At 45.8% G+C, this 57,671-nt stretch carries 37 protein-coding genes and 2 pseudogenes; 19 read left to right on the top strand and 20 right to left on the bottom strand.

Annotated features, from left to right (window positions below; translation table 11 throughout):
• Positions 1-111: 111 nt before the first annotated feature.
• Positions 112-1,920, bottom strand: a complete 1,809-nt coding sequence (locus QUA99_RS07030) for an aspartate kinase (protein ID WP_333236140.1) — start codon at positions 1,918-1,920, stop codon at positions 112-114.
• Between the two features lie 286 nt (positions 1,921-2,206).
• Positions 2,207-2,971: a Uma2 family endonuclease gene (locus tag QUA99_RS07025; RefSeq protein WP_333236141.1), complete on the bottom strand. Its 765-nt coding sequence runs from the start codon at positions 2,969-2,971 to the stop codon at positions 2,207-2,209.
• 57 nt (positions 2,972-3,028) lie between these two features.
• On the opposite strand from QUA99_RS07025, the gene QUA99_RS07020 reads away from it, so the two are divergent.
• Positions 3,029-3,742, top strand: coding sequence for an HAD family hydrolase (locus tag QUA99_RS07020; RefSeq protein WP_333411485.1), 714 nt, complete (start codon positions 3,029-3,031; stop codon positions 3,740-3,742).
• 395 nt (positions 3,743-4,137) lie between these two features.
• Positions 4,138-7,479, top strand: coding sequence for a PAS domain S-box protein (locus tag QUA99_RS07015; protein ID WP_333236144.1), 3,342 nt, complete (start codon positions 4,138-4,140; stop codon positions 7,477-7,479).
• 268 nt (positions 7,480-7,747) lie between these two features.
• On the opposite strand, the gene QUA99_RS07010 is transcribed toward QUA99_RS07015, so the two are convergent.
• Entirely contained in the window at positions 7,748-10,024 is a 2,277-nt protein-coding gene (locus QUA99_RS07010; protein ID WP_333236145.1) for an iron uptake porin, read from the bottom strand.
• Between the two features lie 160 nt (positions 10,025-10,184).
• Here QUA99_RS07010 and QUA99_RS07005 point away from each other — a divergent pair, with 160 nt between their 5' ends.
• Together QUA99_RS07005 and QUA99_RS07000 are read left to right on the top strand one after the other, a co-directional pair.
• Positions 10,185-10,916: a sucrose-phosphate phosphatase gene (locus tag QUA99_RS07005; RefSeq protein ID WP_333236146.1), complete on the top strand. Its 732-nt coding sequence runs from the start codon at positions 10,185-10,187 to the stop codon at positions 10,914-10,916.
• 155 nt (positions 10,917-11,071) lie between these two features.
• Positions 11,072-11,425 (top strand): DUF6464 family protein, encoded by a 354-nt coding sequence (locus tag QUA99_RS07000; protein ID WP_333236147.1) that lies wholly within the window; start codon positions 11,072-11,074, stop codon positions 11,423-11,425.
• A 147-nt stretch (positions 11,426-11,572) separates the two neighbouring features.
• On the opposite strand, the gene QUA99_RS06995 is transcribed toward QUA99_RS07000, so the two are convergent.
• The 6 genes from QUA99_RS06995 to QUA99_RS06970 all read right to left on the bottom strand — a co-directional run bounded on the left by QUA99_RS06995 (position 11,573) and on the right by QUA99_RS06970 (position 21,418).
• A complete protein-coding gene (locus QUA99_RS06995; RefSeq protein ID WP_333236148.1) occupies positions 11,573-11,917 on the bottom strand; it encodes a late competence development ComFB family protein in 345 nt (114 codons plus the stop codon).
• Between the two features lie 70 nt (positions 11,918-11,987).
• Positions 11,988-12,296 carry a DUF1830 domain-containing protein gene (locus QUA99_RS06990; protein ID WP_333236149.1) on the bottom strand — a complete coding sequence of 103 codons (309 nt, stop codon included), beginning with the start codon at positions 12,294-12,296 and terminating at the stop codon, positions 11,988-11,990.
• Positions 12,297-13,360: 1,064 nt separating this feature from the next.
• Positions 13,361-13,747, bottom strand: a complete 387-nt coding sequence (locus tag QUA99_RS06985; protein WP_333236150.1) for a response regulator — start codon at positions 13,745-13,747, stop codon at positions 13,361-13,363.
• A 546-nt stretch (positions 13,748-14,293) separates the two neighbouring features.
• Positions 14,294-17,731, bottom strand: coding sequence for a PAS domain S-box protein (locus QUA99_RS06980; RefSeq protein ID WP_333236151.1), 3,438 nt, complete (start codon positions 17,729-17,731; stop codon positions 14,294-14,296).
• Between the two features lie 277 nt (positions 17,732-18,008).
• A complete protein-coding gene (locus tag QUA99_RS06975) occupies positions 18,009-19,931 on the bottom strand; it encodes a response regulator (RefSeq protein WP_333236152.1) in 1,923 nt (640 codons plus the stop codon).
• Between the two features lie 203 nt (positions 19,932-20,134).
• Positions 20,135-21,418 (bottom strand): chemotaxis protein, encoded by a 1,284-nt coding sequence (locus QUA99_RS06970; RefSeq protein WP_333236153.1) that lies wholly within the window; start codon positions 21,416-21,418, stop codon positions 20,135-20,137.
• Positions 21,419-21,678: 260 nt separating this feature from the next.
• On the opposite strand from QUA99_RS06970, the gene QUA99_RS06965 reads away from it, so the two are divergent.
• From QUA99_RS06965 to QUA99_RS06955, 3 genes and pseudogenes are all read left to right on the top strand, one after another.
• The gene (locus QUA99_RS06965; protein ID WP_333236154.1) at positions 21,679-24,231 is read left to right on the top strand and encodes an ATP-binding protein; all 2,553 of its coding nucleotides are present in this window, start codon (positions 21,679-21,681) and stop codon (positions 24,229-24,231) included.
• 461 nt (positions 24,232-24,692) lie between these two features.
• Positions 24,693-25,067: pseudogene (locus tag QUA99_RS06960) on the top strand (four helix bundle protein).
• A gap of 184 nt (positions 25,068-25,251) precedes the next feature.
• Positions 25,252-25,929, top strand: a complete 678-nt coding sequence (locus tag QUA99_RS06955) for an N-acetylmannosamine-6-phosphate 2-epimerase (protein WP_333240625.1) — start codon at positions 25,252-25,254, stop codon at positions 25,927-25,929.
• A gap of 160 nt (positions 25,930-26,089) precedes the next feature.
• On the opposite strand, the gene QUA99_RS06950 is transcribed toward QUA99_RS06955, so the two are convergent.
• Positions 26,090-26,449, bottom strand: coding sequence for a phage holin family protein (locus QUA99_RS06950; protein WP_006635567.1), 360 nt, complete (start codon positions 26,447-26,449; stop codon positions 26,090-26,092).
• A 214-nt stretch (positions 26,450-26,663) separates the two neighbouring features.
• On the opposite strand from QUA99_RS06950, the gene mrdA reads away from it, so the two are divergent.
• Entirely contained in the window at positions 26,664-28,478 is a 1,815-nt protein-coding gene (gene mrdA / locus QUA99_RS06945; protein WP_333240622.1) for a penicillin-binding protein 2, read from the top strand.
• A 96-nt stretch (positions 28,479-28,574) separates the two neighbouring features.
• Here the strand turns inward: mrdA and QUA99_RS06940 are convergent, their stop codons facing one another.
• A complete protein-coding gene (locus QUA99_RS06940) occupies positions 28,575-29,315 on the bottom strand; it encodes a Uma2 family endonuclease (RefSeq protein WP_333240620.1) in 741 nt (246 codons plus the stop codon).
• Positions 29,316-29,500: 185 nt separating this feature from the next.
• Entirely contained in the window at positions 29,501-30,532 is a 1,032-nt protein-coding gene (locus tag QUA99_RS06935; RefSeq protein ID WP_333240617.1) for a hypothetical protein, read from the bottom strand.
• A 103-nt stretch (positions 30,533-30,635) separates the two neighbouring features.
• On the opposite strand from QUA99_RS06935, the gene QUA99_RS06930 reads away from it, so the two are divergent.
• Positions 30,636-31,571 (top strand): metallophosphoesterase, encoded by a 936-nt coding sequence (locus QUA99_RS06930; protein WP_333240616.1) that lies wholly within the window; start codon positions 30,636-30,638, stop codon positions 31,569-31,571.
• 27 nt (positions 31,572-31,598) lie between these two features.
• On the top strand, positions 31,599-32,081 hold the full coding sequence (locus QUA99_RS06925) for a PD-(D/E)XK nuclease superfamily protein (protein WP_333240613.1): 483 nt from the start codon (positions 31,599-31,601) through the stop codon (positions 32,079-32,081).
• Positions 32,082-32,631: 550 nt separating this feature from the next.
• Here the strand turns inward: QUA99_RS06925 and QUA99_RS06920 are convergent.
• Positions 32,632-33,507, bottom strand: a complete 876-nt coding sequence (locus QUA99_RS06920; protein WP_333240610.1) for a DNA adenine methylase — start codon at positions 33,505-33,507, stop codon at positions 32,632-32,634.
• Between the two features lie 276 nt (positions 33,508-33,783).
• On the opposite strand from QUA99_RS06920, the gene QUA99_RS06915 reads away from it, so the two are divergent.
• The 3 genes from QUA99_RS06915 (at position 33,784) to QUA99_RS06905 (ending at position 35,579) form a co-directional block, all read left to right on the top strand.
• Positions 33,784-33,987 carry a DUF751 family protein gene (locus QUA99_RS06915; RefSeq protein WP_015176773.1) on the top strand — a complete coding sequence of 68 codons (204 nt, stop codon included), beginning with the start codon at positions 33,784-33,786 and terminating at the stop codon, positions 33,985-33,987.
• Positions 33,988-34,334: 347 nt separating this feature from the next.
• Positions 34,335-34,727, top strand: coding sequence for a PadR family transcriptional regulator (locus QUA99_RS06910; protein WP_293144339.1), 393 nt, complete (start codon positions 34,335-34,337; stop codon positions 34,725-34,727).
• A gap of 318 nt (positions 34,728-35,045) precedes the next feature.
• On the top strand, positions 35,046-35,579 hold the full coding sequence (locus QUA99_RS06905) for a cofactor assembly of complex C subunit B (RefSeq protein WP_333240608.1): 534 nt from the start codon (positions 35,046-35,048) through the stop codon (positions 35,577-35,579).
• Between the two features lie 430 nt (positions 35,580-36,009).
• On the opposite strand, the gene QUA99_RS06900 is transcribed toward QUA99_RS06905, so the two are convergent.
• Together QUA99_RS06900 and QUA99_RS06895 are read right to left on the bottom strand one after the other, a co-directional pair.
• The gene (locus QUA99_RS06900) at positions 36,010-36,831 is read right to left on the bottom strand and encodes an FkbM family methyltransferase (RefSeq protein ID WP_333240606.1); all 822 of its coding nucleotides are present in this window, start codon (positions 36,829-36,831) and stop codon (positions 36,010-36,012) included.
• Positions 36,832-37,121: 290 nt separating this feature from the next.
• On the bottom strand, positions 37,122-37,445 hold the full coding sequence (locus QUA99_RS06895; protein WP_333240604.1) for a DUF3155 domain-containing protein: 324 nt from the start codon (positions 37,443-37,445) through the stop codon (positions 37,122-37,124).
• Positions 37,446-37,840: 395 nt separating this feature from the next.
• Between QUA99_RS06895 and QUA99_RS06890 the strand changes: the two genes are divergently transcribed.
• Positions 37,841-39,223 (top strand): ATP-binding protein, encoded by a 1,383-nt coding sequence (locus tag QUA99_RS06890; protein ID WP_333240601.1) that lies wholly within the window; start codon positions 37,841-37,843, stop codon positions 39,221-39,223.
• Between the two features lie 28 nt (positions 39,224-39,251).
• Positions 39,252-39,944 (top strand): hypothetical protein, encoded by a 693-nt coding sequence (locus QUA99_RS06885; RefSeq protein ID WP_333240599.1) that lies wholly within the window; start codon positions 39,252-39,254, stop codon positions 39,942-39,944.
• A gap of 40 nt (positions 39,945-39,984) precedes the next feature.
• Here the strand turns inward: QUA99_RS06885 and QUA99_RS06880 are convergent.
• The 4 genes and pseudogenes from QUA99_RS06880 to QUA99_RS06865 form a co-directional block, all read right to left on the bottom strand.
• Positions 39,985-40,740: pseudogene (locus QUA99_RS06880) on the bottom strand (IS1 family transposase).
• Positions 40,741-41,435: 695 nt separating this feature from the next.
• Positions 41,436-42,968: an ATP-binding protein gene (locus tag QUA99_RS06875; RefSeq protein WP_333240597.1), complete on the bottom strand. Its 1,533-nt coding sequence runs from the start codon at positions 42,966-42,968 to the stop codon at positions 41,436-41,438.
• A 43-nt stretch (positions 42,969-43,011) separates the two neighbouring features.
• Complete coding sequence (locus QUA99_RS06870) at positions 43,012-48,357, bottom strand: ATP-binding sensor histidine kinase (RefSeq protein ID WP_333240595.1); 5,346 nt, start codon at positions 48,355-48,357, stop codon at positions 43,012-43,014.
• Between the two features lie 551 nt (positions 48,358-48,908).
• Positions 48,909-53,774 (bottom strand): CHAT domain-containing protein, encoded by a 4,866-nt coding sequence (locus tag QUA99_RS06865; protein WP_333381188.1) that lies wholly within the window; start codon positions 53,772-53,774, stop codon positions 48,909-48,911.
• Here QUA99_RS06865 and QUA99_RS06860 point away from each other — a divergent pair.
• Entirely contained in the window at positions 53,741-54,034 is a 294-nt protein-coding gene (locus QUA99_RS06860) for a hypothetical protein (RefSeq protein WP_333240591.1), read from the top strand. The two genes, QUA99_RS06865 and QUA99_RS06860, sit on opposite strands and share 34 nt — an antisense overlap.
• Before the next feature lie 204 nt (positions 54,035-54,238).
• Positions 54,239-54,433: a hypothetical protein gene (locus QUA99_RS06855; RefSeq protein WP_333240589.1), complete on the top strand. Its 195-nt coding sequence runs from the start codon at positions 54,239-54,241 to the stop codon at positions 54,431-54,433.
• Between the two features lie 97 nt (positions 54,434-54,530).
• Here the strand turns inward: QUA99_RS06855 and QUA99_RS06850 are convergent, their stop codons facing one another.
• Positions 54,531-54,809: a hypothetical protein gene (locus QUA99_RS06850; RefSeq protein WP_333240586.1), complete on the bottom strand. Its 279-nt coding sequence runs from the start codon at positions 54,807-54,809 to the stop codon at positions 54,531-54,533.
• A gap of 220 nt (positions 54,810-55,029) precedes the next feature.
• On the opposite strand from QUA99_RS06850, the gene QUA99_RS06845 reads away from it, so the two are divergent.
• Both QUA99_RS06845 and QUA99_RS06840 read left to right on the top strand, forming a co-directional pair.
• The gene (locus tag QUA99_RS06845; protein ID WP_333240584.1) at positions 55,030-56,604 is read left to right on the top strand and encodes a nucleoside transporter C-terminal domain-containing protein; all 1,575 of its coding nucleotides are present in this window, start codon (positions 55,030-55,032) and stop codon (positions 56,602-56,604) included.
• A gap of 379 nt (positions 56,605-56,983) precedes the next feature.
• Positions 56,984-57,589: a DUF3318 domain-containing protein gene (locus QUA99_RS06840; protein WP_333240581.1), complete on the top strand. Its 606-nt coding sequence runs from the start codon at positions 56,984-56,986 to the stop codon at positions 57,587-57,589.
• The last annotated feature ends 82 nt before the right edge of the window (positions 57,590-57,671 follow it).

Here is a 57,671-nt window from a genome sequence, read left to right as displayed (position 1 = left end):
CACTGCTGTGTCCGCGATATTTGCAAGGACACGGCACTGCCGTGTCCCTACCGAAAACCGCCATACAAGCACCGATCGGACGCAATCTTAATTCCCGACTACAAACCTCGATTAGGCGGGAACTTGGATTTTTTCGGTGCCGGCAAGTTCAAAGGCTGCGTGAATTGCCTTCAAAGCAGTTACTCCTTGTCCTTCATCCACAACGCAGCTAATTTTAATCTCGGAAGTTGCAATCATTTGAATGTTGATTTGCTGGCGGGAAAGCGCTTCAAACATCTTTGCCGCTACTCCCGGATGCGCTACCATCCCCGAACCTACAACGCTAACTTTGGCAATTTGTGTATCGACTGCTACTTCGCCCCATCCGAATTCGGGAGCGGCTTTTTCGAGGACATTTTTAGCAGCTTCGGCGTCAATTTGTGCGACGGTAAATGCAATGTCGCGAGTTAATATGCCGTCAATATTGTGACAGCGCTGCGACTGAATAATTGTATCTACGCTGATATTTTCCTCGGCTAAAAGTCCGAACAGTTTTGCTGCTACTCCGGGTCGATCGGGCAATTGGCGAATTGCGAGACGCGCTTGATTGAGATCCAACGCAACGGCGCGGACTGCGGGCGGTTTTTGGGATGATGAACGCAGCCCAATAGGGGAGTTGGCGACATCAAATGCTTTGCAGAGTTCGGCAACGGCCCGATCGCAATCTTCGGCATCGATCGCACAACTAACTTTTACCTCGGAAGTGGAAATCATTTGAATGTTAATTCCCGCATCCGCTAAAGTCTTAAACATCTGCGCGGCTACCCTCGGACGCCCGATCATTCCCGCACCCGCAATGCTAACTTTAGCGATCGGCTTTTCTTCTGCTTTCACTTCCGGTTCTCCCAATTCTGGGCGAGAGTTCTTGCCGAGGGCGGGTACGATCGCATCTGCAACCGCGACAGCTTGATTCAGCGAATTTCTCGTCACTGTGAAGGCAATATCGTTAGTATTTCCTTCATGAATTGACTGGATAATTAAATCAACATCGAGGTTTTGCTGCGCGATCGCACCAAACAACCGCGCTGCTACGCCGGGGCGATCGGGCAAACGCAGCAGCGACACCCCCGCCTGATCTAAGTCAAATTCCACCGCATCCACCGCTTTTGCGAGCTCCAAGCCCTCTAAAGGCCGGGGTTGTGGGGGCGGGGAAACTACCCGCGTACCGGGGGCGTCACTCCAGCTAGAAAGCACTACCAGGGGCACGCCGTAATTCTTGGCAATTTCTACCGCGCGCGGGTGGAGGACTTTTGCACCCAAACTCGCCAATTCCAGCATTTCGTCGCAAGTGATTTCGTCCATCAATTGGGCGTCGGCAACCAAGCGCGGATCTGTAGTCAGAATTCCGGGCACGTCGGTATAAATTTCGCATCTGTCGGCCCGCAGCGCTGCAGCCAGGGCCACTGCGGTTGTGTCGGAACCGCCGCGCCCCAAGGTGGTAATTTCCAATTCTCCGGCATCGGCGATGCCTTGGAAACCGGCAACCACAACGACTTTACCGCTTTTTAACTGACTCTCAAGCCGATGGGGATCGATCCGCAAAATTCGGGCGCGGGTGTGGGCGGTTTCGGTGACAATGCCAACTTGGGCGCCGGTGAGGGAAATTGCGGGCTGTCCCATTTCCTGCAATGCCATGCTCAAAAGTGCGATCGAGACTTGTTCCCCAGTGGAAAGCAACATATCCATTTCCCGCTTGTTGGGATTTGCGGAAATTTCCTTGGCGAGTTTAACTAAACCGTCGGTGGTTTTGCCCATCGCTGAAAGTACGACAACCAGAGAGTTGCCAAGCTGTGCTGTTTTTACAACTCGTCTGGCTACCTCCAAAATGCGATCGACTGTACCAACCGAGGTTCCGCCATATTTCTGAACAATTAGTGCCATAGGACTTACACAAAAAGTGATGTAATACTTAAGCTAATATACGCAAATTTTTGATAATAACCGATGAATGTTTATATCGTTTCTGAGGAGGCTGCTAGGCGATCGGGTTTTTACAGCACATGATATTCCTAGGGACAGGGCAATGCCGTGTCCCTACCGGAATCTGCGACTTATGCGAATTTAGATTGTTGATTGAAGAATTGAAGAAGTGCGAATGACTTATGAAGAACCCAACCCCGATAATCATCCGTCATCCCCAATCTAAAATCTCAAATCTAAAATCGAATTACCCTCCTTCTAACTCTCGCAAACGCGCTTCCAAAGCTTGAATTCGCAATTCAGCTTCTATGCGCCTTTGTCGTTCTCTTTCAGCAGCCAATTCGGCTTGTTCTGCCCGTTCCTCGGCGGCCGGCAGCAAATTCCCGGAAGCATCCCACCAGCGCAGCCAAGGCAGTTCTACGCCCTGATAAACCCCTTGCCAAATGCCTAATTCCACTCCTATTTGTGCGATCGGATAATGTCCGCGCTGATTTTGTGGGACTAACTCGAAGCGATCCTCTACCAAATGATACACTTCAACTTGTGCTTTTGTGACTTCATAAATGCCGTAAAAAGCAGGTCGAATTATCCGTTCGTAAATCCAGAATTTGCCCTGGCGAGGAGTCCTATCTCTTTCTTCACTGCCATCACCAGAAACAAATTCAAGTACAATCAGAGGCGGCATTAATTCCTGCCACATTACATAGGATCGGCGAAGATTTCCGTCAAGAGTTGGCGGCACGTCGGGCACGTAAAACCAATCAGGTGCTTCGGCTCCTTTTTCTGGCGGTTCCGGGGGTTGGGCCACTCGCCAGTAAATACCGGAATCTTGACCGATACAATATTGCCCGTCGGGATGAACTTGCTCTAAAATTTGTCTAATTGATGTTGTTAACAGGATGCTTTGAGGGTGTTCTTGAAAGTTTTTCACAAAAGTACCGTCGGAGTCTGGTAATTGAGTGTGGTCTGGGAAATCTGTTGCTAGAATTTCGGGTTTTTCGGTGACACTCATGTTGACCTCTTGAATGTTTAAAGATTATACTTATAATTGGTGACTTAGAGATTAATCATGCTATTAGGTCATTGGAAACCTCCGATTGCTATACAGAATATTTTAAATAATATGAGTCAGTACAAGTTAATTATTTTTGATTTCGACGGCACTTTGGCAATTACTCACAAAGCTATTGTATTTTGCTTTACCAAAACTTTTGAAACTTTCAATATTGCCCCGCCTGCTGCTGATACTATTATAGGTACGATCGGCATCAATTTACCAAATAGTTTTAAAATCCTCCATCCGGCGATCGAGGAAAGCGCAATTCCTGAATGGGTGGAAACTTACCGCTCTTATTATCGGACGGAAGGTGAAAAGCAGGTAGAGTTATTTCCCGGAACCAAGCAAGTCTTGCAGTTGGCGCGCCAGTCTGGATTGAGCATGGGAGTTTTTAGCAACAAACACGTTAGTTTTGTGAATTTGTTACTGCAAAAATTGAAAGTTTACAGTTTTTTTGATTTAATTGTAGGTGACAACGGAAAAATTATTATGAAACCAAACCCGGCTGTTTTTCACTCGATTATTAAACCGCTGTTTCCGGAGCTGGATAACAGTCAAATTTTAATGGTTGGCGATACAGCGATTGATTTGCTGTTTGCTAAAAACGCTGGGATAGATGTTTGTTGGGCGGCTTACGGATATGGCGATCGCGCTCAGTGTCTCGCCCTTGAACCGACTTTCGCGATCGACCATATTTCAGAACTTGCTGTGTTCGTTCACAATTAATTTTTTCTAGACTTTTTTCATAAGAAGTTAAATTATTTAAGTAAAAACTAAATAAAAAAATATTTAACTATAGCCAGATGCGAGTTTTTTTTATTCGATCGCAAAAATAGATGCGCCAACCTGCAAGCCGCACAAACTCTGCCAAGTAAACCATACCAAAGATAGAGTTATCGCTGGACAAGCTATTATAAATTAACAAGCATGATTCCTTGGAAGGCAGAAGGAAGCAGGAAAAAAAACGAGGGAAGTCAATTTTTTTGAGGTATAATTTACCGCCAAAATCCTGCATAATAGCCTTCTAACTTGAGCCTTCGGAAAATAGGCAATTCTGTTAAACTCTAGGGTGTGCTGCCAGTCGGGATAGACAATAAACTAAACTCAATTTATAGAAACTCATGCAGATCGATATAAGCATTCCTTCTGAAACGCTATCGCCGACTCGTACTAACGGCACACCGAATTTAATAGAAGAAGTCTGGAGGCTGTACGATCGCGCCCTGGCAGCTACCAGCAACGGCATCGCGATCGCGGACGCTACCCGGCCGGACAAGCCCATAGTCTACTGCAACCGGGCTTTCGAGCGGATTACAGGCTACGATCGCACCGAAATAATCGGGAAGAACTGCCGCTTCCTGCAAGGCCCGGATACCGATCGCGCTGCGGTCGATCGAATCCGCGCGGCCCTGAAAGAACAGCATGACTGCAAAGTAGTTCTGAAAAACTACCGCAAAGACGGCACGCCTTTCTGGAACGAACTCAGCATCTCGCCCGTGCGCGACAGCAGCGGGATCGTTACCCACTTCATCGGCGTGCAATCTGATATCACCGATCGCTTCCAAGCAGAAGAAGCCCTCAAACAAGCCGAGGCAAAATACCGCAGCATCTTTGAAAACGCCACCGAAGGCATATTTCAAACCGCCGCAGACGGGCGCTACCTCAGCGCCAACCAGGCACTCGCCCGAATGTACGGCTACGATTCCCCGTCAGAACTGATCGCCAAATGTTCGGCAAACAACCTTTACGCCGATCGCACCCGCCGCGCTTCCTTCATGGCAGAAATCAGCAAAAACGGTTCCCTGAAAGAGTTTGAGTCCTGCGTCCGCCGCCGGGACGGCAGCACTACCTGGATCTCGGAAAACGTGCGCGAAGTCCGCAGCGCAGGCGGCGAACTCCTTTACTACGAAGGAACAGTCGCTGAAATCGCCGATCGCAAACAAGCCGAAGCCGCCCTGCGCGATCGAGAATACTGGCTGAAAACCGCGATCGACGCCGTGCCCGACGCCATCAACCTCAGAGACAGCGAGGGGCGCTGGCTGATTGCCAACGACTGCGCCCTGCAACTTTTGGGCTGGGAAACCGCAGACTATCAGGGCAAAACTACTGCCGAACTCGCTGCCGCCGCCGATCCGAGAGTCAGAGAAATCCTCCTAACTTGGCAGGAAACCGACGAAACCACCTGGCAAGCAGGCACTCTTACCGACCGCCGCCAAATTGTCCCCTTGCCCACAGGCGGCAGCAATTTGTTTGAAGTGCGGAAAGTGCCGCTGTTCAACCCCGACGGTTCGCGCAAAGGTTTGGCAGTGGCGGGGCGGGACATCACCCAGGAAGTGGCAGCGGATGCAGCTTTGCGAGACAGCGAACAGCGGTTTCGGGCAATTTTTGAACGCGCTGCGATCGGCATGGTAGTCGCTACCCTCGAAGGTGTTGCGATCGCCACTAATCCCGCATTTCAAGCTATGCTGGGGATCTCGGAAGCCGAACTGCGGGGTGTGCGCCTCGACGACTGCGCGCACCCGGAAGACGCACCAGCCGATCGCGAGTTGCGCCAACAGTTGGGGATGGGATCGCGCGAAGCTTACCAAATAGAAAAGCGCTATCTCCACAAAGACGGCAGCATCAGGTGGGGACGCCTCAGCGCTTCTGCGATCGACAGCAGTCAGGGAACGCCGCAGTTTATTTTGGAAATGGTAGAGGATATTACCGATCGCAAACAAGCCGAGTCAGCTTTATTGCAAAATGAGGCTAAATGGCGATCGCTGATTCTCAACAGTTCCGACATCATTACTATTCTCGACGCCAGCGGTCGCATTGTTTACGAAAGCCCTTCTGTAGAAACAGTTTTGGGCTACGAACCAGAGGAACTCGCCGGTCAAATTGCCCTAGATTTCATCCACCCTGACGACATTCCCTCGTTGATGTCCGACGGCGAAAAACTGATTGCAAATCCAGCCGATCCGATCGCCCTAGAAGGTCGGTTCCGGCGCGCTGACGGTTCTTGGTGTTTTCTCGAAGGCGTCGGCATCAACTTGCTAGCAGACCCCGCTGTCAGCGGAATTGTGATCAACTCCCGCGACATGACGGCGCGCAGGCAAGCAGAGTACCGCCTCAGCAAAATCAACGAGTGCTTTTTGGGATTCACCACCGACGCCGCTGAGAACATCCAGCGGCTGACATCCTTAGCAGGCGAACTTTTGGGCGGCAGCAGCGCTATCTGCAGCCGCGTCGGTGGCGGTCTGCTGCGCGCGATCGCGACTTGGCAAGTGCCGCCGGACTACCCGCTGGTAGATCGCGCCGAGGGCCACATCTGCACCGACGTATGCAGCAAAGGAAGCGATCGGGCTGTGGTCATTTCTGACTTGCAGAACACTATCTACGCCCAAATCGATCCCGCTGTCATCCGCTACCAACTGCGAAGCTATCTGGGACAAGCAGTGCGGCTGGGCGACAATTACGTGGGTGCGCTGTGCGTTGTCTACACCGAGTCGATCGCGCCCACAGAAGCCGACTGCAAGCTGATCGGAATTATTGCCGCAGCGATCGGAGTTGAGGAAGAACGGGCCGCCGCCGCCTCGCGCGATCGGCAAAAATCCCAAGAACTGCAAACAGCTTTGTACGAATTGCAGCAAACTCAAATGCAGTTAGTACAAACCGAAAAAATGTCTTCCCTCGGACAGGTGCTAGCAGGAATTGCCCACGAAATTAACAACCCAGTTGGCTTTGTCGCCGGCAACCTCTGCCACGTCCGAGGCTATGTTCTCGACTTGTTAGAAATCGTGCAAGTGTATCGAGAAGAGTACCCAAATCCCCCAGCAAAAATTCAGCAACAAGCAGATGATATAGACTTAGAATTTTTAGGAAAAGACCTGCCAAAATTGCTCAATTCGATGCAGACAGGATGCGAGCGAATTGTAGAAATAATTCAAACTCTGCGCAATTTCTCGCGGGCGGACGAAGCGAAAATCAAGACTGCCGACATTCACGAAGGTTTAGAAAGTACCTTGTTAATGTTGAACAGCAGGCTGAAAGCCAAGGCCAACTGGCAGGGCATTGAAGTGATCAAAAAATACGGAGAACTGCCGCAAATACAATGCCATCCCGGACTGTTAAATCAGGTATTTATGAATGTATTGGCAAATGCGATCGACGCCTTGGAAGAAAGCAGCAGCCAAGCAAAAAATACAGCCGATACTATCTTTCCTACAATTACGATTCAAACTGAAATGATTGATAACACTAGCATTTGTATTCGGATTAAAGACAACGGCCCTGGCATTCCCGAAGATCAGATCGTGCGTTTGTTTGACCCGTTTTTTACCACAAAACCAGTAGGCAAAGGCACAGGTTTGGGTTTATCAATTTCGCACCAAATTGTTGTTGAAAAACACAACGGCAAATTGCAGTGCCTCTCGGAACTAGGTAAAGGCACCGAATTTATCATCGAAATTCCAATTAAGTAGAAGGAATCAGGAAGGCACTAAACGGATGAACATGAATACACGGATTAATTATTTAGTGTGTGTCAATTCATGTCATGTCCGTTCGATTCGGACTTGTATGATGTTAAATTGTGTAAGGCCGGGTTTGCCTATATATTTGATAATTATCAACAAATTATATAAACCCGCCCCCCCATACTTAGAAACCGGGTTTTTCACCTTGGCTGCGGGCTACAACGCAGGATTTTTATCGTCAAAAAACCCGGTTTCTGGGTTCCCATGCGTGGAATTAAAAACTAAACTGCGTCCGCAAATTACCCACAAAAATTGTCGGGTTGTTGTCAAAATTATTCGCATTGCCGATCGCATAAAATGCCGGCACGATCGAAATATGGTCGGTGAGAGGCAAATAATAAGTTGCCTCAATTTCGTACTGCGTGCCGCCATTCCCCCCGCCAGAAATCAGAAATCTCCGACCGCCAGTAAAGTCAAAAGGTACTAAATATGACACCGTAAGCAAAGCTCCTTCTTTGAACAAATCGGGAAATGCAAGTCCTAACTGATAAGATTGATTTTCGATCGTGCCGTCAGGTCGGTTAGTCTTGGGAAATATATTGGTTTCGGCGTAGCCGTAGCGGCCGAAAAGACCAAAGCCGCGAGTGACTGACCAATCGAAATTGAAACTGTAAGTATTCGCAGTCGCATTGCCCAGGCGGCCGCCGAAACCGTCATCTGCCACACCGTTTAACGGCTTGCTGTTAGGAGATCCAATTAAGCCGCCGATTTGCTGGATGTTGGAACGGCTGTACAAAAAGCGCAAATTAACCCGATCGCTCGGACTGAATGTTAATTCTGCTGTAGTCGTATTCGTGCCGTCAAACAAGCCTTGAGACGGATTGGAAGCGGAATTAAACACGGAAGTGGGCAAAAATTCCGTACTCTCGCCCAAATAGCCAAAGCGCAGTTTCAATGCGCGGCCGATATCCCACAAAACCAAAGCGCCGGCACCGCGTCTGGTAGCGCTTAACAAAGGGCTGTTGTTAGAATTAAAGCTGCTCGCACCGTCTACGAAAAAGTTAAACCTATTGTTGTCAAAGTAGCGGTAGAAATTAATCCTCGGCCCGACTACTACTTGCAAGCTGTTACTAACCGGGAACCGATAAGAAAGTTCCCTCAGGACAACTTCATTGGGATTTCCTCCCGCAGTTTGATCGAGAAAAGGAGTGCCGAATGTATTGAAAAAACCCGTTGAAGTATACTGGTTGGCTGGGGAATTGCCGTTACCTACAGCTAGCTGTGTAATCAATTCGTCTTTGCCTGTAAACGAAGTAGTGAGGGTCAACCAAACTAACTGGCTGAAAGTGATTTCTGGATCATCGTCCACTCTCTGCACAATTGGTCTGTTGGTGACAGGATCGCGTCCGGCTACTCGATCGAGCGGAGCAGCTTTTCCATTTGTCGCTTCAACTCGGACTCGCTCGCCCGCAAAAGCTCCTGTCAGGTTAAACCAAGCAAATCCGTTGAGTTTAGTAGTAGTTGAAAATTGGTTGGCTTCCAATTCGGCAGTGCGGGCTTCCAAAGCATCTACTCGACCGCGCAATGTAGCTAATTCAGCCGCAAATTCTTCTTGCAATCTTTGCAGAGATGCTAAATCTTCTCGGCTGACTAAATTACCAGTAGAACCGCCAAGTTGTTTGGTAATTTGATCCAAGCAAGCGTTTAATCCGGCGGCAAATTCGTAGCGAGTCATTGCCCGATTGCCTCGGAATGTGCCGTCTGGATATCCCGCAATGCAGCCGTATCTTTCTACTAGGGATTGTAGTGCTTGAAAAGCCCAATCTGTAGGCCGCACGTCGGACAGTTGAGAAACAGAGGTGACTTGTGCTGCGTCTTCTTGTATGCTGAGGTCATCAGCGGTGCCAGTCTCGCTGCTGATGTCGGCAACTTTGCTGGCTTCAGCAACGTTTTGAGACTCAGGAGAGTTTGCAATTTCTAACTTCTGTGGGGGCAATTCGCGAATTGCCTCCGTTATTTCTGGGGCTGTTGTTGCACGATCGCCTGTTGCTTTATCTTGTTTGGGTAAAGCACGATCGCCTGTTGCTTTATCTTGTTTGGGTAAAGCACGATCGCCTGTTGCTTTATCTTGTTTGGGTAAAGCACGATCGACTGTTGCTTTATCTTGTTTGGGTAAAGCACGATCGACTGCTGCATCTGTTTCGGGTAAAGCGCGATTCATCCATGCTATATCTGTTTGAGGTAAAGCACGATCGCCTGTTGCTGTATCTGTTTCGGGTAAAGCACGATTCACCCATGCTATATCTGTTTCGGGTAAAGGGCGATCGACTGCTGAGTTAGTCTCTGCGGTTATCGCCGCTAACTGCGGTATCTCAATCTTACCTGCAGCAGGCGCCGCGTCTGGGGTAGCAGCAGGGACGGCACTACCCTCTAGCGCAACTTCTGGAGTTAAGGTATCCTGAATTTGAGCTGTTGCTGCGATCGGCTCCAAAGCCACACCAGAAATCAAGAAAGACAGCCAAAAAGCTTTAACGGAGGTTGAATTATTCACAAAAACACTCACACCACTTGTTGAAAATTAAATTTGGCCCATCTTAAACGATCAGTTTGGTTATAAATGTGCTTGGTTTAACAAATTCTGATAAATACTTAAAATAATTTTAGGAAGCGATCGATTCCCAATCACTAATGACTGATGACTAATTTCCCAAATGAAGTTTTTATTAGTTACAGATTTAGACAATACGCTAGTCGGAGATGACGAAGCAACTCAAGTTTTAAACCAGCGCTTGCAATCAAAGCGATCGCAAATTTGTTTGGTTTACGCTACCGGGCGTTCTCATGCTTCAACTTGCGAATTAATTGCCGAAAAGCAACTGCTAGCACCTGACTATTTGATCGCAGGTGTAGGCAGCGAAATTTACCAAGACGGAACCCTCGATTTAGATTGGGCGGAATATCTTTCTCAAGATTGGGATAAAATGGCGATCGTCTCTTTAGGTCAGCAGTTTTCTCAGCTTAAATCCCAATCCCCAAAAGAACAAAATCCTTGGAAAATCAGTTATTGTCTGGAACCAGCAGCAGAAAACAGCTCGACTCTCCAGGCATTGCAGCAAAAATTAACTCAATCGGGACTGGCAGCTCAAATCATTTTTAGCAGCAATCGCAATGTAGATATTTTACCGCAGACTAGCAATAAAGGCAATGCCCTTACTTATTTACAAAAGCGCCTGCAAATTCCATCTGAAGCAACATTAGTTTGCGGCGATTCTGGCAATGATATCAATATGTTTGAACAGGATGTCCTGGGAGTAATCGTTGCTAATGCTCTGTCAGAACTCTTAGAATGGCATCGCGAATGCGGCACTAAAAATCATTATTTAGCTAGTTCTGCTTGTGCTTGGGGAATCATGGAAGGAATGGCATATTTTTGGAAATTTTGATTGCGGAAAATCAAAGGAATCAAATCTTCACTACAAACGCATTCCCAGCACCTCAAGTCCCGCAAACCCTGAAAATCTGTGCGGAATCTCCACCGCGTCTCGATCGAAACGGAGAGTGCGATACCATCAGCGTGTAGTCGCGAACGCACCGCCAGATGGAACAAAATACTTTACCTGTAGAGGTGATTCTCTCTCACCCCCGCCAATCTTTAGGTAGCATTCGGCTGGATTGGACGCCGCAACCGGGGAACTATCTAGATTTAGAGGGAGAAACCTACGCTGTCTTGGAACGCCACCACCGCTATCAACTCAAATCCGGCCGCTACCGATTGCAAAAAATTGCCCTGTACGTGCAGTCTGTCGCACCGCCGAGGGAAAGAACTTTTGTCAGCGGCATCTGGGTTATCGGAGATGCTAGCTGCCGCTTTAATGCTCGATCGGAAATTCTGCGCTGTGCTGTCAATCCCAATGGCCCGTGCGATCGCTGCTGCGATTACCAAAAGTCTTGAACGATATTTCACAGGAGTGTTCGCTGCGATCTCGCGAAGCCAGACATATAGGCTGTGCTGTGCTGTGACAGCGAACACTCCTAAACAACGCTTTTTACAAAAGTCAGATCGTCCCATCGGCATCTCCCTTGCGACAAACTATCAAAATCAAGTAGCTACTCTCGAACCGGATTTAACTTGTTCGGGAAGGCGGTAATCTATCTTCTGATAGCTGTGCAGCAGGTCGCGAATGCCAGCATGAATCAAATTTTCTATGCGCAGCAACTGTTCTGAAGAACAGCGAACCTGGACTGTTTGGTGTGACACCGACTCGCCGGAGTCGATCGCAGTATATCTATTAGGAACTCGGCTCAGCACGTAAGCAATTAAATCCTGCCGCAAGCCCGAGGGCGAAAAAGCTTGTTGGTAGGGATGCGTCGGATAAGACTCCAAGATAATTTCTACTTCCTCTGTGACTACAGCTAAGGTAATATTGACAAGATTTTTCTGCATTTTCCCAGTCCCCACTCGTTAACTAATATTTTTGTTGCCGATCTCGATCTCGTGTGATTTCTGCTGAATCTTAGCGGGCTAATAGCGCCAATCGTTCTTCGGGAATCACCAGCTCGCTCTCGGAACTTACCTCTTCTATAACCCGCAGCACGTAGCAGGGAATCTTGTCCGATAAAATAGCACTTGCCACCGCACCAGTGTGAATTTCTAATACTGCTTCAGCAGCAGCTTCAAACATCAGTCGCTGTCCCGGAAACATCACTCTTTCAAAGTACCAATTAGGAATGTTTTCAATCCGAACTACCTGAGTTAGGTTGGTAACATTTGCGTAATAGCACAGAATTTTGTTGTTACCTTTAGAAGATAGCTGATCTGACATTTGAAAAATCTCCACACTCTTTCAAAAACTTACTCAGACTTGGTTTGGCTTGTTAGCGATAATTGCGAGTTTGGCTCTTGACAAAATGAGCGACTTATTTTTGTGGTGTTATTCGAGAGCGCGAATCACATCCTCAGTTATTGATTTTTTTTTCATTGATTTCTCCTGCCAACATTTAAAGTAATTGCGCAGAAACCAGGTTTTTCCAGGTTAAAAAACCCGGTTTGTTTGGTATACAGTGCGTAACTCCTGACTTATTCAGGTTGGTTGTGCTGTCGCACCACTTAATAGAAAGTACAGTTACTGACCGGAACCTCTCTGACAACAGGTTTGTTGTTTGCCAGCGGGATGCTGCTGAGAGTGCGATCGACTTTCAACTCAAGAGCTAGAAGTAAAGATTATCTCAAAAATATGAGGAAATTATGAAGAGAATCATTCTTTTTGGTGAATATACTTTGGCCGAAGCACAAACTGCAACTCTTACGCAGAAACCGGGGTTTTTACTAAAAAACTTGGCTGCATTCGCGAGTGCGGGTTAAAAAACCCGGTTTCTGAGGCAAGCGCGGGTAATTGCTGGATTAGCACAAACCGGGTTGTTGACCAAAAAATTCGCTGCATCTGAGATCTCGGGTTAAAAAACCCGATTTCTTGAGGCAAGTCCGCGTAACTTATACAGTATTTATTCTGCGTGTAAATATGTTAAGCTGTCGCGCATTTAAATTGTATATTCAGGGCGGGCGGGACGCCCACCCCACAAGACTTTTATTTTTTTTGACATACAATTTAAATGCCGAACAGCTTAGTAGCCGATCGACTTTGCGAGAAACAAAAAACCCCGAGTCCATGAGGCGAGCTCTGGAACTTCTAAGAAATCAGCGTTTAAAACAATACCGCTTCAGTAAAAGAGAGCTACATATATATTGTAACCCAGCATCTACAGGCAAACGGTAATGTCTTGTCATTAGAGAGATATGGGACTTTTAATCATTGGTATAAGAGAGATAATTGTAGCAAAACTTTTTTGAGGTGCTATAACAAATCATCCGATCGCATTTTACCCCAGTTTAAAACAACGGTTCCCAACCCAGCATTTCCGCCACTTGCTGTGCCAAACTCAAAGGATCGAAAGGCTTGGCAATCACCCCTGCTACCCCCAAATCAGCAAAGTCGCTCAAATCCATCGCCTGCACCTTAGCCGTCAGGAAAATCACCGGAATCTTCCGAGTAGCCGCATTGTTTTGCAGCAAACCAAACAGAGTAAGTCCGTCCATATCCGGCATCATCACATCTAGCAGAATAGCGTCAGGGAGTTGAGTTTCAGCTAACAGCAATCCTTGGCTGCCGTCGGGCGCGCTTAGTACAAACCAGCCGCCTAAATATTCCAGGCAGGCCTGAATCACGCTGCAGAGGTTTTTTTCATCATCGATTACCAAAATGCGCTTTGCTGACATAATTAAAACTCAAATGTTAAATTAATAATGGTAAACTGAAAAAGGAATTATGCACCCTGGCTCATCAACCCGCTTTATTCACAGATATAGCAGCAGGAAGAAGCAATAAAATAAAGAGTTTCAGCAATTAAAAACGTCCTAAGCTGTTCTACATTGTAAATTGTCTGTTAAAAAACAATTCCCCGTCTTGTGGGGTGGGCGTCCCGCCCGCCCGCGGAGAATATACAATTTAAATGCGCGACAGCTTAATCATCGGGCGCGCTTGCTATATTGTGCCGCTCACCTACTTTCACCCCGAACAGAAAAATCGACCTATCAGCCTCCCAAAATCATCCTACCCGCGTGGGTTGCCAGGAACTTGAGCTTTCGCGAAATCTTATCAAAGCAATCTCAAAACTCCAAACTTTTGCCCCCTTAGGATCGTCAATTAAATAATTTCCCTTTTTTCTTGTGGGATGGGCTCTCGTAGCCCGTCTATCGGGGACGGGCTACGAGAGCCCATCCCACAACAGTCATGAAAAGTGGATTTTATTTAATTCTCATCCCTTAGCTTTCCAACGGTCCAGGCACTGTGAAATAGAAACTGCTGCCTTCTGAGACAACACTTTCGGCCCAAATTCTGCCGCCGTGCTGCTGCACGATGGTGCGACAGATAGCCAAACCCAAACCCGTACCTCCTTTTTGGCGGGAGTCAGAAGCATCGACCTGTTGAAACCGTCCAAAGATAGTTTCTAGTTTATCAGCAGGAATCCCCCGGCCTCGATCTTTGACTTCAAATAAAATCCGTGAAGCGTAGCTATCCCGTAGGGAATCGCCCAAATCTTCAACCCTGACAGTTACTGTACTTCCCGGAGCCGAGAATTTAATCGCATTGCTCAACAAATTTACCAGCAGTTGAACGATCCTGTCAGGGTCAGCCCAAATTTTTGCCGTTTCGGGCAAAATCGACAAATCAATGTTATTTTCCGCAGCCAAAGCAAGTACAGCTTCAGCAGACTTCCGCATCAAAACCTGGGCATCGCACCACTGCTTGACGAGGGTAACTTGGCTCGAATCGAGCCGCTCTAAGTCGAGAATATCGTTGACCAAACGCACTAACCGTTCGGTATTGCTCGAAGCGATTTCTAACATCTGTTTGGCAGTTTCCGGTCGATTTTTCAGTACCCCAGTCGCCAGCAAACCTAAAGAACCGCGAATGGAGGCAAGCGGAGTTCTCAGTTCGTGGCTGACAATCGAAATAAACTCATTTTTCATTTTTTCAATTGCCCGACTTTCTGTGATATCTGTGACTGTGCCGACGTGACCGATTAGTTGAGATCTGTCGGAAAAAATCGGAGCTGTTTTAAGCCGACAAAACCGAATTGTTCCGTTTTGCTGGATGTGGCGGAATTCGCAGGAAAATTCCCCATCTAGCGATTGCGATTGGGACCACTTAGACAGAATTAGTTGGATGTCTTCGGGGTGAACAAACTGCATCCAGCCGTCTCCTAAAGCTGCAGCAGGTGCGAAGCCGCCAATTGCTTGACAGCGGGGATTTGTATAGGTACATTTCCCCTCAGCATCGATTTTGAAAATGCCGACGGGGGAACTCTCGCTCAGAGAGCGAAATAAAGCTTCGCTTTCCCGCAGTTCTGCTTGAGAGCTTTCTAGTTCTCTGGTTCGCTGCAAAACTCGCATTTCTAACCGTTCGTTGAGCTGTTGGAGGGCGGCTTCAGCAAGTTTGCGATCGCTAATATCGCGGTGCACTGATACCCAGTGGGTAAACTCACCATTTTTGTCCGCTATGGGGACAATGCTCATTTCTACCCAAAATTCCGTCCGGTCTTTGCGGTAATTGATCGTGTCAACTCGCAGCGGCTGCCAGGTTTTCAAAGCTGTCCGAATTCGATCGAGACTGGCGCGGTCTGTTTTTTGTCCTTGCAAAATGCGCGGCGTTTTGCCCACAACTTCTTCTAGCGTATAGCCGGTCATCCGCGTGAAAGCTGGGTTGACATAAATAATTCGCGGGCCCGGTTCCTCAATCGGTTCAGCTTCGGTAATTAATACGGCGTCGTTAGTGGTGGTGACTGCTGATTCCAACAGGCGCAACTGTAATTCTCTAGCTTTGCGATCGGTAATTTCTGTAACTGTCCCCACCATCCGCACTGCATCGCCTGCTTCGTTGTAAAAAAACTTACCTTTCCCCTCAATCCAGTGAATGCTGCCGTCCGACCAAACCACGCGGTATTCGTGACAGTAATCTCCTCGCTGGGCCAGGGCCTGATTTATAGCATTCTGAATACTGTTTAAATCTTCTGGGTGAACGCAAGCTATAAAACTTTGATAAGTTCCGGTAAAAGTTCCCGGGGCCAACCCAAACAACTCTTCGTGTTCCCTCGACCAAACAATGCGATTTTTCTGCATATCCCAGTCCCAAAATCCGATTTTGGTAGCCGACAAAGCTAAGCTGAGCTGCTGATTCATTTTCCGCAACTCAATGCTAGTAATAGCAACTCGAAGTTCTCGGGCTATTTCAATTTCGCACCGCTGCCAAGGCAAAGATTTTAACCTGACAGTTTCTTGCCACAACTCAAAGGAATTTCGAGGAGACCTCAGCTTGCTGCCATCCCGTTTTAATTTAATTGACCACTCTAGTTCACCGGCCCAGTTGATAGTTTGAATTACTTCGGGACGGAACCACAAAATATAATAATTTTTTATTTCGGATATGGTAAGCACCAGCAAACCGCTAGCAACTTCTTTAAAATTCCCGGATGGCGGATACAGTTTTGAGAGAAAATCTGTATAAAAAATATCATTATTTATTTGAGTTTTTATCCAAGCAATTAAGTTTTTGATTTCTACCAAGTCCGGGGTTTTGCCGATGGTTGTTAAATTTTCATTAGCACACACAACTCCACCGCTAGCACCCACTAAGGCGAGCAATTCATCTCGGGATTTAAGTAAACCTTCTACAAAGGAGTGTTTTTGAGAAATATTCGTGACAAATTTATGACAAAGTTCTTTTAAATTAATTGCATATTCCCGGTCTTCGCCATCTTGTTTGTAGCTGAGTTCTAGATTCACAAACTTTGCTAGCAGTTCGCAAGCCGTTCTTGTTTCGTAGTTAACGTACTTTCGTGTTGGGTGGTGACAGGCGATCAATCCCCAGAGTTTTTTATCTTTAATTAAAGTCAGGGTCATGCTTGCGGTAACGTTCATGTTTTTGAGATATTGAACGTGGCAAGGGGAAACTGTTCTCAACAAAGAGAAGCCCAAATCTAGGGGGCGACCGGTCAGCGGATTGCACTCAGGAATTAGTTCTACAGGCTGACAGTTAATATCGGGAATAAACCGAATTAGATTCATGCTGAACAAGTTTCTTGCCTGGGGGGGGATATCGGCAGCCGGATAGTGCAGTCCCAGTAAAGGAGGCAAACTTTCTACTTTGTCTTCGGCGACAACTTCCCCCGCACCTGTGGCATCAAATTGATAGACGATCGCCCGATCGAAACCGATCATCCTCCGCACTTCTGCCACTGCTGTCTGACACAGCACTTGCAGGTTTGGTGTTTTGTGGATTTTGTCGATCGGCTCTTGGACTAAATGATAGCAATTAAAACTATCGCTAGCTTTTGGGGAAACAACCGACTCTAATTCAACAATTAATGCTGAACTAGATTGATGCAGCGTTCCCTGAAAAAAAGACTGGCAGTTTTGACTTTTGAAGGATAATCTGATACCGTTAGAGTGATGACTGTTTTCAAATAAAGCTTTTTCTATAGCCTCAATTTCCTCAACATCGACAAATTCATGTAAAAATTTGCCCAAAAGTTCGTCGGGGTAAATGCCGAGAGCCTCAAAAGTATTGTTGCTAACTTGCAAAATTTTCAACACAGGACATTCCAGCACCAAAAGGATGCCGTGAGGTTGAATCGAAGCTGGCGCGTAAATTAGTTCGCAGTCGCTGTCATTGAGACTGCCTGTGTCTGAGGGCAATACCATTGCTTTCCTATGATTAATACTTCTCTAAATTAGTGTATGTTCTTGATGACGGGCAAACATCAATCAACGCCACCGAGTCCGAATCACACAATCAAACAATCCCAAGTCTTAGCTAAGGCTTCCCGAGCTATTTCGGACACGCACTGCATATTTCCTCCTAGTTATACGAGTTTAAAAAAAGAATACAACTGTAAGTCAGCGATCGAAACCCAGATCTCATCAGTCATTCCCAATGCTTCAATTTTTTAATTATTTAATTTGTTAAATCTAAAATGGATTAACGCTGTGCCTGAGCCAGTCTGTTCCTCAGTTGAGTTCGCTCCAAACGATTCAGGAGGCGAGCAATTAATTCCGGTTGCACGATCGGCTTGTTCACGTAGTCGTCAGCACCTGCGACAAACATTTGGCGCACTGTTTCCGACTCGGAATGAGCCGTCAAAAATAGCACGGGGAGCTTGCTCCAGCGCAAATCGTTGCGAACTGCCAAACACAGCTCGATACCGCTGTAACCGGGCATCTCCACATCTAAAATTAGCAAATCCGGACAAGTCATTTCGAGTACCTCCCAGAACTTTTCGGGATCGTCCAATGTTGTTACTTGAAATCCCCAAGGTTGTAGGATCGCTTGCAGTGCAGCCAATAGATGCACGTCATCGTCTACCACCATAACTTTTGCTTCAGCAGGGCCAGTCTGGTCGAGAACTTGGGCGACTGCTTTGAGTATATCTGCTGGGGGGATAGATTTGTGTAAAAAGCCGGAAGCTCCCAAACGAGCAACTTCTATTCGATCGCTCAATTGATTGTGCCCGCTAAAAACCATCACCGGAATTTCGGGCTTTTCACTGCGGAGTTCGGCTAAGAGAGAAAGTCCGTTTTCCTGAGATCTGGAAAATGTCAAATCCAGCAAAATCGCGTCGGGAGGCTGTTGAGAAATCGCATTTCTTGCCGCTTGCGGAGAGTTAACGACTTCTATCTGAAAGTCGGAACCGGATGCTACTTTTTTAAGTCGATCGCTTCCAAAAGTATCATCATCAACAATCAGCATTCGGCGCTTTTGGGAAACCGCAGGAACCAAATCGCCTTCTGGTTCGGGCGACGGGCGATCGAATATCTGTTTGAGTTTATGTAAAAATCCCTCAATCTGCCGATCCGTCCCCGGTTTCCAGATGTTTTCCGCCTTGAACAAATGTTCTATCTCGCGCGCAACTTCCGAACCTTTCGGCAGCCCTAACGTTCCCAAAGAACCGACTAATTTGTGAGCTTGAGCCTGGGCTTCCTCGCGCAGTTCGCCCTCCAAGCTTCCGTTTTTCAGTTGAGCGATCGCGCGCTCGAATACCGCTACTTTTTCTATAAAATTAGCTTTTAAATTCCTCCGCATTTGGGCAACCACACTCATGACTTTGAGGCGGCGTTCGTCATTGTTTAATTCCCGGCTATACCCGCTAGATTCAGCAGATAAACTCTCTGGACTTTTAGCAGTTTTTGCCGTTTCCTGCGCAACTTTTGGGTTTTCAATATCCTCCGGCAGACTTTTGAGCCGATAGCCCAATCCATACACGGTTTCCACTAAATCTACAGTCATCCCGGCTGCTTTCAGCTTCTGCCGCAGCCCCTTGATGTGAGCGGTAACTGCTTCTTCCTGAGGAAACTCGCCGGCCGACCAAATGCGATCGAGGATGGCGCTGCGACTGAAAATGCGCCGGGGATTTCTCAGGAAAAGTTCTAGCAAATTGTACTCTTTGGGAGTCAAGTGCAGCACTTTTTCCCCATAAGTTACTTCCGTAGTGTCCGGGTTGACTTGCAGTTTTTCCCAGCTCAAATTTGTACTCGAGAAAGTTGCCTTACCCCGGCGCAGCAAAGCCCGAATTCTAGCGATTAATTCTTCGAGATTAAAGGGTTTGACCACATAATCGTCTGCACCCGCTTCTAAACCTTGGACTCGATCGTTGCTGCTATCTAGCGCTGTTAGCAGTAAAATCGGCATTTGGCAGCCGGACGATCGCAATTTCCGACACAAACTAATGCCGTCGAGTTTAGGAATCAGCACATCCAAAACAATCAGGTCGTAATCGTATGCCTGCACCAAATGCAAGGCTGTTTCACCGTCTGCTGCCGCATTAACATTGTAATTGTGAGAGTTCAGCGCTTGGGTAAGCAAACTGACTGTAATTGTGTCGTCTTCTACCAGCAGAATTTTCATAAGCGTAACCTGTTGTTTAATCTATTTTATTGACTGAATTTTTATCGAATTGTTGGGATACTTAAGTAACCTTTTTCCTAGTTTATTTTAAATTTTCCCACCCTCAGTCTAACAAATAGTATTCTTGAATATAGTGTAATGGTAAATTATTATTTGAGTTTTTTTTACCTGTCCCAATGTTTCATCGAATTCTCCAGGGTACTTTATGGCTTTTTTGACTTCAGCGCCTGCTGAATTTTTTGAATCAGATATTGCGATGAATCTTGATGCTTAACTAAGTTTTCCAACTCGGAAACCGCCACTTCGGCGTTTTTTATATCTTTAACTAAAGAATCAGCGGTAACACTTTTTATGACTCCCAAAGGTTGTTTGATAGCGGTCTGTGAATTGAAATCTTTTTCCGCTATTAATTCCTCCAACTCTAACAGGGCCATTTCCGCGCGATCGATCTTGATGGTCACGGATTTAGCCACATTCGCACCCGCTCTTGCTGCCTCCGTGAGTTCGTGAACGCGAAGTTTAAACCGGCTGGCAATTTGCTCCATTTGAGTTCCCAATTCAAAAGTTTTACTTGCCAGTCTGCCAATTTCCAGACTCACTTGGCTCAGACCGCTGGGCTGACTTCCCATTTGATTGGTAACTACAGCTACCTGTACTGCTAAATGCCTGACTTGTTCGATCGCCTCCCGGATGGTTCGGGAAGTGCGGTTAACCGTTTCTAAATCATTAGCTATTGCTTTGCCAACGCCCAAAATTTTATCTGTATTGTTGCAAATAGAATTAGCACCTTGAAAAGTAGCTTGAAATGCTTGGCGACCTTCCGAAGAAATCAGTTTTGCAATCCTCACAAATCGCTGATTCATGTGAGCAATTTCTTCAGCTTGTTTGACCAGGGCCACTTGGTTACTGGGATTACTCTGCGATTTTTCTGTTTGACGTTGTTGGGCTTTTAAAAGTTCATTGCATTCCTGAAGCTTGGCCTGTTCTTGTTGAATTATCGCCTGATATTTATGTCTTTCTACTCGGTATCTTTGAATAATTTTGTTAGCTTGCGCTAAAATTTTTGACTGAGCGATCACCAGAGTATGAATGTCCAAAATGCGGTAAGTCCGGTTTTCCATTACCACAATAATCGGTTCATATATCAAGTCTTTGTGCCTGTTGAGAGACGCTTGCACGGCATCGTCAACTTTCCAGTTTTCCGAAAGCAGCAAAGGCGGAATTCTAATAAAATCTAACAATGCTCGAATAGGCTGCGTCCCGTAAAGTTCTACGCGATCGGGAAGACTCATGTGCTCTCGAAATTTGACGCGAGAAATCATGCCCAATACCTGTGATTCATGAGTAATAATGACTCCCGGCAGGTCGGGTTCTTGCTCGAATCTTTCAGCCACTACCTGTCCTGGAGTTGCAGCACTCACTTGGAAGTGGTGACACGGCAGATGTCCGATCGTGAAATCGGGGGTGAGTTGAGTTGGATTGCTCATTTACCCGGATAGTGTTAAGTAGAAGTTAACAAATTATATATTAATATTATACTGGAATAAGATTGTTTAAAGTAATGACAACTATAGGGAGAAATAAGCTTTCTGGCTCCTGGGCCTGACGAGACCCTGGCTTCTGACTACTTTGATCTCCAGTCTGCTCAACTCTGTTGGAGCGGCCGCCCCTCCTGCGCCCCGGGTTCCGTCCCCAAAACAGGGGCATTCATATTTTGTTCTTTAAAACAACCGGGAAAATATCTAGATTGAAACTAAAAACCTTAAGTCGGACTTTGCCGCTAGCAACGTTTGAGGCTGCTTACCAGTTGTTGCAGCAAATGGCTGAAATGCCAGGGGCGATTTGGCTGGCAGACGATGCGCTCGCTGATTCTCAAAATCTGGAAAACTCGTCGGAAAGATTTGCAGCAGTGGTATCCGATCGGTTTAGCGCGCTGCTGCGGGGCAATCTATTAGATGAGTTCGCAATAAACGGACACAAGCACAGCGAAAAAAATCTCAATTCGCAATTGAATGTGCAGTTGACTTTCGATCCCTGGGCGATCGCCAATTTCCTCTCTCCCCTCGCAGACAAACTCGCAGAAATAACACCCGCACCCTCGCGGCAAATTGACCTTCGCGCCCTGAAACAAGCAATTAAAAATATACAGCCAAACTCTGCCGTTCTTCAAAGCGAATTCACCCTGAATTTGTTGGAGATTCTCGCAGACAATGCCAGCCAAAACAGTTGCCCGCCCCTACACACCCAAACAGAAATACAGGGAAAATCCGCGCCCAAACTGATAGATTCGGAAACGCTAAAGCGCCAGATTTCCGAAGCCGTCAATCACTTACAAATTCCCAGTTCCTGCATTTCATCATTTTGTCAGCCGGTGGAAGATGCTTTGCAGCAGCAGCTCGCACAAGAGCGACTTTTGAATCAGGTGACAACTCAAATCCGCCAGAGTTTGGAATTGCCTGTAATTTTGTCAAAAGCAGTCGAGCGAGTGCGAGAGTTTTTGGAAGTAGATCGTCTGTTAATTTATCAATTTGAAAAAGTCCCAGCGCCGCACAATGACGAGTTAGGTAAAGAAATACCTGCGGCGGTTTCTGGGTCTGGCGAAACCCCAAAAAATTCCGGGTCTTACTTCTATTTAGGTCGCGTCACCTACGAAGCTTTAGCCAGCGATGCTATCTCGTCTGTACTGAATTTTAGTGAAGGCGCGCAGTGTTTTACCAATGGAGTCATTGACAGAGAGAAATATCGCAAAGGTTTGGCTTTGTGCGTCGCGGATGTGGAAACAACTTACTCTTGGCAGCCTTGTTTTTTAGAGTTGATGCGGCGGGCGAAGGTGCGGGCGAAGTTGCTAGTGCCGATCGTAGTTCAAGACGAATTGTGGGGGCTGCTAATTGCCCACCAGTGTACTGTTCGGGAGTGGGAAGAAAGCAAAAAAACATTTTTGCGGCAAATAGCAGAACATTTGGCGATCGCCATTTACCAAGCCGAACTTTATGCAGAAGTCCAGCAGCAAAAGCGCACCTCAGAACAGCGCGTAATAGAGCGCACGCAAGAACTGCGCGATGCACTGGTCGCTGCCCAGTCTGCCAGCCTCGCCAAGAGCGAATTTTTGGCAGCTATGAGTCACGAATTGCGGACTCCCCTCACCTGCGTCATCGGCATTTCCGACACCCTGCTGCGGTGGTCTTACGGCAAAGTTGGCAGCAAACAAGTGCCGGTGCAAAAGCAGCGGCAGTACCTGCAAACTATCCGAGACAGCGGCGACCACTTATTAGAATTAATTAACGATATTTTAGATTTATCGCAAGTAGAAGCGGGAAAAGCAGTATTAAAAATTAGTGAATTTTCTATTTCTAAATTAGCTTCTCAGAGCCTGCACGCCCTGAAAGAAAAAGCTGTGGCTAAAGGCGTGAAACTGGTGCAAGAACAGCGGATCAAACAAGAGTGCGATCGCTTCACCGCTGACCCGCGCCGTTTGAGACAAATTCTATTCAATCTTTTAGGAAATGCGATTAAATTTACTCCCGAAGGCGGGCAAGTCATCCTGCGAGTTTGGGTTACAGAAGATAAAAATCGAACGCCTGCTGTGCGGCGTCCCGGTATTGCACCTGCTGGCAGCACCGCTGTTTTTCAAATCAAAGATACCGGCATTGGAATTCCCGAAAATCAGCGATCGCTTTTGTTTCAAAAATTCCAGCAGTTGGATTCCCCCTACCGCCGCGAATACGGCGGCACCGGTCTGGGATTGGCTTTAACTAAACAGTTAGTAGAGCTTCACGGCGGTGCGATTGAAGTCAACTCTACAGTTGATGTCGGCTCTACTTTTACCGTTTTTATACCCATCCAAACTCAAAGCAAAGATGAATCCACAAAATTCACATATGAAAAATCTAATTCATCTTTACCGCTGCATTCTTCCTCCTTGCGGGGCAGCCTGGTGCTCGTCGAAGAAGATGAAGAAACTGCCATGCTGATTTGCGAGATCCTGACAGTCGCAGGACTGCAAGTGGTGTGGATGATTGAAGGTTCGGCGGCGGTGGAACAAATTGAACTTTTGCAGCCGAATGCTGTGATTGTCGATATGCGTTTGCCCGGTATGAATGGCTGCGAAATAATTCACCAACTGCGCCAAAGACCCGCTACTGAAAATATCAAAATTCTGGCTTTAAGCGCTAAGGAGATTCCCGCAGATGAGATATCTTCCGTGACAGCGGGAGCTAACGATTGTTTGGCTAAACCGATTCACCCCGAGCAATTGCTTGACAAAATTATTTGTTTAATGGCCGGGATTGGTAAGGGTTAATTGGGAATGGGGAATGGGGAATTGGGAATTGGGAATTGGGCGGAGCGAAGCGGAGGGATGGGGCATGGGGCATCGGCCAAACAGGGCATCGGGAATTGGGCGGAGCGAAGCGGAGGGATGGGGCATGGGGCATCGGCCAAACAGGGCATCGGGCATCGGGCATTTAATATAATTGAGTTTTTGAGGCAATTATGGGAAGACCTGATTTTGAGGAATTAGAGGTTTATACGGAACTTACCCCGCACATAAGATTCATTTCTTCTGAAACCATTACAGGGCAAGACTTTCCTGGAGCGGGAAAATCAAGTACATGACTACAACTTTTTACAACCCTTATGTGGAGCGGGTTTGAGTTAATTTTATGATACAGCAATACTTTGGTTATAAATATTAAGAAAATCTTAAATACATGGCTACAAAATTGGAACTGCCAAATGGCTAAAACGAATACAGCTCAAAGAATACAGCCACCGAAACTACCCCCTGCAGGGGTAAGTTCCGTTTATAAGTTGGCGGAAAGTTTGGCGAATCAGATTTGGGAAATTGTTAAAAAATGGGATTACTTCACAAAAGATACGATGGGTAAACAGATCGTTCGGTCTGCTGATAGTGTCTGTGCTAATATTGCTGAAGGAAGAGGTCGTTATAATGACTGAGATAATCAGCGTTTTGTAAAAATTGCGAGAGGATCTTTGTACGAAACAGTAAACTGGTTAAGATTAGCCTATGCTAGACAACTTATCACAAGCGAAGAAGTAAGCAAATTTAAACCAATTGTCGATAAATTACTACCAAAACTTAACGCTTATTTGAGTTCAATCGGGCACAGGAAATAAATTACAAAAAAAGCCCGATGCCCGATGCCCGATGCCCGATCCCTCCGCTTCGCTCCGCCCAATTCCCAATTACCTGTTTGGCCCATGCCCGATGCCCGATGCCCGATGCCCGATGCCCGATGCCCCATCCCTCCGCTTCGCTCCGCCCAATTCCCAATTCCCCATTCCCCATTCCCCATTCCCCATGATTAATTGTCAAATTCCTACAGGATTAATTGTTTCTTGTCAAGCACCGGCAGATTCGCCGCTGCACGATCCGATCGTAATTGCGGCAATGGCTCGAACCGCTGTCAATCGAGGTGCCTCGGGCGTGCGGATTGACACTCCGGCTCACATTGCAGCGGTGCGAAAACAGGTATCAGCTCCCATAATTGGGATTTGGAAGCAGCAATTGCCGGGATGCGAGATTTACATTACTCCTCGGTTTGAAGACGCGCGGGCGATCGCCGCTTCTGGAGCCGATATTATCGCCGTTGACGCTACTCTGAGAAACCGTCCTGCTGGCGGCGAAGATTTAAAGACATTAATCGCGCGAATTCACAGCGAATTGGGCAAATTAGTGATGGCGGATGTAGATACAATAGAAGCTGCGATCGCGGCAGCCCAAGCTGGTGCCGATACTGTAGCAACTACTCTTTTTGGCTACACTGCCCAGACGAAAAATTTCTCGCCGCCCGGATTTGATTTGCTTGCGGAAATGGTAGAAAAGCTTAAGGTTCCCGTTATCTGCGAAGGCGGGATCGCAGGGCCGGAAATGGCTAAAACAGCCTTGGATTTAGGAGCGACGGCTGTTGTTGTCGGCACAGATATTACAGGGATTGATATTAAGGTGACAGCCTATAAGTCGGTGATTGGCAAGTAAGAAGGAAGAAGGAAGAAGGAAGAAGGAAGAAGGAAGAAGGAAGAAGGAAGAAGCGAAAAGAAATATTCGGCGACAGAAATCGCTTCTAGGCAAACGAAACGCGCCAGGTAAGGCGTGGAAATATCGGGCGATTTCTATCGCCCTTTTTCTAGGGGAGTTGCTAAATCAGTGCGCCGTTGATAAAGCTGCTAACTACAGCCAAGGCGATCGCCCCCAGTACCGCGCTCCAAAGGCCCATCCGCAAGCTAAATCCTTCCACTAACTTCGCAGCCGAGGCAAAAACAATCACGTTCATTACAAAAGCAAACACGCCGGAAAGCAGTCCCAGCGTCAGCAGGTTCGGCACGAAAAAAACTGCTTTGAGAATTGGCAAAATTAAAACATTCAACATTCCCAAAACCGCAGCGGAAATTACTGCTTTCGGTGTGCTGTCAATTTCTACTCCGATCGGCAGTTGAGAAATTAGCAGCAAGCTGCTGCCCGTCACCAGCCAAGCAATCAAAAAATCGATCGGTTCCACAGCGCCCCTACCTCCTTAACAGTTGAATTGTCAATAAAACCTGATATTTAACCTCTACCTTAATCAAAAAAAACCGCTGATTCCTCTACCAATCGACAGAATTTATGTCTGTCACTAAAGAGTTAGAAGTTATCATAGGTGTATCCTCCGCCAAATAATCCGGATCGCAACCCGATCCACCTGTTAGTTGAATAAAAATAGCAGATTAATTAATATGGCTGGCGATTTTTCTTTTAACTCTCAAGTCCGATTAGACAAAAATGGCTTGGACAATCCTTCACGGCAACGCAGCCGATCGCTCCAAGTTATGATTTTTATGCTGCTAGTCACTACCTTGGTGACGCTGCCGATATTTCGTCTAGCCGAACTGCAACTGGTACAGGGAGCCTACAACCGACAGCGGGCGGAAAATAACCGCATTCGCCCTGTTTCAGTCGCAGCGAATCGCGGTCAAATTTTAGACCGCAACGGCAAAATTTTTGCGGCCAGCCGCGTATCTCGATCGGTCTATGTGTGGCCAAAAGAGCGATCGGCCAAGGAGTGGCAAGAGATCGCCGCTACACTGAGCCCGATCGTCAAACTTCCCGCTGCCGAAATTATCAAAAAAATCGATGCAGCAGGCTACAGATCGGCCCTACCAGTGCGAATTAGTAAGGATATCGATGTCGGTACTTTCGTCGCTTTGGGAGAACAAAGTAATGCTTTGCGGGGAGTTGAAATTCGCGTAGAATCGAGCCGAGACAATCCCAACCAGCAATTAGCAGCTCACCTTTTGGGATACGTCGGCGAAGCTACTTTAGATCAATTAAAAGCTAATCCTGCATATCCGATGGGGATGATCGTCGGTCAAATGGGAGTGGAAAAATTAGCCAATTCAACTTTAGAGGGCGTTTGGGGAAACCGTTTAATCGAGGTAAATGCTAAGGGCGAAGAAATCCAAGATTTAGGTGTAAAAGACCCTATTCCCGGCAAACCAGTGCAGCTAACTTTAGATTTAGATATGCAGAAAACTGCGGAAAAAGCTTTGGGCGATCGCCTGGGTGCCGTTGTAGCGATCGACGTAAAAACCGGAGCTCTTTTAACAATGGCTAGTTGGCCGACATTCGATCCCAATATTTTCACCCGCAAGGTGACTCAACAAGAATGGGATCGACTGCAAGGGCCAGACAAACCATTTTTAAATCGGGCAGTTCAAGGCTATCCAGTCGGCAGCACTTTTAAGATTGTCACTTCTGTAGCCGGGATGGAGTCGGGCAAGTTTTCTCCTGACTCGACTTTGGTAAGTTCTGCTTCAATTAACATCGGCGGAATTTCCTTTAACGAACACGGCGCCGGTTACGGCGTTATCGGTTTCCGCGATGCTTTAGCCTACAGCAGCAATACGTTTTTCTATCAAGTAGGTATGACTGCAGGGCCGGAAGAAATGGCGAAATGGGCTAAAAAAATGGGCATTGGCGGTACTATTAATTTAGATCTTTTGGGGATAGACGGCGCCAATCACGGTCAAGTTCCGATCCCAGCAGAGAAACAGAAAATGTATGGTGAAGATTGGTACGTTGGCGATACGGTAACAATGGCGATCGGTCAGGGTTTGGTACTTTGTACTCCCTTAGAATTGGCCGTGATGGTGTCAACTATTGCCAATGGCGGTTGGCGAGTGCAGCCGCATTTATTGGCTTCTCAAACCAATACTCCTATAACTCAAAAAATTCAAACAGGTATTAAGCCTGCCACTTTAAATGTCGTTAAACAAGGATTGATTGACGTGGTGAAAAAAGGTACAGGCCGCGCCATGAATGACGGTACTATTCCTTTAAGTGCTGGTAAGACTGGGACTGTGGAAATGCCAGGTCATCCTGACAATTCTATGTATGTAGGTTTTGCTCCCGCTGACAAACCGGAAGTTGCGATCGCAGTTATAGTTGAAGGCGGCGGATATGGTGCTGTAGCGGCGGCACCAATTGCTCAAGAGGTATTTAGAACCTATTTTCAAAAGCAGGGTTTTAAACCTACTAATAAGCCTTTCTAGTCATTAGCTAATTTTTGAGTCCTGACTGTTGACTATTCACATTTTTTGCCATACTTCGATCGCACTATTCTTGATATCTTGGAAAAGTGCGATCGATCAAAAGTTTTCCCCTACCAATCGTCTCACTTCCACGGTTGATAAATTCATCATTTGCGCTACCTGTTCCAGACTCATTCCAGAATTTAAGAGTTGAGTTACGATCGATCGCAAAGCTGACTCCGCTGCCAGTCGTCCCAGGTTTTCTTCCTTGTGAGTCTTCAAAAACTCACCCGTTTGAGGAACTCTAAACCTCAATTCTCCTGAAATTATATGCAATTCCAGTCCCAGCACTTCACTGAACAACCACAGCGTATCGAAAGCGATATTGTTGGCTGAAATCGGCTCGTACTGATTGTTTATCAGACGTACTCCCTGTAAAATCGGATTCAGATAATCTCCCGACGGATCGTACTGAAAATATTCCCTAACTCCCAAAGCCCGATAAATTTCCGGTTTGGTCTCTTGGTCTTTCGTTTTAGTTGTTTCCGAAGTAATTTCTAACACAAAATCGGGAGTAATTCCCCTTTCTTCCCAAACTTTATAATTATCCCTTTTGCGTTTGGCTACTCCAAACACCACATAAACATCCGGGGCCACAACTGCCTGATTGTTCCCTTCTTCATAATAAATGAAAGAATTGGCTGACACGTAAACATCAGAACGCTCTTGAAAGTAAAGGTTGACAGCTTCAACGCTGTAAGTCATGTAATCGCGCGTGATGTCGCTTTCAGCCATCGGCTCTCCGTCGCTGTTGGGATATTCAATTTCTACTTGTTCGGCTTGAGTTAAAATTGTCATTTTTCAATTTTCCTCAAAGTTAATTAATTTAATGTTAGCATTCTGTCGGATTTGGGAAAAGTTCGATATCCTCAAAAAAATTAACAGCAGTAAGGTGCGAACTGCGCACCTTACTGCATAATTAAGTTTTGCTTCCTGGACTGTAAGGCTGGTCTGATGGTTGATAAATACAGACAATTTAAATTCTAATTAATCCCTCTATCCAAAATAATCATTTCGGAACCAACAACTGGACTCCTAGCTATTAAATTCCCTTCCCTATTAGCAATTTCTAACTTGCTGAAATTGAGTGAATTAGCCTCCTTCCACATCTTAGTTGCTAGTTGATTTTGCTCGATTTCGCTGAGTTTGTACCAATCTTCAGCGACTTTTACCGTCAAAATGCTGCTGGAAAAATTAGCTTGAACAGACTCAACTAAGCCGCCGCCCAGTCGATTCTTAATCTCAGTAACTTGATTTTGAATCGCAGCAATCAGAGACTGTTCGGGCGTCAGCGGCGGCGGTGGGATAAGTTCTACTGGTTGCGGTTTTTCCGGCGCCACTAAATCGGGCAACTTGCTTTTGAATTTGGTAGAGATTGGCGCTGACGGTACGATCGCCTCTGGCGATTTCGGCGTTTCCGGCGCCACAAAATCGCCAAAGGTTGGCGGCGACTGCTGCGCTGCTGGGAGAGGCACTTTTGCTACTTTGTCCGGCGGTTTTGCCGAGAAACTGTTGAAAGTTAAACCGACTGCAACGATCAGAGTTGCTGCTATGGCGGCGTTTAAAATTGGATCGGACAGCTTCTCGTTGGCAGATGGTGGCAGTAACGATCGCACTAGCCGCACAATACTTTGCCAAAGTACAACGACTTTCTCTAAAAAACTCCCTTCCGGGCGTTGGGATACAGGCTTTTTATCAACTTTTACAGCAACTTTTGGCGGCACGCTGTTAACTTCTGCAGCAACAGCCGGAGGAGTTGCTGTTGCTGAGTCTGAAGCAGTGGGTGCGATCGGCTTTTGGGGCTGCAACGGGGGTTCGGCTGCTAATTTTTTCCCTTTTTTTCCCAAATTCCCAATCGAGGCAATCAAAGCTTTGATTCTCTGATTGTTGGGAACGCTGCTGCTGACATTTTGAGTTTTGCTGCCAGTGGGGGCAGACTTTGCGGCCGAATCAACCTCCGGTGTCGGAGATTGAGAGGCTTCTGGAGTTGACTGGTTTAGTTGTTCTTCTGACATTTTCTTTGCCTTGGGGCGTTGCAAATATATCTAAACGAGATAAATTTTTGTTGAGCCATCTCAACCTTAATTTATCATTTAACTTAGTTGTAACTGAATCAAAATGAGCATCAAACGCCGTCACTTTCTAATTTTAGGCAGTCTCAGCAGCTTAGGTTTTGCCGGAGTCTGGAAAATGTTTCAGCTTCGGACTTCCTGGGGTACAGACGCCAAAGCTGCTGTGCCTTCTAACGTTGAGGCAGAAAGGGCGATCGTCCCATTGCCGGCCTCACCGCCTATTTTACGCTTTATTTCGGTAGCCGACACCGGTACCGGCGCCCAAGGTCAGTATGCTGTGGCTGAGGCGATGGCGCAATATCACCGGGAAAACCCTTTTAATGTTGCTGTTCTCGCGGGCGACAATATCTACAATAACGGCGAAATTGAAAAAATTAATGCTGTTTTCGAGCGGCCTTATCGGTCGTTATTGCAGAAAAACGTAAAATTTTATGCTTGTCTGGGAAATCACGACATCCGCACTGCTAACGGCGACCCGCAGGTTAAATATGCGGGTTTTAATATGCAAGGTCGCTACTATACTTTTCGCCGCGATCCGGTACAGTTTTTTGCTTTAGATACCAATCGTAATGCTGACTGGGAAAATCAGCTTGTTTGGCTGGAAAAAGAGTTGAGTCAGAGCACCGCACCTTGGAAAGTTGTGTTCGGCCACCACCCGATTTATTCTTCTGGCGTCTACGGATCGAATCAATCTTTTATTAAGACTTTGGTGCCTTTGTTTCAAAAGTACGGCGTGCAGCTTTATATCAACGGACACGAGCACAGTTACGAACGCACTCGCTCGATTAACGGTACGACTTATTTAATTTGCGGGGCCGGCGCGGGCACTCGTCCGGTGGGGCGTTCTGAGTGGACGGAGTATTCTGCTAGCCGCCTGAGTTTTGCGACGTTTGATGTCTATGAAGACCGGATGTTTGTCAGTTCTATCGGTACTGACAAACGGGTTTTTGACCGAGGGGTGATTCAAGTGCGATCGGCTTAATTCAAAGTATATTCAGGAGGCAACAAAATGAATAGGGGTTGTAGAGCCAATAAAACTGGTTTGGTTTTAGAAACAACTGTAGAAGGTACGTTGAGAGGCCACGGGTATCTCGAAATATGTCCCCAGTTGCCGAAAAAGCGCAAGCGAGAGTGGCTCTTAAGCTCTACTGAAAATCCCAAGCGATATGCTAAACAGGTTTATATCGGGTCTAGCATCTATGAAACTGAAATAAATGTCGATTTTTATATTGTTGGTTCCGGTTTGTTTCCTCAGGGTCTAATTGTTGAGTGCAAGTGGCAAGAAGACAAAGGTTCAGTAGACGAGAAGTATCCTTACCTAAATTTAAATATTAAAAATTGTTATAGGGTGCCCACTATTGTTATAGTGGGCGGTGACGGTATGAGGCAAGGTTCGATCGACTGGTTTAAAAAACAAATTCCTGACAATCAAAATCTGTTGGCAGTTCACAAGCTCGAAGGTTTCATTACCTGGGCTAACAAACATCTGTAATCAGGAAATACCCATAAAGATTTGTCCGTGGCTGATGGCGATCGCCCTTTCGAGCTTCCCTACAGTTGCTTTTTTTTTGCAAACTGCTATTATTCACGGTAACAGACTATTAGTCATCGAATATTTTTGTTTTTTTAAATTTAAAAAAAATCACCTTTTTTTTTGGGTTGACAGCTTGACTCTGACACTTTTTAGAAGTATAATCTAACAATGGGAATATTGACAAAAATATAATTTAATTGCCCACTCCCATTATTAAATTATATCCCTAACGTCCAGAAAAATCAATAGGTAATACTTCCTTTTTTCGGGCCGATTTTGAAAACCAGTTTCTACAATATTTTTTTGAATACTTTTTTTTGAATACTTAAAAATATAGGAAGAAACCGCGTTTCTGAGGTCACAGTGTCAGTGCTTAATGATGGGGGCTAGAAACCGGGTTTCTACGAGTTTTTCGTTGAGTCACGATAAATTTACGAAGAAACCGGTTTCTGAGGTCACGGGTTGCCCGACAAAGTATGCTTAAGTAGAAACTTTGCTTAAGTGTAATTTAAAATGAACGTATTAATAATTCCTTGACTTTGCCGCGCTTGCAACTATTAGAATTAATTCCCCTAGATGCTGATATTTCAATGAGTTTTGGCAGACATTTATTTGGAAAAATTTGAGTATCGCTGTAGATTTTTTCGATGAAATCGCAGTTAGAATTAGACAGCATAACTTTCACGTCCCGTTCGGCAAGTTCTGCAAAAATATCTCTCAGTTTAAGCTGTTCAGATTCTTTGAAATTATCCCTGTTGTAAGCCGTAAAGTTACTCGTGGCACTGATAGGATAATAAGGCGGGTCAAAATAAACAAAGTCTTCGCGGCTAGTAGCAAAATCTAAAATTTCATCGAACTTTCTCACTTCTATTTGAGCGGGCGCGAGTAAAGAGGAAACCGATCGCAGTAAATCTGCTTGACAAATTTGAGGATTTTTGTATCGACCTATGGGAACATTAAATTCACCTTTTGAGTTTTCTCTGTAGAGACCGTTGTAACAAGTTTTATTGAGGTAAATTAACCGTGCTGCTCTTTCTGTATCTGTTTTGTAGGCTCGCGATCGCACCCAGTAATAATAACTTTTATTGTCCTTGGTGTGTTCTAACTGATGCTCCTGTAAAAGTAGAATCAGCTCTTCAACTTTATCCCTGACACAGCGATAAGCATTAATCAATTCAGGATTAATATCTGTTAAAATAGCTTGCAAACCAGGGTGCTGCTGTGCTAAGTAAAAAAATACAGCTCCGCCGCCCAAAAAAGGCTCGTAGTAAGTTGTGAACTTTTCAGGAAAATAAGGTTGATATTGTCCCATCAACTTGGTTTTACCTCCTGCCCATTTCAGAAAGGGACGCGGCAAGACTTGAAAAGGTGCGGAAGCAGACATTTATCTAGAAATAACAGCCTTATAATATTTATCACAACTAGAACTCAATATAAATACTTCTGAAGTTGTTACAGGAGGTCGCGCGGCATTAAACAGTACAGTGCCGGAACGATCGGCGAAAAGTTTTCGTTAGAATTTATATATCTCAGCATCGCCGGCAAAAATGTCCGATCGCCCGATTGGCAGATTTAGCTCCGGCTGTGCCAAAATTGTCTAACTCGCTCACAAGTGTTACCAGTCAAAGATCGAGCTGTGACACTTTACCCCACCAAGCCAATGCAAGATTTTATTAATAACGTCTCTCGCTACCCCCGCTTTTTCATTACGATATGTCTGGGAATTTTCTTTTTCCTGTTCGAGCGACTCAAACCCCTGCTCGATCGACCGACAACTGCGATCGCCCTGATTAGTTCGATTGTAGCGACTTTTGTCTTTCTAACTTTTACACTGCGCGCCATGTTAGGCCTGAGTTCGGTTTAAAGCCTGCGCTTGAGCGCAAACATCAACTGCAAATTCAGTTAAAACACCAACTCCCGAACTAACTGCCAACTCTTGCAGGCGATCGTCGCACACTTGACAATAGTCGCTGCGATAGATTGGAAGAGGAAGTTAGTAAGCGGCGTTACGTCAGCGCTGCTCAACCAAGGCGCAGGCAAACATTACCGAAGTGCAGGACAAGCCTTTGGGGCAATCAACATTTACCGGGGAAATACTGCACCTCTGTTTCCCCGGTGTCCCACTTAATCCTTAGGAAGCGGCACACCCCGCCCCGCTTTCCTCTCCCGTTAACCTGACGGTATCACGAGAGTTTCCAGCGGACAAGACAGATGAAGTTTGAACATATCTATCAATTTTTTCAAGACCCCCCTCCTGTTTATCTAAACAAGGAACTAGCAGTGTGCTACATTCTCTCGGTGTTATTGCGCGGAGATTCCTACGGTACAGAACTGATTGGCCAACTAGAAAGGGAATTCCCCATCTACCGACTTTCTGATACCGTTCTCTACAGCGCTCTGAAATTCCTCGAAGATGAAGCCGTAATCACCGGTTACTGGAAAAAAGTAGAAGGACGCGGCCGTCCCCGGCGGATGTATCAAATCCTCCCTGAGTGGCGGCACCAAGCTCAAGACCTAGCTCGTCTCTGGCACGAGTACATCGGTCAGGGAAACGGCGCGTCAGGGCGTCGGCCCCGCGCCTTAGAAACTGGTCACACGGGTTAGCCGAGTTTGAATCGGATGCCTAAACCCTGGAGATGCTGGCGCTACTTGCAAAGCGATTTGCCCGATTGCCTTCGCTTTGCTCGATCGCCGCACAGCGATTCAAGCATCTACACGGCGCGTCAGGACTTACGTATTGTCACTTGAAAATTAGGGATGATGGGGAGATATGGGAATTTGGTGATGGGGAGAAAAACGCCTTGCAGAAGAAGCTTTCTGCGAATTTTGGTAAAAAAGTGTCTGCGTAAGTCCTCGCTCGCTTTCGTATGTCAAGTTCTGTAAAGTAATAGTCGATCGTTTTAATTACACAAACTTCTACCGATGGATACTGCTGTTCTTCCTTCAACATTTGTGCTAACGCTACTGCTGGCTGTTGGCTTGTTTTTCTTCATCAAGGCTTCAGTCAAAGATCGAATCGAACAAGTCAAGCTTGCTTCCGAGAGCGCTCAAGAGTCACTGTTAACCGAGTTACAACAGTATTTTGCCCAGAGAGCTTACCGAGTTGCAGCCGTCGATGCCCCCAACTATAAAGTTACCTTTGAGGGTTTTGTCAGGCCGAGTTGGTTTCTAGCTATTTTTTTAACTCTCCTGAGTGCAGGTGGCGCTCTGTGCTTGGGACTGGTTTTGGGAATGCTAGTTCCCCAGCAGGGTCAAATTTTCCTAGCTTTGGTACTGCTGTCGCCGCTGGCGGGGGTATTTTACTGGAAAAAAGCTGGACGCTCTGAGCAAGTCTCCCTCAAACTCGAATCAGTTGCTGAGTCGGGAAGCCAAACCAAGAGCTTTGTTACTGTCAGAGCACACCGCGACGAACTAGCAGCGATGCAACAGGCTTTAGATTTAAAACCCGTAAGTTAAAAGTTTAAGGCTGAACCTTTCCCGATCGGCTAGATGCGGTAACTTAGACTTTAAGCGGAACTTACCCCGTGTGCGGGGTAAGTTCCGTCTGAAACCATTGCGAGGTGAGACTTGCCCGGAGCCTCCAAGTCTTTTACATGACTACAATCTCTGACAACCCTTATGTGGCGGGGTTTTTGCTTAAATTCATCAGAGAACAATACTCTCGCCCTAAATATTGAGAAAATCTTAAATACATGACTACGGTTTGTCGGCAGTCAAGTCGCTAAAACCGAGACGGGACAAATAATACAGCCCCCAGAACTACCCCCGCAGGGGGTAAGTTCCGTTTAAGCAAAGAAGCCGATCGATGAATAGTGTCATGAGTAACAATACTTATGGTTTTTCCAGGAAAAGATAATTTGGCAGCAAACAACTATTGTGGGGTTGATTATCGGGAAATTATTTTATTGACTAACCGATCTATTAAGCCTGTATTGTAATACGAACTACAGATTTGAGCAATTTTATTTTCTGGATAATTACAGTTACGAAAACTGATAATATTGCCATAGACTGCATTAGTCGGAAAAAGGGCATCAATATCTAAGTCTATGGCTTGTAAATCAAATAGTTTTTCTTGAGTTTTCGGGGCATAATCTATCATTAGACTAGAACTATAACCGCATTTTCTTAAGATATTTAATGATTCTTTAGTACCATCAAAAAACTGAGGAGACCAACCTTTATCACCTTTGCGTCTGTTGAATCCTCCTCCATATTCAAACATTATGATTGAGGGAAGTAAAGATTCTGATAATTCTGGTAATTGTTTAATTACTGAATATTCCCAACCTTCAATATCTAATTTTAAACAGGTGACTTTTTCGGCTTTAATTGTGTTAAGCAATTCAGGTAAAGTTATGGCTTGAACTTCTTTAGACTCGGTAGAAGAACCAAACCATTCAGGTGATAAGGAATTAAAATTTTGATTAAATATACCTGCAAATTTACCTAAATATAATGTTTGCTTGCCATTCCGATCGGAAAGGCAACTTTCAATTAAATTAATGTTGTTATTATGACAAATTTGACGTAATTTTTTGACTGGCAAAGGTTCAACTGCAATAGTAGAAAAACCTAATTTGGCAAACATTTCACAATAAAAAGCAAATGTTCCTACTCCTACATCAAGACAAACACCTTTTTCACTAGGATCGACTATTGGGAGAATTTCGGCTAATAATGACTGACAACAGGGTTCAACACGCATATTAAAGATAATTTAAATTACTCTATCCTCCGATCGATGCTGTAAAGTCTAAGTTGGCTGTATGCTCGCACACAAAGTCAAAAAAAAGTCACTATCCTGAGGATGCCCGCTGTGGCTATCGCCCGCTCGGACGATCGCGCTTTCTCGGCGACCTCTCCTTACACGCTTTTTCCCAAGCAATTTTCGCCCTTGATTTCAGGTCGCACCCTCGAGACAATGAACTTTTCGACGCTTTGAAAAGAAAAGTTACAGAAACATTGCTGTTAATGTTTTCGGTTCGGCATTTTAAGCTAAGCGCGACTAGCTGACACCGCAGGGATTTTTTCTGCAGTCGATTCCAACATCACCTTTAAGCTGGGAAACAAGAAATGGTTCTCTTCTACGTATTGGGCTCCAAATAAACCTTTTTCAGCCCAGAAGTATCTGTCAGTGGTATGCTCGTTACGCTTGACTAACAGCAAAGCTGGGGGAGCAATGCCTTCGGCATGGATGAACTTGCGAGCCGCTGTTACGGGTTTATCTTCGCCGCTCTCGATGCTATATTGAGGCACACACTCTAAAATTCTGCGTCCTTCTTGTCGGCGGCGACTCTTGCGTTTGCGTCTCCTGGCCAATTTCTTTACCTCCTCTGTGAGCAGACAGTATGAGCAGACAGGTTGTAATGATAGCTACCAAATCCGAGGCCAGTATATCCGTTCTAGCTCAAAACTTCAACTGTTTTTAATATATCGACATAATCTTAACATTCGTGCCGATCGACAAAAGTGTAGCAGTTGTGGTATGGTGGGCCGCAAGTTCCGGCCACAGCCAAGCTTAGGGAGCTGTGGAAGCTGCGCCGACAGCGATGCGGGGCAATTTGGGTTCACGAAAGCCCCATGCCTTCAACATAGCTGCCTTCGATCGAAGTCAAGAAACCTGAAATCTAGAAGTCTCTCATCTGTAATCGGCGGCCGATCGTTTGTAATTTACTTAGAATTCCGTTAGATATCTTAATGTGGCGCTCATGTTAATGCCAGCCAGTTCAGAATTTGTCAAGCTTTGCCGATCGCAGGTGGCGATCGCCGTTAGTTTGGGAGCTAAATTCAGCGCGGTATACCTGACACAAGAGCTGGTAGAAGGCAGCCAAGCAAAGTTGGTGCCGATCGCGGTTTACCCAGAAACCTCAGCCGAATCGGAAGAAAATCAGGGGTTGAGGTTGCCATCCTCCGAAAGCTCGACAGTGAAACCAGTGCCGCGACTGCTAGCGCCGCCGGTTCTTCCTGTGGAAGAATCAACCGTAGGGGCGATCGCACCCGAGCGGCTTCCGAGTAATGAGCGCGGTTCCAATCAGTGCCAAGGCCCGGAGAATGTGTGGCAGCAACGGAGGCAAATTGTGACGCCTCTGATACACGAGGGAGCTGTAATGGGACTCCTAGTCAGCGGTCGGCAAGACAGGCCTTGGAACGAGCCAGAGGAGGCTCAGATACAACAAATTGCTCGCACCTTAGCCCTGGCCTGCATTTTAGACCAGCGATCGCAGTGGATGCAGCAGGAATTGGGTGCAACTCGGCAAATCCAGGCTCAGGTTTACGACACGATGCACAATTTGCTGCACCAGTTCAAAAGTCCGCTGACAGCGTTGCGAACTTTTGGCAAGCTGTTAGCGCGGCGGCTGGTACCGGAAGACAAAAACCGCAATGTGGCTTTTAGTATTGTCCGAGAGAGCGATCGGCTGCAAGAGTTGCTCGGCCAGTTCGATCGAACTGTTGACACTGGCGAAGCAAATCTCAGACTGCCATCGGGCACTTCAGAAAAAGCAACATCTTTGGAATTAATCCGGCATTCTCCTCTGTCGCTGTCACCTGCGGCCAATTTGCAGGAATCCTGTTTTGTGGCAGAAGTCTTAAAACCGCTGTTAATTTCCGCCGAGGCGATCGCATCTGAAAGGCATCTGAAATTGGTAGCCGACATGGAGGCGGATTTGCCACCAGTCTCAGCGAACGATCGAGCTTTGCGCGAAGTTTTGAGCAATTTAATTGACAATGCTTTGAAATATACTCCTGCAGACCGCCAAATTTATATTAAAGTCAGGTACAAAGCAGCGGATGGCGATCGGGCAGGATACAGCCAATTGCCTGCCATAGCAGTTGCAGTTAGCGACACCGGTTCCGGCATTCCCCCCCAGGATTTAGAGCATTTATTTGAGCGGCACTACCGGGGAGAAAAAGCGCAGACAGAAATTCCCGGTACAGGATTGGGTTTGGCGATCGCCCGCGATTTAGTCCGCCAAATGCAAGGAGAAATAGAAGTATTTTCCCCAGTCAATCCTGAATGGCTGCCATCGGCAGAAACTCATTTATATCCAACCGATCGCGGCACTACATTTGTGGTTTGGCTGCGGGTGAATAAGTAACGAACCCCATTGTTTGGAGAGAGTTTTTATGAAGCATCTACCTTTATTCGATAAACTTCCCAAGTTTTCAACTTCTTTAGAAAGACTCAAAAAACATTTTTTGACAGTACCGTTTTTAGCTGTTTTCAACACTCTGACTGTCCTGATTTTGGGCGTGCTGAGCGTATACGCCAAACTCAACAACAAGGGAGACGGAGTTGAACGCCTGTTTAGCGACCCTTTTAATTTCTGGTTCCCTTACGAAGGCATTCTAACCGGAGTTTCCGAAGTCCTCTGGTGCATCCCAGTCGCAATTTGTGCATTTACGTTTGGAGTGCTGCGCCAAAAAGAGCCGCGAAGTCGATCGAGGATCTTCTTATTTTTTAGTGCTTTACTACTCGGAGTCTTTTTCCTGGATGACAGGTTTCGGATGACTTTGATTATTTCTCGGTTGGGAATATCTAAGAAATTAATTTATTTGTGTTATGGTAGTGCTGTTTTCCTTTACGGAGTTAAGTTTTGGCGGTACATCAAAACCACTCCTTACCTGCCATTAGTCGCAGGATTTCTCTTGTTCGCGATCTCCCGGTTTGGAGACCTTTTAAACTTGCGAAGCCAAGGATTACACGCGATGTTAGAAGATGGCACTAAATTATTAGCTCTTCTGAATTTATCCCTGTATTTTTGGCACGTATGTCATCAGGAAATTGGGCGAACATTGCCGTCAAACGCAGATACTTGAGCGCCTTGATGTTATTACAACAAAAAAACTCGTTGCTGAATTAGGGTATCACTAAGCAACGCCCGCGCATAAAACCAGAATAATTTATTTGATTTTGATATGGAATTGGAATATCGGCAAATTTGGGAAGGGTGAATTAATAATCTATCCAACGGAGTGTCTGAGCCTTTGTTCAGATTTAGAATAACCAATAGTTTTTCGTTTCAACTGAGCCAAATAATGTCTTCCTATTGTATTTTTTCCGTCAAGTATTTTCCTAGAGTTTTTGCTAATAATTTTACCTGAATCAGCAATAAAACTTCGTCAACTTTCCAGCAATCTGTCACATAAAAATAGCACTTCCATAGATTAAGAAGAATCCAAAGTGGTTCAAAGGTTTTGCCACTATGAGCGCCTAATACCCATCCTACAATACATGGTTTAAAGCGATCTACTGCTGTCCCTAAGCAGAGAAAAGTTTTTTTTTAGCAGACAAAATTTTCTAATTCATCTAATTCACCCACTTGTGGATTTGTCTCTGTGCGCTAGAAATCTGGCAAGAGTTTTCCTACTTGTTTGAGCCAATTAATTATTGTCGTATTTGTGATGCACATTTTTGATTCTCTCCATTGCTCAAAAACCCATACCATTTACATACATTTTGATACATTAATATTTAACCTATTGAGAGCAACCTGTATGATATTGATAGCAATCTATAAATGGTCTGCAACAACCGACACAAATATAATTCTGTTTACCTTTTTTATGACATTTTTTTATTAACATGAATTGACTGACATTCAGGATATTGCATAAGCTCTGCGTTTAATTAAGGTTATTTTGTGCCGCACTATAAATTTATTATACCCTAATTCAGCAATGCCCTAATTGATTTATCACCGGGTTCATAGGCTTTAACTATTTTTTTACTCGTCTCGCTCGCGTAAAGTTTCATTTTTTCTGCTTCTCTAGGGAATGCAGTGTACTAAATATACATGAAATAGGCTGTATTTTTACGGCACAGTGGGTAACGCCTCGGAAAAGATTGTTAATTAAAAAATACAGCACTTTTCAGGTTAGTGAGGTACACAACAGAGGTAGGGACACGGCGCCGTGCCGTGGGGAGCATCTCATATTTGTAAAAACACTTCTTCTGGCTCTTTCCTTCTTCCTCTTTCCTCCTGCCTCCTGCCCCGCAGCCTCGGGCCTTAAAACTCCAATTTCTAGCTTAACTGCTTTCATTGAGATGCTCCCCGTGCCGTGTCCCTACGGCAATAGAAGAGCAATCTGGGTGTACTTCATAAACGTGGAATCTGCTGTATATTGAAAACCAACACAATTAAGTTAGAAGAATGTGGCCGCATCCGCAGCGCCTATCCCAACCCCTGAATGGGTGGGCTTGCTGCGCGAAAAAAGTCTGTCAGAATTCAGATTAATTAGCAATTAGCAATTACCCCGTTCTCATGCAACTGAAAACCGCTATATGATGAATTCCGCCAGATGAGTTTCCTAGGCCATAGCTACCGCGAAATTGGTTGATATACAGATAGTTGGCATCTCAATAATAAACTGCGTTCCCTGGTCGGGCGTAGAAATACATTGCAATTGACCGCAGTGTTTTTCTAGCATAATTTTTTGGCTGATTGACAATCCCATGCCTGTACCTTTTCCTATTGGCTTAGTAGTAAAAAAGGGAGTGAAAAGTTTAGCACGAACTTTCTCAGTCATGCCAGCGCCATTATCGGCAATTGTTATCCGAATGCCTGAATCCTGGCTACGGTTGTCATGTGAATTGCCAGGTACGACTTCACTGCGAATCAAAATCTGGGGCTGAAAAGATGTACCCTTTTCTCTACTTTCCCGCTCTTCCAAAGCATCTATAGCATTCGCTAAAAGGTTCATAAACACCTGGTTGAGCTGACCTGCATAACAGGTTACAAGCGGCAATTCACCATACTCTCTAATCACATTAATAGCAGGGCGATCTGACCTAGCTTTTAGTCGGTGCTGTAAGATCATCAAACTGCTATTAATCCCTTCGTGGATATCTACTGATTTGATTTCAGTTTCATCCAACCGCGAAAAATTGCGTAGAGACTGCACAATCAGACGAATGCGGTCGATGCCTAACTGCATGGAAGACAGCAATTTTGGCAAATCGTCCATGATAAATTCTAACTCTCCATCTTCTATTGCATTGAGAATTTCTGCTTCTGGTAGCGGGTAATGGCGTTGGTAGAGATTCAACATATAGATGAGTTCTTTAATATAATCTTTGGCATAGGAGATATTGCCGTAAATAAAGTTAACCGGATTGTTAATTTCATGAGCGACACCTGCGACTAATTGACCGAGACTCGACATTTTTTCACTTTGAACTAGCTGGAGTTGTGTTTCTTGCAGCTCTTTGACAAAATGCTCTAAGGCAAGAGCTTTTTGGTGTTCTTTTTCTTCACTGATCCGAAGTGCTTTCTCTACTTGTTCGCGCCGCTCTATTTCTGACTGCAATTTATGACCCAGACAAAAACTTCTCAAAGCTGTTAGCACTGTAGTATATAGCTTTGATGTTGTTAATTCAGTTTTAGTTTTATAGTCATTAATATCGTAATTGATAATAACGCTTTTTTCGGGGACTTGCCCGGGTTGACCAGTGCGTAAAATAATTCGCACTAACTGATTGCCTAACACTTCGCGGACATATTTCACAAACTCCAAGCCAGCGTCATCGGTTTCCATGATTACATCAAGCAGGATGATAGCCACATCAGGATGTTCTTGGATTAAATGTTTAGCTTCCTTAGCGGAATAAGCACTAAAAAATTTTAAATATTTATTTTCATAAACAAACTTTCTTAAGGCAATATCGGTAGCTGTATGAACTTGAGCCTCATCATCGACAATCAAAATTTTCCAGCTTTCAGTCGGGGACTCTTCAGATACTTCATCGGCAAAAAATAACTCCTCATGTGAGTTAACTTCTTCCGCAAATAAGACTTCTTCAGATGATTTTTTACTTACAAAGCCGTAAATCTTCTTGTCCATTGCTGCTCACCTTTCTGCGTTACTGATGTTTAGATTTAGGAAACTACGGTTTTGAATCAATTTGGACGGGTAGCTTAATAATAAATTTTGTGCCTGCTCCGACCTCACTTTTACATTCTATTTCACCCAGAAGTTTTTGGGTAACTAAATTGTAGACAATATGCAATCCCAACCCGCTACCACCCTGACCGCGTTTGGTAGTAAAGAAGGGCTCGAAAATTTTACTCAAATTTTCTGGGGGAATGCCTTGACCATCATCGGAATATTCAAATCTAAGTCGATCGCCCTTTTGCTGCCAATCAAAAACGAGCTTTCCAGTAGCGCCCGGTTCGTAAGCGTGAATCAGAGAGTTCATCAGCAAATTTGTGACAACTTGGGATAATGCACCTGGATAAGAATCTAGGGCCGTTTTGGTGTCTCCCTTAATTTCGATCGAATGTTTGCTATTTCTCAATTTTGGTTTTAATTGGATTAAAATTTCATCGAGATAATTTCTTACTGTGAAAGTTCGTCGTTCTTCGCTCGATCGATCGACTGCCACTTCTTTAAAACTCTGAATCAATGCTGCTGCCTGATTTAGATTAGTGAGAAGGGTGTTGCTGCTTTGGGTGGCTATATCCAAAAATTCTTCTAGTTCCGAGCGTTTCATTTTGCCACTCTTATAAGTAGAAGCAAATTCTGTGGTGTGTTCTGCCAAAGCTGACGCAACCGTGACACCAACGCCGATGGGAGTATTAATTTCATGGGCTACCCCAGCAACTAATCCTCCCAGGGATGCCATTTTTTCAGATTCGACTAGCTTACTTTGAGTCGCTTTTAAAGCATCCAGCGTGTTGGATAATTCGTGGGTGCGATCGCTCACTAATTGCTCTAAGTTTTGATTGAACTCCTGCAAGTTATTGTAGAGTTGGGCATTTTCAATGGAAATGGCTATTTGGGCTGATAACAATTTTAACAGCTCCAGCCTATCTGTAGTAAAAGCTCCTTCTGTCAAGTTATTTTCTAGGTAAAGAATACCTGTCAGCTTGCCTTGGTGCAGCAGAGGAGTGCAGAGAATCGATTTCGGTTGAGTGGCTGCAATATAAGGATCGCGGGTAAATTGTCCCTCTTGGGTGGCGTTATTTAAAACCACGTTTTCCTGGGTGCGGATGACGTAGTTAGCGATCGCGCTTGCCAGTTTGGGCATTTCCCCAGAATCAGCTTCTGCATTCAGGGGAAGCGATCGCAGCACGCTAACTTCATCCTCCTTCACCGAACCTTCAGCTTCAATCGCCCAGTTTCCCGCTTTTTCTAAAATCAAAAAGCCTTTTTGGGCGCCAGCATTTTCGATCGCAATCTTCATCAACCTTTCCAGCAACTTACTCAAAACGATTTCACCTGAAATCGCTTGAGAAGCTTTCATTACTGTGGCTAAATCTAGCGTATCTCCCAAATTTGTGCTAGTGGTGGTAGGCGCATTCGTTGTTCTGTTAACGTTGGTTTGAGTTGTTGTCTTGGCTGACGTTATAGTTAGTAATTCTGGATATTTATCTTCTAAATCCTTAACTTTAGCTATAGCGCCCCAGACTTGGTAGCTATAATGAGCGTTTTGCATATAAACTTGGGCGATCGTTTCTTTCCTCCATGACAAGTAAAATTTGGCTGCCAGTTCGTATGCAAGTGCTTCTTCGTTGATATACTGGTTTTCTTTAGCTAAAGCAATGGCTTTGTCGTACATTTCCATTGCCGCTACTTTTTCCCCTAAAACCCGATGCCGTTGGGCCTCTACTAAATAGAATTTGTGCAAGAAATTCATGGGGGCATGATGCGCCCATTTCTGCATTTTTTCTTGATTAGCTTGTACGCGATCGAGAATTTTATGTTGTTCAGATTTTTGACTGTTGGCATACACCGCTAGCCATACTAAAGAATCGTAAAAATGGAAGATAGGAACAACCGGCAATCCTACTACTGCCTCTAAATGTTTCTCTGCTATAGCAATATTCTCAATTGCTTCTGAGTAATTTTCAAACCAATAACAAAGTAAAGTTTTGTTTAAATATAGGTATGCAACTCCCGCTTTATCGTTTGCTTGCTGGTGCAATAGCAACTTGATCTGCTCATCGCAGGCTTCACCCTTTAGAAGGGATGGATTTTCACTTTTTCCGAGCATATTTAATGTGGCCTGCCAAAATATTTCTATATAATTAAGCGCTGTGTTTTGCTTAATTTTATGAACAGCATCTCTGTAAGTTGACATCTCTCTTTCAAGGACAGTCAGTTCTTTGCCGGTAAAGTAAGCGCAATAGGAGGAAAGCATTAGACTAAAGCCAGCAAATTCTAAATCTCCCGTCTCCAGTCCGATAGAGTAAGCTGACACCAAAGGCTCTAATATTTTTCTCATATGCTCTTTCCAAGGTCGGGTAAATACATTCACTATGACGACTGTTTTGGCGGTAATTTCTTTAGCATTCAACTTTGACACTAGATTTAAAGCCAATTGACCAAACTGATAGCCTGAATCAATATCTCCTACAACTCCACAAAGCAGAAGACCATAATTAGCATAAGCAAAGGGAGAAACGGAAGCATTACCGTATTGAACAGATAAATCTACTTGTTTGCACAATGTCAAGGGCAACAGCGCAGGAGCAGCAATGTATGCAGGAGCAAAGGTACTTGACAAAAGTCGAATAGCTGCTAGTTTATATGGATCGGTCATTTGAGGCAGGTCAACTAAATCCTCAATTCGCGTTCCACTCAAAATTGCCGCAGTTTCCTCGAATGCCTGCCCAATATCTGACGGGTTCGGCTCTTGGGGAAAGTCAACCCCGAACAGCTTTAAAACTTGTAGCGCTGTATCAACCGCTTCTAGCAGCCTGTTCTGCCCTATGTAAGCTTGCATCTGGATTGCATAGACTTTCACTTTGTCCAGCAGCGTTTGGGCGGAATTTTGGACTATCTCAACGAATCTCTGCATTCGGTCAAAATCACCTCTCAAAAAAGCTGCCTCTGCTGCTTCCTCATGCAGCGATAATGTCAGTTCGTAATGATGAGTCCAGCTAGAATCTACTAGCAGTTTCAAACCCACTTGCAAATATTCGGTAGCCGCAGCATAAGCCGTTGCAGCTTTGGCTTTTTGACCTGCGGTTAAGTTAAGTTTTGCAATTTCAGTTCGTTCGGATTCATCGCCAACCCCTTCAATTCCTAAATTAAGATGATCGACGATCGCAAATATTTCTTCGGTTCGCGTCTCTGTGGAAGTATTTTGCCAGAGCAAGCGACCGATTTGTAAGTGAACAGTTTTTTTAGAACTTTCCTCAATCAGAGCATAAGCTGCTTGTTGGACGCGATCGTGCAAAAACTTGTAAGTAGTGATTACTAGATGAGACTGAACGATTTCTTCTTCTGTTACGCCGAGTTCAGAAGTGGCTAAAATTAAGCCATCTTGGATTGCTGGCACTAGCTCTTTAAAAGTTTCAACCGTAGATTTTTCGTTGACTATCGAGAGAGTATTTAAGTCAAAACTATTGCCCACACAAGCGGCTAACCGTAAAACTTGCTGAGTTAAATCTGGCATTTTTCTCAATTTACCGACCATCAACTCAACTACATTATCGGTAATTCCTACTGCTTCGATTTTTGAAATATTCCAATCCCAGTTTCTTTGCTGTAAATTGAAATTCAGAAGGTTTTCTTCATAAAGAGTTCTGAGAAATTGATTAACAAAAAAAGGATTGCCTTGAGTTTTACCGACGACTAACTCAGCTAGCGGCATGACTGAGCCTCGATCCCTACGCACAGTATCAGCAATCAACATAGCGATATGTTCGATATCTAAGGGAGTTAAGGTAATTTGGTTGATAATCGCGCCTTGCTTTTGCAGCGCCTCCAGAGTCATGATTAAGGGATGCGTGGGGTTAACTTCGTTATCTCGATAAGCTCCTAGTAGAAATAAATATTTTGTTTCCTCATCTGCCATCATTACTTGCAGCAGTTTCAAAGTAGCGGAATCAGCCCATTGCAAATCATCCAGAAAAATGACTAAGGGATGCTCGACTGAACAGAACACGCGGATGAATTTTTGAAAGACTAAATTAAAGCGGTTTTGCGCTTCCGTAGCACCTAACTCTTGGACGGGTGGCTGTTTGCCAACAATGAGTTCTACGTCGGGAATGACATCTATAATGATTTGACCGTTATTACCAAACGCTGCTAAAAGTTTTTCTTTCCAAGTGGTGAGTTGCATTTCGCTTTCAGTTAAGAGTTGCTTGACTAATGATTGAAAGGCTTTGACAACAGCCGCATAAGGAACATTGCGTTGAAATTGGTCAAATTTCCCGGCAATAAAATAACCGCTTGCCTTAGTAATCGGTTTATAAACTTCTTGCACTAAGGCGGATTTGCCAATGCCAGAGTAACCCGACACTAACATAATTTCTGTTGTGCCATTGCTGACGCGCCCGAAGGCTGCTAATAAGGTTTCAATTTCTCGTTCTCTGCCGTAGAGTTTTTGAGGGATGTGAAACTTATCGGTAATATCTTTTTGAGCTATCGCAAAATCTACAATCGTTCCTTTAGCCTGTAGTTGTTCCAGACATTCTTCTAAATCTGCGAGGATTCCCCAAGCACTTTGGTATCTTTTTTCAGCAGTTTTTTCTAACAGTTTCACTACCAGATCAGAAACCGTTTTAGGAATTTCTATTTCTGCATTGATTTCATGGGGCGGTACTGCTTGTTTAGCAATATGACAGTGGACTAATTCCATTGCATCGTTGTAATCGCATGGCAGTTGCCCCGTTAGCAGTTCGTAAAAAGTGACTCCTAATGAGTAAAAATCCGTTCGGTAGTCGATCGCTCGGTTCATTCTGCCTGTTTGTTCCGGCGATATATAGCTCAGAGTGCCTTCTAAAACATTAGGATTTTTTAGGGTAGGATTCTCGCGATTTAAAACAGTAGAAATGCCAAAATCTATGATTTGGACTAGCCCTGTTGTCGAGTTAATAATAATATTGCTGGGATTGATATCTTTATGAATAATGTTATGTTGATGAAGGTGGCCTAAAGCCCGGGTTATTTTAATAGCGGTTGCCAAAAACTCTTCTAAGGTAAGTTTGTGAGAAGCCAACCACAGGTTTAATGATTTTCCACCTGCATCCTCGAAAATAATAACTAAACTGTTTTGATATCTTTCTAAGCTGTAGGTTTTAGGTACAGTTTCTAGGTTGAGATTGCGTGTAATTTCGTATTCCTGCTTGTATCTGACTAACGAAGCTGGCATCGGATAATCTTGCTTGAGGAATTTGAGAATGACCGGTTGGTTGTCTTGCTTTCTCACTCCTCGGTAAACTAAAGAATTGTTACTTTCATGAATTTGGTTTGTAATCTCGTAGCCAGCTAAGTTAATCATCCTTGCAGCCTCTTTTAATAATTAATACATATTTTTTTAGCAATTCTCAATTTGTAAGTAGATGTATCCTCTAATATAAAGACTAGCCTGCACTTTAATCAAAATTTAAGTTTTAACTAAAAAAATATGTTTTGTTACATTTATTCAAAAAAGTACAAATAAATATTTAGGTTAGGAGTGCGATCGCTCTACAGTTACCTCCAAAAGCAGGCAGAACAGAGTGAAGGCCGATCGCCCTTGGTCTTCATAGCAGATGTGGGCGTTGCATAATTAGAGTATAAATAGGGGGAATCACCATGCCATGAAAGCGAGTGCAAATCAACCCATAGCCGTAGAAAAGGTAATAAGAAAGGAAAACATAACCACATTTAACATAAATGTTGTTGTCAATCGATCGCTGATGATGAGTCCCACGCCTGGTTACAGTTAGAGTGTGAAACCCCAAGGTTTAAAAATGTATGTCAATAGTATAGGTTTTCGGGCAATTAACGAATCAAGCGAGTTCATCACACCACCCTAATAACTTCAGTAAGACTTGTGGGAAAACTCCATTACCAAGGATTGCCAATCATTGTAAAGGCGGCCCAATAATAAGGATGCAAAAGCACTCGATCGCCCCGCGCCGCAATTTCCGGAGGCAAAGTTAGACTCGTAGAAAGCCCTTCGACTCGCAGCATCCCGTCTTGAATCCGCACGCGCCCCTGCAGCATCTCCAATTGCGCGCGCCGCAAAGCCTCTGCTTTAATCATTAAATTGCCACCGCGTCTGGGGGCGCGCAACTGCCGATAAAACTCAGTCATCAGCCCCAAAGTTCCCTCATCGCTGACTTCCCACAAACTCGCTAAAGCCGATTTAGCGCCGCTAGCTACCGCTAAACCCGCAAACCCCAACTCCGCATCTTCGTCGCCCAAAGCGGTACTGCACGCGCTTAAAACTAACAGATTCACCGGCGGTTCATTCCACCGCAACTGCCGCATTTGATCGATACGCAATTTAGTATCCCACAACTGAATGTAAGAATTTTTCGGTTCCCCAGGCTGGAATTCGCTGTGAGTTGCTAAGTGAATGATGCCAAAAGGCCGATTTGCCCGCTGAGCTTGCAAATTTCCGAGAGTAAAATCTTGATTCAAAAATGATTTTCCTTCTGAGGGCGGCGCGATCGACTCTAACTCCACCGGTACCGCCGGTAAAGGCGCTTTATCTTCAAATACCGACGCCCCCATCGCCAAAACTTCATCATCCGCAATATTGTCGTAGCCAATATCAGTCAAACTCAGACTCGGCATCACGCTAATGCTGTATTTCTCAACTAAAAAGCCTTTGCCGTCGTGAAGGGCCGCAAACGGTACGCTCCGCAAACCGGCTGCCGGAATTACAATTAAATTATCAATATTTAAAGCCGTCAATTCTGCGGCAACTGGCGCAATTAACCAGCGATAAAGTTTTTGCGCGGTATCCAAATAACTAATGCTGCTTCTTTTGCGGGGATTAGTTATTTCGCTTTGAAATGCGTCAGCTAGTTGCAACACCTGCCAGCGGGTTGTCGCCGGAATTAAAACGCGCCTCGGTTGAGAGTTAGCTGTTACTAACACTAATTCTAAATGCTCCCCGCTAGGAACATCGGAAACTTCTTTGCCCTCCGGCGGCAACCTCTGGGTCAACTTATCTTCTAAGGGATGAGGGGGCTGGGATGCGAGGTTTGTTCTCACAGGCAATAGATTAGATAAATCCTGACTTGCCACCAGCACAGAATCATTTTCTTTGGCGGCGCTTGGATCAGCTCTGCTGACCCAATTCATATAAATAATCGCTGATTTGTTCCCGGTAATTTGTTCGTTTTTGCGAAGAGTTTCGTAAATTACCGACATATTACTAATCGGTCTTCTTGCGGGCAAGTCCAAATATTTTTCGTACTCGCGAGTAAAGATTTGCTCAAATGCTAAAACTCCCGACTCTACCGAATCGAATCTGCGAAAAGGAACGAAAATATCCGGGCTAATTGGGGAATTTTTGTCTTGACTTTGCGATCGCAATTCTACTTGCAAAGATGCAGGAAGTGACAGCGCAGGATCGGGATTTACGGGATCTACTGGCACTACAGGCACTACAGGCGGTGCGGGAATTGGTGCGGGAATTGGTGCGGGAATTGGTGCGGGAATTGGTGCGGGAATTGGTGCCGGAGCAGAGGGCGGGCCCGGCGTAATTAGGGAAATCTGATTTGGTAAAATTCCTTGGGTGTAAGTTTCCCCAAAAGCAAGACTGGGCAAAATGGCGTTTCCCGCGCCAGCATTAATGCTTCCCGTGGTTCCATTGTCGATCGCGCCGCCAACTACAAACGGTCGATCGATACCGCCTCCGTGGCGAATTTCGATCCTCCCCGCCCCCGCACCTCCGGCAGTAGAAATACTCGAAGAATTGCCCGATATATCGTTGAAAACATTGTTCGAGCGAAACAAACCGAGGGTGGTCACATCAACGCTGCCGCCAGTGCCTCCAGGGCCGCCTTGAGCGTTGATAAAGCCCAACTGAATGTTATCGGTTGCGCTCAGGGAAACGCCCCCGCCGTTGCCGTTTGAAGTGCTGCTGGAGTTGAGATCGAGAGCCGAAATGCCCGATGAAGAGGTGACAGCAATATTTCCGCCGATCGCCCCCGAAGCGTTCAAAGCTCCCGCAGTTAAAGGGCCGGCATTGCTTTGGAGAGCGATCGCGCCTCCTGTGCCCGCCGATGAAGAGTCGATCGCGCCCGCTGCAACAGTATTCCCCTCAACCCGAATCCTCCCGCCGTTCGAGGTAATATTGCCAGTCCGAACCTCGCGGCTTCCTTGCAGGTTCACGCTGCCGCCATCCGTCCTTAAATTACCCTCTAAGAGGACATTTCCTGCCTTGATATCGGCTCCCAAAGCGGCCGTGCTGTCCCCCCCGAAGGTAGCGGACTCGCGGGCGTTAACGCTCAAACTGCGCGCTGCAATTGTGGAAGCAGCCGTCACGCTAGCAGCGTCAGCCGAGAGCCGGCCCAACCTCTGAGTTTGACCGACTAGGCCGCCAAAAGTAATGTTGCCGCCAGCGCGCAGCGTCAAATTATTTGCTCGGCCCGGGATGCTGTCGAGGGTATTGGCAAAGGCGATATTGCCGGTAGTGGCGGCTAGGGCGGCGCTGCGATCGACTGTGACGTTACTATTGAAAGCAATGTCGCCCGATGTCGCAATATTGCCCGAAACCTCGGTACTGCGGGCGTTTACAGTCAAACTCGCCAGCGGTGCAGCTTGACCGACTGTACCGCCGAACAGCACTCGCTGAGCGTCAAGTCTCAGGGCACGAGCTCCGTCTAGGCTACCGGAGAACAGAATGTTGCCCCTAGCTTGAGTGCTCAAAGCCACGTCAGCATTCAGGGACAGGTTGCCTGTAAAAGTGAGATCTGCACCGGATGTGGCAATGTTGGCGTTGAGATCGGTTTTGGGCGCGTCGAGAGTCAAGCTAGCGCTGCCGCTTGCGATCAGGGGTTTGTCGATCGCGATCGAGCTGCCTTGAAGTGTCAGCGGGCTGTTGAAGGTAATGGGTGCGACGATCGCGATCGAGCTGCTGTTTTCGCCCCCGATCGCGATCGAACGAAAATCCCCCGCCAAAGCGCCCAGATCCCTTGCCGTCAAGTCCAAAATGCCCAAAATATCGCCGGTGCCACCGAGCCGAATTCCTCGGCTGTCGTTGGGTTGCAAGCGAATTGTTCCCCCCGCACTCCTGACAGAATTGCTGCCGCCCCTCAAGTCAATGCCGTTAGCAGTGACAGCGATATTGCCGCCGTTAGCATTGAGTCCGCCCAGAGAGATGCTGCTGGCGAAAATGTTGATGTTGCCGCCTTGAGTCTCGATTGAGTCCTTGGAGTCATTGACAACAAACACTCCGCCCGATCTAAATGTTACGGTGTCTCCCGTTCTCGCTTGCAAGGAAAGTTTGTTATCGGGCAAGTCTTGGAGGGTGATGTAGCCGGGGGTTTCTAGAAGCACGTTGCTGCCGGCGGCCATCTGTTCCAACTGTAATTCTGAGATCGATGTTTCATTGGGTTCTGCTGCAGGTTCGAGTTCCCCGCCAGTCGATCGCGCGTTGGTGTCGCCGTTACCGCTGACGATCGTAATGTTTGCCGGATCGAGCCACAAATTGCCGGTCGCGCCGTTAGCAGCGCGGGTATCGACCTCTCCTTGGAAAGTTAAAGCATTTTTGCCGGAAACTTCGACTGTGCCGCCGTTACCTGCGGCGATGCCCCCGCGAGCACTAATGTTGCCGAAGAAGCGAGTTGTGTTGTCTGACCAAATTACCGCAGTGCCGCCATTGCCGCGGTCGATCGCGTTTGCTGCGATCGTAGAATCAGGACTAACGTATGTTACCAGTGCGTTCGGCACTGGTTCCGCCCCCTGGAAACCGCCTCCGACGCGCACGGTACCTCCGCCGTCCGTCCCGGAAGCATCGATATTTGCGCCGAACAGTCCGACTTTTTCCCCTAAAATATTGACTGTGCCGCCAGCCATGCCAGAAGGAGCAAATACATTTACAGAACCCGAGACGATCGCACTTCCTCCATTTATCGGCACTGTTTGGCCGCCAGTCAGTACCAATTGACCTTGTTCGTTAGTCGTTAAACCTGTGGCTGATGCTACGCCGGGCCCCGTCAGCAACTGAGGCAAAGAAACCGGGGCGATCGCAGAGTTTTCTGACTGCAAAGACGGAGTAATTTCTAAACTCAATAAATTGCCGATTTGACTGATGCGGACTGAATTTTGTCCCGGAACAGCAGCCACAGTAATTTGACCGTTGGGAGCGGATAATTGTCCTGTATTAATAACTGTGCCACCGAGCAAAGTTAAACTTTGTCCGCTGCCGACCGCCAAGTTTCCCGCATTGACAATTGCACCAATGTGTGAGTTATTAAAATTAAATTGATTGGGATTTCCCAGTAAAGCTTTGTAATCATTAATTCCGGTGGAATTGAACCAGCGATCGCCGAAACCAATACCCGTAGCAGTTGTCGCGAAAAAAGACCCCGGCACGTTCAATCTAGCATTTTGACCGAAGACTATTCCGCCCGGATTCATTAAGAATAAATTTGAGTTGCCGCCGCTTACAGAAATCAGACCGTTAATAACGGAAACATTGTCGCCGGAAATCCGCCCTAAAATATTTTGAATATTTGGATTAGTTAGAAAATTAGCTATTTGACCTTCGCTGAGATTAAATTGGCTGAAGCTGTGAAACAGATTTGCCCCGTTTCCTGACAGTTGTCCGCCACTAATGTCGGTGCGGTTTTGCTCGGACTTAACAACAGTATTCGTGCCGTCAGTAGCGGGAATGACAGGTTGCGATCGCACTGCTAGCGGTAGCAGCCAAAAACCTAATGTCAAAATTAGAGCCGAACGAAAATAGGTCATTGGAGGAAGGAAGAAGGAAGAAGGAAGAAGGAAGAAGGAAGAAGGCAAAATTACCCATTACCAATACTTCGGCTACGCGAGCGTACAATTTACCAATTACCAATTACTCATTACCAATTCCCGATTACCAATTCAAATCTATTGTAGTTTTGATTTTTTTTGGAGGTGTAATGTTCCGCTCAAGTGCCAATAAACTTAAAAAGGTCGATCGAACACCGCCACCGCCCGGGGTCGATCGACCTTGCAGGCACCGCGCATAAGTCATCGCACTCCAAAACCACCCGTTGCCAGAATATTGGAAATTTAAGGAAAATTTTGTATTGATCTGTCGCCAGTGTATTGACAAAATCCCCCCAGACTCTTATGATTGGAGCACGGATTGGGTAGAACGGCAAAAACCCACGCAATAACTGGCTCCTCTAATAAAGTTAAAAACAAAATATTAATGCTTTTAGAGACCAACCATGCAAACTCCAGCTTTCCCATTTCTAACTGAACAAATAGTAGAGCAGATATTTTCGTCAGGCGAACTGACTCGCGATGACAGACAGCGCATTCAGTCAATGCTCTTAAATGAGTCGATCGGCGAAAATGAATTGAGCTTAATTGAAAGAGTGATGGAAGGCGTAGTCAAGGGAATACTTGACGTGCTGAATTAGTTGAGAACTGGCGATCGCCTATCTAAATTTAGGGTGCGGAATGCACACCTTACCCTAATTTTAAATAAAATCGAAAAGCGAAAATTCTGTCACCCTTCTAAAAATCATCATCGGGCCCCTCATCCGAACTCTCATCGCGACGCACAAGTTCAGAAGGAGGCCTGTCGTTACTCCAGGCCCACCACACGTCCCCGCACTGGCAGCGGTAAAATTCTTGCCACTTGCGGCGGTTGAACTCGGTGTATACTGGCGATCGGCGATTAATCCAGACATCAGCGGCATTCGTGCAGCTAGCACCGCACTTGGGACAGCAAAACTCATTAGCGTGAACCGCCGTCGCAGTCCATTCAGGAGGATGTGGAGCAAAAGCTTCCATGTGTTAGAGTTTCTATCTAAACTGCTGGTAATTACGGCAAATTAAGGGTTGCGAAAGATCCGCAGACTTCGGAATGACCTAAACAATGACATCAGTACGCTGTTGAGTGCGTAAGTTATCTGCCAGTTATTTTTTTTAACATTTGCCGTCAGATGAATAGTATAACTGATGTGGTGCAAACCGTCGATCGGCATTCTCAACTATTTCAAGGACTAGGCTCATGTCTATCTACAATCTTATCTCATTTCTGGGCATTTTTGGCTTATGTGCGATCGCCTGGGTTTTTTCAGAAAACCGACAGTCGAAGTATATACCTTGGCGCGTCATCATCTGGGGCATTGGCCTGCAATTAGTCTTAGGATTTTTAGTATTCCTGTTCCCCCCAACTCGCCTCGCTTTAGAGTGGTTTACTGGCTTACTCGATGGAGTATTCACCGCTGCTGACGCTGGAGCGAGGTTTGTATTCGGGAGCAATGTTGTACCCATACCTGGTAAAGATCCGGCAGTTAATTTAGGATATATTTTTGCCTTTCGAGCTTTACCGACAGTCATCTTTTTTTCTGGCCTCATGGCCTTGCTGTACAACATCGGCGTGATTCAAATTATCACCGAACTTTTTGCCAAAATCTTTTATATGACAATGCGGTTGAGCGGCGCGGAAGCCCTCAGCGGTGCGGCAAATATTTTCGTAGGAATTGAAGCGGCAATTGTCGTCAAACCTTATTTGCCGAAAATGACTCGTTCCGAACTTTGTGCAATCCTCTCTTGCTGTTTTGGAACTGCCGCTTCTTCAACATTAGCAATTTACGTCAGTTTTCTCAAGCCTGTTTTTCCAAATATTTTAGGACACTTAGTTTCAGCTTCAATTATCGCCATTCCCGCTTGTTTTGTCCTCTCCAAAATCTTAGTACCAGAAACAGGCGTGCCGCTGACAATGGGCGGCATTCCCAAGGAAGAACGCAAGCCTAAAGGCCGCGAGTTTGTGGGCGAAGAAATTTCCGAAATCGACGGCGAAGCGATGCCACAAGAGACAGTTGGAGGAGAACCCATCGAACGAGTCAGCCCTTTGGATGCAGCGATAATTGGTGCATTGGACGGTGTAAAAATGGCAGTAGCCATTGCCGCTGTTTTGATTTTAATCTTGGGGTTAGTTTCCTTAATCAATCAATTCTTTGGTTGGCTGGCAATTTTGCCCGGCCCAATTGGTGGCTTTTTCAAAGTTGTCACCTTAGCCAACATTATGGGATTTTTATTTTATCCCCTGACGCTATTAACAGGAGTCTCCATTGACGACTCTTGGCAAGCATCAGTAATCATCGGTCGCCGGCTGTTAGAAACAGCGATTCCGCCCTATCAAAGTTTAGCAGAAGCATCGGCAAAAGGACTGGTGAGCGATCGTACAGTTTTAATTGTCAGTTACGCCCTTTCCGGCTTTGCCCACTTAGCCTCCGTCGGCATATTTGTCGGCGGTACGATCGCCCTAATTCCATCCCGCCGCAAAGACATTTCCGAACTCGGTTGGAAAGCATTATTTGTCGGCACCTTAGCAACAATGATGATCGCTTGCATCGCCGGCACTTTCGACACCGGAGACGCCAGCATTTTAGGCGCTAAAACAGCCCCTGCTGCCCCGCTAACAGCCCCTGATTCTCCCAAATCACCGGCATCCCCAACCGCGAATTCAAAGCCGTCAGTTGCCCCAGCAATTGCCAGTCCCAAGCCTTCTGCTAATACCGAAAAAGTGGCTCCCAGAGATCGAGAATCTGCTGCTTCAGAATCCAAGAAAAACCCTTAATTATTTTCTCTTGACTTGTAGGGGCGGGTTTTACGAACAATATTTAATTCCCGTCAAAAATCTTGTAAACCCGCCCCCGCACAACCAATAACCTAGATCGACTTTGATTTGCATAAGCTCAGTTAGAGACACGCTCAAACCAAAGAAACCGGGTTTTCCACCAAATCTGTGGTTGTCACAAAGTATTCTGGCAAAAACCCGGTTTCTGGCCACCCGTGCATCAGATTGCGATTTGCCCTTGGGTGAGTGAGGGCGGGTTTTAGAGATTGTAGGTTTTAGACAATTATGGTTGGTGAACCCGCCCCTACAGGCCCCTGATGGATGTTGTTGTTTTTTAGGCCGATGCAAGCAATTCCCAATTCTCAATTCCCGAAAATTTATGAATCCCGAACCAGAAATTCGCCGCCTGTTAGATGTGATGCCCGCTTCCGGCCGCATGACGTGTAAAATTATTAATAAGCCCCAACAATCAACGGTAATTGACTGCGATTTTCCTTTACCTTGGAATCAATCTCGCCCGATTTATATTAATTTTGATTTGTGGCGGCTGCTATCTAAGCCGCAGCGGGATTTACTAATCTTGCGGAATGTAAGTTTTCTGTGCAATGTTAAGTGGTTTAAACCGGATATTTATCAAGGTGCGGCTCTGGCGGGAATTGTCGGGACTGTTGTAGAATTGTTGCAGCCAGATGCGATCGGCACTGCGATCGCGGGCGGTTTGACGGGACTCGCCATGACTCGAATTTGGCGCGACAACCGCAGTTCCCAAGTAGAGTTAGATGCTGATGAAGCGGCGATTAGAGTGGCGGGAAGGCGCGGTTACAGCGAAGCGGAAGCGGCCGGACACCTGCTGGGGGCGATCGAGGCTGTGGCGCAGATAGAAAATCGCAGTTTGGATTTTAACGAGTTGATTCGGTGTCAAAACTTAAAGGCGATATCGGGTATTTCGGCCGTGGGCGTGCCCGATAGTGTTAGACAAGATTAGTCTCCCGCAGCCAAAGGACACAACAGTGTTGTGTCCCTACAGATTAATATTTATTGTACCATTTGTAGGGACACGGCACTGC

Source organism: Microcoleus sp. F10-B2, assembly GCF_036704965.1.
GTDB lineage: Bacteria > Cyanobacteriota > Cyanobacteriia > Cyanobacteriales > Microcoleaceae > Microcoleus.
The sequence above is the reverse complement of the archived record's forward strand: the minus strand, read 5'-3'. Positions and strand labels throughout refer to the sequence as shown.

What these genes read in the sequence shown, in the direction of transcription:
- QUA99_RS07030 (WP_333236140.1), bottom strand. Translation starts at nt 1,920, where the DNA reads ATGGCACTAATTGTTCAGAAATATGGCGGAACCTCGGTTGGTACAGTC.
- QUA99_RS07025 (WP_333236141.1), bottom strand. Translation starts at nt 2,971, where the DNA reads ATGAGTGTCACCGAAAAACCCGAAATTCTAGCAACAGATTTCCCAGAC.
- QUA99_RS07020 (WP_333411485.1), top strand. Translation starts at nt 3,029, where the DNA reads ATGCTATTAGGTCATTGGAAACCTCCGATTGCTATACAGAATATTTTA.
- QUA99_RS07015 (WP_333236144.1), top strand. Translation starts at nt 4,138, where the DNA reads ATGCAGATCGATATAAGCATTCCTTCTGAAACGCTATCGCCGACTCGT.
- QUA99_RS07005 (WP_333236146.1), top strand. Translation starts at nt 10,185, where the DNA reads ATGAAGTTTTTATTAGTTACAGATTTAGACAATACGCTAGTCGGAGAT.
- QUA99_RS07000 (WP_333236147.1), top strand. Translation starts at nt 11,072, where the DNA reads ATGGAACAAAATACTTTACCTGTAGAGGTGATTCTCTCTCACCCCCGC.
- QUA99_RS06995 (WP_333236148.1), bottom strand. Translation starts at nt 11,917, where the DNA reads ATGCAGAAAAATCTTGTCAATATTACCTTAGCTGTAGTCACAGAGGAA.
- QUA99_RS06990 (WP_333236149.1), bottom strand. Translation starts at nt 12,296, where the DNA reads ATGTCAGATCAGCTATCTTCTAAAGGTAACAACAAAATTCTGTGCTAT.
- QUA99_RS06985 (WP_333236150.1), bottom strand. Translation starts at nt 13,747, where the DNA reads ATGTCAGCAAAGCGCATTTTGGTAATCGATGATGAAAAAAACCTCTGC.
- QUA99_RS06980 (WP_333236151.1), bottom strand. Translation starts at nt 17,731, where the DNA reads ATGGTATTGCCCTCAGACACAGGCAGTCTCAATGACAGCGACTGCGAA.
- QUA99_RS06975 (WP_333236152.1), bottom strand. Translation starts at nt 19,931, where the DNA reads ATGAAAATTCTGCTGGTAGAAGACGACACAATTACAGTCAGTTTGCTT.
- QUA99_RS06970 (WP_333236153.1), bottom strand. Translation starts at nt 21,418, where the DNA reads ATGAGCAATCCAACTCAACTCACCCCCGATTTCACGATCGGACATCTG.
- QUA99_RS06955 (WP_333240625.1), top strand. Translation starts at nt 25,252, where the DNA reads ATGATTAATTGTCAAATTCCTACAGGATTAATTGTTTCTTGTCAAGCA.
- mrdA (WP_333240622.1), top strand. Translation starts at nt 26,664, where the DNA reads ATGGCTGGCGATTTTTCTTTTAACTCTCAAGTCCGATTAGACAAAAAT.
- QUA99_RS06940 (WP_333240620.1), bottom strand. Translation starts at nt 29,315, where the DNA reads ATGACAATTTTAACTCAAGCCGAACAAGTAGAAATTGAATATCCCAAC.
- QUA99_RS06935 (WP_333240617.1), bottom strand. Translation starts at nt 30,532, where the DNA reads ATGTCAGAAGAACAACTAAACCAGTCAACTCCAGAAGCCTCTCAATCT.
- QUA99_RS06930 (WP_333240616.1), top strand. Translation starts at nt 30,636, where the DNA reads ATGAGCATCAAACGCCGTCACTTTCTAATTTTAGGCAGTCTCAGCAGC.
- QUA99_RS06925 (WP_333240613.1), top strand. Translation starts at nt 31,599, where the DNA reads ATGAATAGGGGTTGTAGAGCCAATAAAACTGGTTTGGTTTTAGAAACA.
- QUA99_RS06920 (WP_333240610.1), bottom strand. Translation starts at nt 33,507, where the DNA reads ATGTCTGCTTCCGCACCTTTTCAAGTCTTGCCGCGTCCCTTTCTGAAA.
- QUA99_RS06915 (WP_015176773.1), top strand. Translation starts at nt 33,784, where the DNA reads ATGCAAGATTTTATTAATAACGTCTCTCGCTACCCCCGCTTTTTCATT.
- QUA99_RS06910 (WP_293144339.1), top strand. Translation starts at nt 34,335, where the DNA reads ATGAAGTTTGAACATATCTATCAATTTTTTCAAGACCCCCCTCCTGTT.
- QUA99_RS06905 (WP_333240608.1), top strand. Translation starts at nt 35,046, where the DNA reads ATGGATACTGCTGTTCTTCCTTCAACATTTGTGCTAACGCTACTGCTG.
- QUA99_RS06900 (WP_333240606.1), bottom strand. Translation starts at nt 36,831, where the DNA reads ATGCGTGTTGAACCCTGTTGTCAGTCATTATTAGCCGAAATTCTCCCA.
- QUA99_RS06890 (WP_333240601.1), top strand. Translation starts at nt 37,841, where the DNA reads ATGCCAGCCAGTTCAGAATTTGTCAAGCTTTGCCGATCGCAGGTGGCG.
- QUA99_RS06885 (WP_333240599.1), top strand. Translation starts at nt 39,252, where the DNA reads ATGAAGCATCTACCTTTATTCGATAAACTTCCCAAGTTTTCAACTTCT.
- QUA99_RS06875 (WP_333240597.1), bottom strand. Translation starts at nt 42,968, where the DNA reads ATGGACAAGAAGATTTACGGCTTTGTAAGTAAAAAATCATCTGAAGAA.
- QUA99_RS06870 (WP_333240595.1), bottom strand. Translation starts at nt 48,357, where the DNA reads ATGATTAACTTAGCTGGCTACGAGATTACAAACCAAATTCATGAAAGT.
- QUA99_RS06860 (WP_333240591.1), top strand. Translation starts at nt 53,741, where the DNA reads ATGTCAAAATTAGAGCCGAACGAAAATAGGTCATTGGAGGAAGGAAGA.
- QUA99_RS06865 (WP_333381188.1), bottom strand. Translation starts at nt 53,774, where the DNA reads ATGACCTATTTTCGTTCGGCTCTAATTTTGACATTAGGTTTTTGGCTG.
- QUA99_RS06855 (WP_333240589.1), top strand. Translation starts at nt 54,239, where the DNA reads ATGCAAACTCCAGCTTTCCCATTTCTAACTGAACAAATAGTAGAGCAG.
- QUA99_RS06850 (WP_333240586.1), bottom strand. Translation starts at nt 54,809, where the DNA reads ATGGAAGCTTTTGCTCCACATCCTCCTGAATGGACTGCGACGGCGGTT.
- QUA99_RS06845 (WP_333240584.1), top strand. Translation starts at nt 55,030, where the DNA reads ATGTCTATCTACAATCTTATCTCATTTCTGGGCATTTTTGGCTTATGT.
- QUA99_RS06840 (WP_333240581.1), top strand. Translation starts at nt 56,984, where the DNA reads ATGAATCCCGAACCAGAAATTCGCCGCCTGTTAGATGTGATGCCCGCT.